At 66.5% G+C, this 52,865-nt stretch carries 63 protein-coding genes and 1 pseudogene (1 of these 64 running past the window's edge); 26 read left to right on the forward strand and 38 right to left on the reverse strand.

The annotated features are described in order from the left end of the window. Positions 1-77 precede the first annotated feature (77 nt). Together AC07PT_RS26345 and AC07PT_RS26350 are read left to right on the forward strand one after the other, a co-directional pair. Positions 78-770, forward strand: a pseudogene (locus AC07PT_RS26345) (IS5 family transposase); the annotation flags it as partial. A gap of 114 nt (positions 771-884) precedes the next feature. After that, positions 885-1,316 (forward strand): phosphotransferase, encoded by a 432-nt coding sequence (locus AC07PT_RS26350; protein WP_494658671.1) that lies wholly within the window; start codon positions 885-887, stop codon positions 1,314-1,316. Between the two features lie 140 nt (positions 1,317-1,456). Here AC07PT_RS26350 and AC07PT_RS26355 read toward each other — a convergent pair whose 3' ends face one another. The 8 genes from AC07PT_RS26355 to nifE form a co-directional block, all read right to left on the reverse strand. Continuing rightward, positions 1,457-1,630, reverse strand: a complete 174-nt coding sequence (locus AC07PT_RS26355; protein WP_492345850.1) for a hypothetical protein — start codon at positions 1,628-1,630, stop codon at positions 1,457-1,459. Positions 1,631-1,668: 38 nt separating this feature from the next. Next, positions 1,669-2,244, reverse strand: coding sequence for a nitrogen fixation protein NifQ (locus tag AC07PT_RS26360; protein ID WP_494658672.1), 576 nt, complete (start codon positions 2,242-2,244; stop codon positions 1,669-1,671). A 17-nt stretch (positions 2,245-2,261) separates the two neighbouring features. Then, positions 2,262-2,573: a ferredoxin III, nif-specific gene (gene fdxB, locus AC07PT_RS26365; RefSeq protein ID WP_492345852.1), complete on the reverse strand. Its 312-nt coding sequence runs from the start codon at positions 2,571-2,573 to the stop codon at positions 2,262-2,264. An 18-nt stretch (positions 2,574-2,591) separates the two neighbouring features. Beyond that, the gene (locus AC07PT_RS26370; protein WP_492345853.1) at positions 2,592-2,801 is read right to left on the reverse strand and encodes a CCE_0567 family metalloprotein; all 210 of its coding nucleotides are present in this window, start codon (positions 2,799-2,801) and stop codon (positions 2,592-2,594) included. A 32-nt stretch (positions 2,802-2,833) separates the two neighbouring features. Then, positions 2,834-3,358 carry a NifX-associated nitrogen fixation protein gene (locus AC07PT_RS26375; protein ID WP_494658673.1) on the reverse strand — a complete coding sequence of 175 codons (525 nt, stop codon included), beginning with the start codon at positions 3,356-3,358 and terminating at the stop codon, positions 2,834-2,836. After that, positions 3,351-3,770, reverse strand: a complete 420-nt coding sequence (gene nifX, locus AC07PT_RS26380; RefSeq protein WP_492345855.1) for a nitrogen fixation protein NifX — start codon at positions 3,768-3,770, stop codon at positions 3,351-3,353. The genes AC07PT_RS26375 and nifX overlap by 8 nt, the downstream gene beginning before the upstream one ends. Positions 3,771-3,810: 40 nt before the next feature. After that, the gene (gene nifN, locus AC07PT_RS26385; protein WP_494658674.1) at positions 3,811-5,238 is read right to left on the reverse strand and encodes a nitrogenase iron-molybdenum cofactor biosynthesis protein NifN; all 1,428 of its coding nucleotides are present in this window, start codon (positions 5,236-5,238) and stop codon (positions 3,811-3,813) included. Between the two features lie 68 nt (positions 5,239-5,306). Next, positions 5,307-6,866: a nitrogenase iron-molybdenum cofactor biosynthesis protein NifE gene (nifE, locus tag AC07PT_RS26390; protein WP_494658675.1), complete on the reverse strand. Its 1,560-nt coding sequence runs from the start codon at positions 6,864-6,866 to the stop codon at positions 5,307-5,309. 289 nt (positions 6,867-7,155) lie between these two features. Between nifE and AC07PT_RS26395 the strand changes: the two genes are divergently transcribed. Both AC07PT_RS26395 and AC07PT_RS26400 read left to right on the forward strand, forming a co-directional pair. After that, positions 7,156-7,401, forward strand: coding sequence for a hypothetical protein (locus tag AC07PT_RS26395; RefSeq protein ID WP_492345858.1), 246 nt, complete (start codon positions 7,156-7,158; stop codon positions 7,399-7,401). 163 nt (positions 7,402-7,564) lie between these two features. Next, positions 7,565-8,695, forward strand: a complete 1,131-nt coding sequence (locus tag AC07PT_RS26400) for a hypothetical protein (RefSeq protein WP_492345859.1) — start codon at positions 7,565-7,567, stop codon at positions 8,693-8,695. Between the two features lie 116 nt (positions 8,696-8,811). On the opposite strand, the gene AC07PT_RS26405 is transcribed toward AC07PT_RS26400, so the two are convergent. The 8 genes from AC07PT_RS26405 to nifH all read right to left on the reverse strand — a co-directional run bounded on the left by AC07PT_RS26405 (position 8,812) and on the right by nifH (position 15,729). Beyond that, positions 8,812-9,294, reverse strand: a complete 483-nt coding sequence (locus tag AC07PT_RS26405; protein WP_494658676.1) for a ferritin-like domain-containing protein — start codon at positions 9,292-9,294, stop codon at positions 8,812-8,814. 60 nt (positions 9,295-9,354) lie between these two features. Continuing rightward, positions 9,355-10,260 (reverse strand): hypothetical protein, encoded by a 906-nt coding sequence (locus AC07PT_RS26410; RefSeq protein WP_494658677.1) that lies wholly within the window; start codon positions 10,258-10,260, stop codon positions 9,355-9,357. Positions 10,261-10,267: 7 nt separating this feature from the next. Further along, positions 10,268-10,624, reverse strand: coding sequence for a hypothetical protein (locus tag AC07PT_RS26415; RefSeq protein WP_492345862.1), 357 nt, complete (start codon positions 10,622-10,624; stop codon positions 10,268-10,270). Positions 10,625-10,633: 9 nt separating this feature from the next. Then, complete coding sequence (locus AC07PT_RS26420; RefSeq protein WP_492345863.1) at positions 10,634-11,203, reverse strand: hypothetical protein; 570 nt, start codon at positions 11,201-11,203, stop codon at positions 10,634-10,636. An 8-nt stretch (positions 11,204-11,211) separates the two neighbouring features. Then, entirely contained in the window at positions 11,212-11,535 is a 324-nt protein-coding gene (locus tag AC07PT_RS26425) for a hypothetical protein (RefSeq protein ID WP_492345864.1), read from the reverse strand. A 113-nt stretch (positions 11,536-11,648) separates the two neighbouring features. After that, on the reverse strand, positions 11,649-13,208 hold the full coding sequence (gene nifK, locus AC07PT_RS26430; RefSeq protein WP_492345865.1) for a nitrogenase molybdenum-iron protein subunit beta: 1,560 nt from the start codon (positions 13,206-13,208) through the stop codon (positions 11,649-11,651). A gap of 89 nt (positions 13,209-13,297) precedes the next feature. Beyond that, positions 13,298-14,761 (reverse strand): nitrogenase molybdenum-iron protein alpha chain, encoded by a 1,464-nt coding sequence (nifD, locus tag AC07PT_RS26435; RefSeq protein ID WP_019572772.1) that lies wholly within the window; start codon positions 14,759-14,761, stop codon positions 13,298-13,300. Positions 14,762-14,853: 92 nt separating this feature from the next. Further along, entirely contained in the window at positions 14,854-15,729 is an 876-nt protein-coding gene (gene nifH, locus AC07PT_RS26440; RefSeq protein WP_492345866.1) for a nitrogenase iron protein, read from the reverse strand. A 394-nt stretch (positions 15,730-16,123) separates the two neighbouring features. On the opposite strand from nifH, the gene AC07PT_RS26445 reads away from it, so the two are divergent. The 7 genes from AC07PT_RS26445 (at position 16,124) to AC07PT_RS26475 (ending at position 19,773) form a co-directional block, all read left to right on the forward strand. Then, positions 16,124-16,624 carry a group II truncated hemoglobin gene (locus tag AC07PT_RS26445; RefSeq protein WP_494658678.1) on the forward strand — a complete coding sequence of 167 codons (501 nt, stop codon included), beginning with the start codon at positions 16,124-16,126 and terminating at the stop codon, positions 16,622-16,624. Continuing rightward, the gene (locus AC07PT_RS26450; RefSeq protein ID WP_019572769.1) at positions 16,617-17,225 is read left to right on the forward strand and encodes a hypothetical protein; all 609 of its coding nucleotides are present in this window, start codon (positions 16,617-16,619) and stop codon (positions 17,223-17,225) included. The genes AC07PT_RS26445 and AC07PT_RS26450 overlap by 8 nt, the downstream gene beginning before the upstream one ends. Positions 17,226-17,236: 11 nt before the next feature. Next, positions 17,237-17,575: a thiosulfate sulfurtransferase GlpE gene (locus AC07PT_RS26455; RefSeq protein ID WP_494658679.1), complete on the forward strand. Its 339-nt coding sequence runs from the start codon at positions 17,237-17,239 to the stop codon at positions 17,573-17,575. After that, positions 17,572-18,060, forward strand: a complete 489-nt coding sequence (locus tag AC07PT_RS26460) for an ArsC/Spx/MgsR family protein (protein WP_494658680.1) — start codon at positions 17,572-17,574, stop codon at positions 18,058-18,060. Before AC07PT_RS26455 ends, AC07PT_RS26460 begins: the two co-directional genes overlap by 4 nt. A 27-nt stretch (positions 18,061-18,087) precedes the next feature. Beyond that, positions 18,088-18,321, forward strand: a complete 234-nt coding sequence (locus AC07PT_RS26465) for an FmdB family zinc ribbon protein (protein ID WP_494658681.1) — start codon at positions 18,088-18,090, stop codon at positions 18,319-18,321. Between the two features lie 422 nt (positions 18,322-18,743). Next, a complete protein-coding gene (locus AC07PT_RS26470) occupies positions 18,744-19,073 on the forward strand; it encodes a hypothetical protein (RefSeq protein ID WP_494658682.1) in 330 nt (109 codons plus the stop codon). A 1-nt stretch (position 19,074) separates the two neighbouring features. Continuing rightward, on the forward strand, positions 19,075-19,773 hold the full coding sequence (locus AC07PT_RS26475; RefSeq protein WP_494658683.1) for a hypothetical protein: 699 nt from the start codon (positions 19,075-19,077) through the stop codon (positions 19,771-19,773). Positions 19,774-19,904: 131 nt separating this feature from the next. Here AC07PT_RS26475 and AC07PT_RS26480 read toward each other — a convergent pair whose 3' ends face one another. The 16 genes from AC07PT_RS26480 to nifA form a co-directional block, all read right to left on the reverse strand. Then, the gene (locus AC07PT_RS26480; RefSeq protein WP_494658684.1) at positions 19,905-20,348 is read right to left on the reverse strand and encodes a hypothetical protein; all 444 of its coding nucleotides are present in this window, start codon (positions 20,346-20,348) and stop codon (positions 19,905-19,907) included. An 8-nt stretch (positions 20,349-20,356) separates the two neighbouring features. Then, positions 20,357-20,653, reverse strand: coding sequence for a 2Fe-2S iron-sulfur cluster-binding protein (locus AC07PT_RS26485; RefSeq protein ID WP_019572762.1), 297 nt, complete (start codon positions 20,651-20,653; stop codon positions 20,357-20,359). A 68-nt stretch (positions 20,654-20,721) separates the two neighbouring features. After that, positions 20,722-21,570 carry an SIR2 family NAD-dependent protein deacylase gene (locus AC07PT_RS26490; protein ID WP_494658685.1) on the reverse strand — a complete coding sequence of 283 codons (849 nt, stop codon included), beginning with the start codon at positions 21,568-21,570 and terminating at the stop codon, positions 20,722-20,724. Between the two features lie 9 nt (positions 21,571-21,579). Continuing rightward, the gene (locus AC07PT_RS26495; RefSeq protein ID WP_494658686.1) at positions 21,580-22,743 is read right to left on the reverse strand and encodes a DegT/DnrJ/EryC1/StrS family aminotransferase; all 1,164 of its coding nucleotides are present in this window, start codon (positions 22,741-22,743) and stop codon (positions 21,580-21,582) included. A 2-nt stretch (positions 22,744-22,745) separates the two neighbouring features. Beyond that, complete coding sequence (locus AC07PT_RS26500; protein ID WP_492345874.1) at positions 22,746-23,006, reverse strand: hypothetical protein; 261 nt, start codon at positions 23,004-23,006, stop codon at positions 22,746-22,748. A gap of 57 nt (positions 23,007-23,063) precedes the next feature. Then, on the reverse strand, positions 23,064-23,279 hold the full coding sequence (gene nifT / locus AC07PT_RS26505) for a putative nitrogen fixation protein NifT (protein ID WP_492345875.1): 216 nt from the start codon (positions 23,277-23,279) through the stop codon (positions 23,064-23,066). A 54-nt stretch (positions 23,280-23,333) separates the two neighbouring features. Then, the gene (locus AC07PT_RS26510) at positions 23,334-24,488 is read right to left on the reverse strand and encodes a cysteine desulfurase family protein (RefSeq protein WP_494658687.1); all 1,155 of its coding nucleotides are present in this window, start codon (positions 24,486-24,488) and stop codon (positions 23,334-23,336) included. A gap of 30 nt (positions 24,489-24,518) precedes the next feature. Beyond that, the gene (locus tag AC07PT_RS26515) at positions 24,519-24,983 is read right to left on the reverse strand and encodes a DUF3024 domain-containing protein (RefSeq protein WP_494658688.1); all 465 of its coding nucleotides are present in this window, start codon (positions 24,981-24,983) and stop codon (positions 24,519-24,521) included. Then, complete coding sequence (locus tag AC07PT_RS26520; RefSeq protein ID WP_494658689.1) at positions 24,980-25,273, reverse strand: nitrogen fixation protein NifZ; 294 nt, start codon at positions 25,271-25,273, stop codon at positions 24,980-24,982. The genes AC07PT_RS26515 and AC07PT_RS26520 overlap by 4 nt, the downstream gene beginning before the upstream one ends. After that, a complete protein-coding gene (locus AC07PT_RS26525) occupies positions 25,270-25,635 on the reverse strand; it encodes a nitrogen fixation protein NifZ (protein WP_494658690.1) in 366 nt (121 codons plus the stop codon). The genes AC07PT_RS26520 and AC07PT_RS26525 overlap by 4 nt, the downstream gene beginning before the upstream one ends. Continuing rightward, entirely contained in the window at positions 25,628-26,476 is an 849-nt protein-coding gene (locus AC07PT_RS26530; protein ID WP_494658691.1) for a 4Fe4S-binding leucine-rich repeat protein, read from the reverse strand. The genes AC07PT_RS26525 and AC07PT_RS26530 overlap by 8 nt, the downstream gene beginning before the upstream one ends. Beyond that, positions 26,473-27,045, reverse strand: a complete 573-nt coding sequence (locus tag AC07PT_RS26535) for a hypothetical protein (RefSeq protein ID WP_494658692.1) — start codon at positions 27,043-27,045, stop codon at positions 26,473-26,475. Before AC07PT_RS26535 ends, AC07PT_RS26530 begins: the two co-directional genes overlap by 4 nt. A gap of 15 nt (positions 27,046-27,060) precedes the next feature. Next, positions 27,061-27,462 carry a HesB/IscA family protein gene (locus AC07PT_RS26540; RefSeq protein ID WP_492345881.1) on the reverse strand — a complete coding sequence of 134 codons (402 nt, stop codon included), beginning with the start codon at positions 27,460-27,462 and terminating at the stop codon, positions 27,061-27,063. A gap of 1 nt (position 27,463) precedes the next feature. Then, complete coding sequence (locus AC07PT_RS26545; RefSeq protein ID WP_019572750.1) at positions 27,464-27,658, reverse strand: 4Fe-4S binding protein; 195 nt, start codon at positions 27,656-27,658, stop codon at positions 27,464-27,466. A gap of 79 nt (positions 27,659-27,737) precedes the next feature. Beyond that, complete coding sequence (gene nifB, locus AC07PT_RS26550; RefSeq protein ID WP_494658693.1) at positions 27,738-29,333, reverse strand: nitrogenase cofactor biosynthesis protein NifB; 1,596 nt, start codon at positions 29,331-29,333, stop codon at positions 27,738-27,740. Positions 29,334-29,556: 223 nt separating this feature from the next. Continuing rightward, positions 29,557-31,335 carry a nif-specific transcriptional activator NifA gene (gene nifA / locus AC07PT_RS26555; protein WP_494658694.1) on the reverse strand — a complete coding sequence of 593 codons (1,779 nt, stop codon included), beginning with the start codon at positions 31,333-31,335 and terminating at the stop codon, positions 29,557-29,559. 444 nt (positions 31,336-31,779) lie between these two features. Here nifA and AC07PT_RS26560 point away from each other — a divergent pair, with 444 nt between their 5' ends. The 13 genes from AC07PT_RS26560 (at position 31,780) to AC07PT_RS26620 (ending at position 42,828) form a co-directional block, all read left to right on the forward strand. Beyond that, positions 31,780-33,024: an IscS subfamily cysteine desulfurase gene (locus tag AC07PT_RS26560; protein WP_494658695.1), complete on the forward strand. Its 1,245-nt coding sequence runs from the start codon at positions 31,780-31,782 to the stop codon at positions 33,022-33,024. 58 nt (positions 33,025-33,082) lie between these two features. Further along, on the forward strand, positions 33,083-33,520 hold the full coding sequence (iscU, locus tag AC07PT_RS26565) for a Fe-S cluster assembly scaffold IscU (protein WP_492345885.1): 438 nt from the start codon (positions 33,083-33,085) through the stop codon (positions 33,518-33,520). A 62-nt stretch (positions 33,521-33,582) separates the two neighbouring features. Then, positions 33,583-33,963: an iron-sulfur cluster insertion protein ErpA gene (gene erpA, locus AC07PT_RS26570; RefSeq protein WP_492345886.1), complete on the forward strand. Its 381-nt coding sequence runs from the start codon at positions 33,583-33,585 to the stop codon at positions 33,961-33,963. A 13-nt stretch (positions 33,964-33,976) separates the two neighbouring features. Continuing rightward, entirely contained in the window at positions 33,977-34,297 is a 321-nt protein-coding gene (gene iscA, locus AC07PT_RS26575; protein WP_019572744.1) for an iron-sulfur cluster assembly protein IscA, read from the forward strand. A gap of 18 nt (positions 34,298-34,315) precedes the next feature. Continuing rightward, a complete protein-coding gene (gene hscA / locus AC07PT_RS26580) occupies positions 34,316-36,190 on the forward strand; it encodes a Fe-S protein assembly chaperone HscA (protein WP_494658696.1) in 1,875 nt (624 codons plus the stop codon). Between the two features lie 12 nt (positions 36,191-36,202). After that, positions 36,203-36,538 carry an ISC system 2Fe-2S type ferredoxin gene (gene fdx, locus AC07PT_RS26585; RefSeq protein WP_492345888.1) on the forward strand — a complete coding sequence of 112 codons (336 nt, stop codon included), beginning with the start codon at positions 36,203-36,205 and terminating at the stop codon, positions 36,536-36,538. Between the two features lie 338 nt (positions 36,539-36,876). After that, complete coding sequence (nifV, locus tag AC07PT_RS26590) at positions 36,877-38,028, forward strand: homocitrate synthase (RefSeq protein ID WP_492345889.1); 1,152 nt, start codon at positions 36,877-36,879, stop codon at positions 38,026-38,028. Beyond that, positions 38,025-38,837 (forward strand): serine O-acetyltransferase, encoded by an 813-nt coding sequence (gene cysE / locus AC07PT_RS26595; RefSeq protein WP_494658697.1) that lies wholly within the window; start codon positions 38,025-38,027, stop codon positions 38,835-38,837. Before nifV ends, cysE begins: the two co-directional genes overlap by 4 nt. A 4-nt stretch (positions 38,838-38,841) precedes the next feature. Further along, entirely contained in the window at positions 38,842-39,180 is a 339-nt protein-coding gene (gene nifW / locus AC07PT_RS26600) for a nitrogenase stabilizing/protective protein NifW (RefSeq protein ID WP_492345891.1), read from the forward strand. Positions 39,181-39,199: 19 nt separating this feature from the next. Next, the gene (locus AC07PT_RS26605; protein ID WP_492345892.1) at positions 39,200-40,048 is read left to right on the forward strand and encodes an electron transfer flavoprotein subunit beta/FixA family protein; all 849 of its coding nucleotides are present in this window, start codon (positions 39,200-39,202) and stop codon (positions 40,046-40,048) included. Further along, positions 40,045-41,169, forward strand: coding sequence for an electron transfer flavoprotein subunit alpha/FixB family protein (locus tag AC07PT_RS26610; protein ID WP_494658698.1), 1,125 nt, complete (start codon positions 40,045-40,047; stop codon positions 41,167-41,169). Before AC07PT_RS26605 ends, AC07PT_RS26610 begins: the two co-directional genes overlap by 4 nt. A gap of 28 nt (positions 41,170-41,197) precedes the next feature. Continuing rightward, entirely contained in the window at positions 41,198-42,508 is a 1,311-nt protein-coding gene (locus AC07PT_RS26615) for an FAD-dependent monooxygenase (RefSeq protein ID WP_027475035.1), read from the forward strand. Then, positions 42,505-42,828, forward strand: a complete 324-nt coding sequence (locus AC07PT_RS26620) for a ferredoxin family protein (protein WP_492345894.1) — start codon at positions 42,505-42,507, stop codon at positions 42,826-42,828. The genes AC07PT_RS26615 and AC07PT_RS26620 overlap by 4 nt, the downstream gene beginning before the upstream one ends. Here the strand turns inward: AC07PT_RS26620 and AC07PT_RS26625 are convergent. The 4 genes from AC07PT_RS26625 to AC07PT_RS26640 are packed head-to-tail and all read right to left on the reverse strand — an operon-like array spanning position 42,815 to position 49,370. Then, positions 42,815-43,444 carry a TetR family transcriptional regulator gene (locus AC07PT_RS26625; protein WP_494658699.1) on the reverse strand — a complete coding sequence of 210 codons (630 nt, stop codon included), beginning with the start codon at positions 43,442-43,444 and terminating at the stop codon, positions 42,815-42,817. The two genes, AC07PT_RS26620 and AC07PT_RS26625, sit on opposite strands and share 14 nt — an antisense overlap. Then, positions 43,441-44,940 (reverse strand): AdeC/AdeK/OprM family multidrug efflux complex outer membrane factor, encoded by a 1,500-nt coding sequence (gene adeC / locus AC07PT_RS26630; RefSeq protein WP_492345896.1) that lies wholly within the window; start codon positions 44,938-44,940, stop codon positions 43,441-43,443. The genes AC07PT_RS26625 and adeC overlap by 4 nt, the downstream gene beginning before the upstream one ends. Positions 44,941-44,961: 21 nt before the next feature. Beyond that, positions 44,962-48,123, reverse strand: a complete 3,162-nt coding sequence (locus AC07PT_RS26635; RefSeq protein ID WP_492345897.1) for an efflux RND transporter permease subunit — start codon at positions 48,121-48,123, stop codon at positions 44,962-44,964. A 17-nt stretch (positions 48,124-48,140) separates the two neighbouring features. Next, a complete protein-coding gene (locus AC07PT_RS26640; protein WP_492345898.1) occupies positions 48,141-49,370 on the reverse strand; it encodes an efflux RND transporter periplasmic adaptor subunit in 1,230 nt (409 codons plus the stop codon). 126 nt (positions 49,371-49,496) lie between these two features. Here AC07PT_RS26640 and AC07PT_RS26645 point away from each other — a divergent pair, with 126 nt between their 5' ends. After that, positions 49,497-50,120, forward strand: coding sequence for a TetR/AcrR family transcriptional regulator (locus AC07PT_RS26645; protein ID WP_492345899.1), 624 nt, complete (start codon positions 49,497-49,499; stop codon positions 50,118-50,120). A gap of 76 nt (positions 50,121-50,196) precedes the next feature. Here the strand turns inward: AC07PT_RS26645 and AC07PT_RS26650 are convergent, their stop codons facing one another. Continuing rightward, positions 50,197-50,445 carry a DUF3079 domain-containing protein gene (locus AC07PT_RS26650; protein ID WP_492345900.1) on the reverse strand — a complete coding sequence of 83 codons (249 nt, stop codon included), beginning with the start codon at positions 50,443-50,445 and terminating at the stop codon, positions 50,197-50,199. Positions 50,446-51,164: 719 nt separating this feature from the next. Here AC07PT_RS26650 and AC07PT_RS26655 point away from each other — a divergent pair. Next, a complete protein-coding gene (locus AC07PT_RS26655; protein ID WP_492345901.1) occupies positions 51,165-52,058 on the forward strand; it encodes a helix-turn-helix domain-containing protein in 894 nt (297 codons plus the stop codon). A 182-nt stretch (positions 52,059-52,240) separates the two neighbouring features. Here the strand turns inward: AC07PT_RS26655 and AC07PT_RS26660 are convergent, their stop codons facing one another. Continuing rightward, positions 52,241-52,865, reverse strand: the 3' portion of a protein-coding gene (locus AC07PT_RS26660; protein WP_494658700.1) for an aldo/keto reductase. 377 nt of this gene lie beyond the right edge of the window; the window shows 625 of its 1,002 coding nt (coding positions 378-1,002); its start codon lies beyond the right edge, outside the window; it ends in the stop codon at positions 52,241-52,243.

Raw genomic sequence — 52,865 nt, forward strand, 5'->3', positions numbered from 1 at the left:
CACGTCGTTCTCTCATCGTCCACACCCCCTAGTTTCTTCTGTTTTAAGGATGCGACAACTATTCTGACGCGGGGGGCTGGCTCTCGGGCGAACACTTCAGCGTCGATGGAACCCTGATCCAGGCCTGGGCGAGCCACAGGAGCTTTGTGCGCAAGGACAAGGACGATGACGACACGCCGCCGCATCAGCCTGGCAACTTCAAGGGTGAGAGTCGCAGCAACGACACCCATGAATCCAAGACCGACCCGGATGCACGGCTGTACCGCAAAGGCAAGACCGCCAGCGAGCTGCGTTACATGGGCCACACCTTGAGCGACAACCGACATGGCTTGATCGCCAATGCGGTGGTGACGGTGGCCGATGGCTTCGCTGAACGAGAGGCGGCCAAAGCCATGATCAACGATGCGCGCCAGGCGTTGGGGGACCCGGACAACTCCATCACGCTGGGGGCGGACAAGGGTTACGACGCGGCCGAATTCATCCGGGCCTGCGATGAGATGAAGGTCATACCCCATGTGGCGCAAAACAAATCAGGCCGACGCTCGGCGGTGCCTGAGTCTGTGGCCCAAACCCCAGGCTATGCCCAATCACAGAAGAAACGAAAGCTCATCGAGCAAGGCTTTGGTTGGGCCAAGACGGTGGGCTCGATGCGCCAGGTGATGGTGCGTGGACTGCAACGCGTGGACCAGATGTTTGTGCTGACGATGGCCGCCTACAACTTGGTGCGCATGCGTACCTTGGGGCAAATCCGTCTGCAGGGGGTGAATTGAGCGAGAAGACGTGAAAAGTCGGGCTCGAATCGAAGAAAAGCTGAATATCAAACCCTGACATGTCGGAATGTGAAATGAAGACGCTGGCCTGCAGAGTTCGGGTCATAGCCTTCATTGCGGCGGGCGGTATTTCAGCAGCCTGTTAGGGGTAGAACGCTCATTCATGGGGATGCCCACGTCTGGAACTGGATGCTGCCGCGAGAAGGCCGAGATGGCGAACCAAAGCTCATCGACTGGGATGGCTGGCATCTTGGTGTTGGCGCCTGGGACCTTGCGTACATGATGGCCGTGCAGTGGGATCGCTCAGTACGCCTGCGCTTCGAGATTCAGCTACTGGACCGCTACCACGAGACTCTCGCCGCGTCGGGCGTGACTGGCTATTCGCGTGAGTCGCTTCAAAACGACTATCGTCTGGCAGTTCTCCTGCATATGCGTACGCCCATTGCGCGATTCGTCAGAAAAATGTCCGCGTATGTATGGTGGCCGCAAATCATCCGCATTCAAGACGCAGTGGAAGATCTTCAATGCCTAGATTTGTTGGCCTGATGACGACACAACGACCGATTTCAGCAAGATCGAGCGGCGGCAGATCAGCCCAGAGCGGGATCTCTGTGTCACTGAATTCAACGCCGGCCAGATGCCGTCAAATCTGAAACGGCGCCAACGCTCGCTTCCCGTTGCCCCCCTCATGCCGTTGACGCGGCAGTAAACACATTGAAACCTTGACGAGAAGCGAGGTCCAATGGCGTATCCACAAAGAGGCCTTTTGCAGCGGTGTCAGCACCGGCATTCAAAGGCGCCTCCAGCGACACCAAGCGATCTTCCGGCTCAGAAGCCAGGTGGAGGGCGGTCTTGATCACAGAAACACCCCAGTCAAATCGACCCAAGCACCCCTGCCCTACTCCGGCCCAAAACAAAGCCCTTGATCCGCACACACCGCACAGCTGGGTGCCCGGCAGATGAACAGCTCGTGGCGCAGGCAGAGCTGCTTGTAGAAGAACTTCTTCCACTTCATGTTCTGGTGGTTGAGCGCGGCCAGGGTGGGGAACCAGGTGGTAATCAAGGCCGAGAGTTCGGCCCGTGAGGGCAATGCCAGGTCTTGCCACAGGTGGTTGTTGCCCAGGCAGGCGCAGGCGATGCCGTGGGCCACGGCCTCGCGTTCGGCCGGGGTGCCGGCGGGCAGGGCCATGTGCTCGCGCAGCAGGTCCAGCAGGTCGTCGACCTCGTCCTGCCGGGGCTCCGGTCGGTGGGCCTGTGCCAAGGCGGGCCAATCCAGACCCAGATGCCGGTCGGCGCCCGGGAACCAGCGCTGCAGTGCCAGCCGGGTGGGCTCTGCGCCCAGGCCGCTGAGGGGCAGCCAGGCCAGGCCATGGGCCTGCCAGGCCTGTTCCAGCACGCCGGCCAGGGCCAGGGCGGCGGGCTCCAGCGGGTCGGTATCGGCGAACGACAGCAATAAGGTGCGGTAGGTGTCCATGGACAGACCCGCCGGGTTCACGCCGGGGCGGCGGCGTGGGTGTAGCACTTCTTGGGGCAGATCTTGGCGCAGGCGGTGCAGCCGATGCACAGCTCCTGATGGGCGATGGTCATGACCTTTTTCTCGTACTCATCGTCTTCGTCGTCGTCATCGCCGGCCAGGTGGATGCGTTCGCCGTCTTCGTCCAGGCCCACCAGCTCCAGCACGCCGCGCGGGCAAACGCGAAAGCAGCGCCCGCAGCCGATGCACTTGGCTTCGTCGAGGCTGGCCACGAAGGTCGGGGTCCATTGCGCGCCGCTGGGCAGCGTGACCTGAAAGTGTTCGCTCATGGTGGGCTCCGGGCAGGGTCAGGAGGTGGCCTGGGCTGCCTCACGGCGGGCGTCCATCAGGTCGGCGTGGGCGCGGTGGCAGCGCTGGGCCACGTCCAGGATGCGTTCCCAGCCGGTGGGCAGGTCTTCGGACAGATCGTGCAGATCCATCTTGGCCTGGGTGGCCTGGGCGTTGAGCTTCTTGATGCGCGCTTTGAGCTCGTCGGCGCGGGGGTCGGGCGTGGTCATGGTCAAAACGTCTGAAGGGGGGGGTTGCGGCGTCAGGCCCCGTACTGGGCCACGGCCGGGTAGGTGCGGATCATGGTGATGGCCTCATCGAGAAACTTGCCGCCGGCCTCGGCCAGCTTGGCCAGCGACGGAAAGCCGAAGCGATGCACATCGCGCAGTTGTTTGTTGACCACCACCAGGCGGCCGGCCAACAGCACCATGCGGCCAAAGCCCTCGTGGCTCATCTTCATCATGGGCGACACCATCTGGCCGGTCTCGCGTTCGATGGCCACGGCGATCGCGTTGTAGAAGATGTCGAGCCGCCACAGGATTTCGGGGTCGGGGTCGCCCAGGATGGGCAGGGCCCGGCGCTCTTCGGGGGTGAGGATGTAGGGGCGCAGCAGTTGCAGGTCGGTCTTGCCGTCCCAGGCGCCATGGGTGTCCTGGGCGCGCAGCTGCTTGATCAGCTGCTGCACAAAGGGCTGGGCCAGAAAGGCCGTGTCGTCGGCCCCGGCGGGCAGTTCAGCGGGCGCAGCAGCGTCAAGGGCGGGGGGGGTGGTAAGGGTGGCTTCAGCCATGTTGGACCTCGTCGAGTTCGTCATCAAAATCGTGGGCGCGAGGCTGGTCTTTGGTCATGGCCTTGCGCAGCCAGGGGGGCGGTGTGCCCTTGAGCACGCCTTGCAGCTTGAGCAGTATCTCGTCGATCACCTCGGGCTGGGGCACCTTGATCGGGTGGATCTTCAGGGCCACCACCCGCGCCGCGCCCGAACCACCGATGGCGGCCACGTACAGGATGGCGCAGTCTTTGATGGCTTCAAGCTTGGGGGCCAGCTTGTCTTCGTCACCGTCTTCCTCAAGCTTGCCGTCGAAGTCGAAGGCCTCGACAAAGCGCGAGCCCTCGGGCGTCACGTCGTAGCAGAGAATGCTTTTGGCCCAGCCGAAGTGGGCGTCCACGCGGACCTTGTCCTGGGTGGCGAAGGCGACTTTCATGGGGAACTCCTGTTCTTCAGAGAGGGGCATTGAATGGGGCTCAGAAGCTGCAAGCCTGGGCCGGTGGTGCCGCCAGATGCGCTTCAGGCGCCATCGAGGCAGGGGAAACGGGGCTGGCCGAGGGGCGGCTGGCCGCGCGCTGGGCCTCGGGGCTCAGGGGCCAGTCGCCCGCGTGGTGGTGCGGCAGGTGCTCGATCATGAGGTTGGCGATCTCGAAGATCAGGTTCATGGTGCCGCGGTAGCCCACCATGCGCCGGTGCGAGTTGCCCACCCGATCGAACATCGGAAAGCCCACGCGCCACAGCGGCTTGCCCAGGTGCTCGGCCGCCTGGCGCCCGTGCGAATGGGTGATCAGCACATCGCAATCGACGGCCATGCGCTCCAGGTCTTCCAGGTCGCCCAGCAGCACTTCGGCGGCCGGCAACAGGGCGTGGGCAGGCGATGCGGTGGTGCTGATGCACACGCTCAGCTCGGCGCCCATCTCGTGCAGCAAGGCGCCCACGGCCAGCAGCAGGTCAGGCTCGGCCGCCAGGGCCACCTTGATGCCACCGGTGTAGAAGTGCCCGTCGAGCATGGCGTCAAGCAACTGGCTGCGCTGGCGGCGCAGCCGGGCCGGCACGGGCTGGCCCGACACCTGCGACAGGCGCAGCAGCAGGCGGTCGTTGGGCTCCAGCCCGGTCAGGCGCTCGAACACCTCAAAAGGCGTGCCGGCGATGGCCTGCAGGGCCTGGGCCGCCTGCCGGGTTTGCTCGCCCACCCCCAGGGTGAAGGCCGAGGCCCCTGTGGCGCGAATGTCCTCCAGGCTGGTGCCGCCCAGGGTGGTGCCGCGCCAGTCGGGGGCGATGTGGCCGTCCAGCGAGCCCGACAGATCGGGCAGCACCACCGGCTGCAGACCAAAGGCCTCGATGATCTCGCGCAGCTCGTCGATGTCGCCGGGTGAGAGGTGGCTGCCAGGCAACAGCGTCACCTGCCGGGGCCGCACCGGCAAGGGCTTGACCAGTTGCTGCACCAGGCCGGTCAAGGCGAGGCGGTAGCCGTCTTCAAAGGCGCCCACGTAGTCGGGGGTGGAGACGTAGACGATCTCGGTGTCGGCCAGTTCGGGATGGCGCTGGCGTGCGGTGACCAGAAAGCCCTCCACATCGTCGCCCTTGGTCTCGGTCAGGCCGGTGGAGCAGATGGCGATCAGCCGCGGTGCGGCGCGCTTGCGGATGTTGAGCAAGGCCGTGACCAGGTTGTCGTAGCCCCCCATGATGGTGGTCACCTCGTTCATGGCCGTGGTCTGCAGTGGAATGGCCTCTTTGAAGTGGCGCACCAGCAGCACCAGGCCGAACGAGGTGCAGCCCTGCGAGCCATGCATCACCGGCATGCAGTCGGCCAGGCCCAGAAAGGCCAGGCTGGCCCCCAGGGGCTGGCTCATCTTGAGCGGGTTGACGGTGCAGGCTTTCTTCGACTCGACGACCTTGGCCATGGTGGGGCTCTCCGGCTGGGTGGATGGGGTGGGCTGGCGGGCAGAAAAGCAGGCAGGCGTGGCAGGGCTCAGACCGGAATCTCTTCGGCGCTGAGGCCCAGAGACTGGGCCGCCACGTCGCTCAGGTACTGGTGCGCTGCCATGGGCATGGGTTCGGGTGTGGGGCTGGGCAAGGTTGCCGCGCTTGCGGGGGTCGCATCCGGGCCGGCAGCGCTGGCCGGCACCGCGCCCAGGGTTTCGCCGTCGACACCCCAGGGTGCCGGGATGCGCACCTGCTGCCACACCGGGTTGAACAGGGCCCGGTCGATCTCGTGCACCAGTTCCACCATGCCCTCGTAGCCGCCATAGGGGTGGTGGCGCTCCTGGTTGATGTCGAGCCAGGGCATGCGCGCCTTCAGGGCGACAAACTGCGAGCGCCCGCCCGACAGCATGATGTCGGCCCGCGCCTCGCGCAGCATCTTGTACATCTCGCGCGGGGTCATGTCGTCGATCATGTGGGCGTCGTCGCCCATGATCTCCTTGATCTTTTCCTTGTCTTCGCGGGTGCTCTTCTTGACGCTGGTGCCCACGATCTCAAGCCCTGCTTCTTGCAGGGCCGACACCACCGACCAGGACTTGACGCCGCCGGTGATCAGCAGCACCCGCTTGCCGCTCAGGCGGGCCTTGTAGCTGGCAATGCGCTTCCAGGCCCGGGCCTCTTCCACCTCGATCAGGCGCTCGGTGCGCTCCAGCAGTTCGGCATCGGCGCCCTGGCGCACCAGCAGCGTGGCGATCTGGCGCAGGGTGTCGCTCATGTCGCTGATGCCGTAGAACGAGCCCTCGAAGTACGGAATGCCGTAGCGCTGCTCCATGCGGGTGGCCACATTGATCATCGACTTGGAGCACACCATCATGTTGACCTTGGCGCGGTGTGCACTGGCGATCTCGTTGTAGCGGCCATCGCCCGAGATGCACGACAGTACCCGGATGCCCAAGGCCTCCAGCAGTGGCCGGGTCTGCCACAGCTCGCCCACCAGGTTGTATTCACCGATGATGTTGATGTCCAGCGGGGTGGTGTACTCGGGCTCCCGGGTGCCGATCACGTAGTCGAGCAAGGCCTCGGCACCCAGCTTGTTGCCCAGGTTCTTGGGGCCGGCAAAGCCCGGCGCGTTGACCGGGATCACCGGTTTGCCAAACTTGGCGCTGGCGCGCTGGCACACGGCCTCGATGTCGTCGCCGATCAGGGCCGTCACACAGGTCTGGTACACAAACACCGCCGGCGGGTCGAACTTCTCGATGATCTCGCGCACACTGCGGAACAGGCGTTTTTCGCCGCCATAGATCACATCGAGCTCATGGATGTCGGTGGTGAAACCGGTGCGGTAGATCTGCGAGCCCGACGAGGCCGAGTGCCGGTTGTCCCACGAGTTGCCCTCGCAGGCGATCGGGCCATGCACCAGGTGGGCCACGTCGGCAATCGGCTGCAACGCGATCTTGGCGCCATCAAACGCACAGCCACCGGCGGCGGCACCGGGCGACAGCTGCTTGGTGCAGCCTTTCTTGCGCTCTTTCTCAGTCTTGCCCTGGTTCTTGTCGCAACCGGGCTCTTCGAACACTTCGGCAATTTTCGCTTTGAGCGAGACGGACATGGGGCACTCCTGACAGCGGTGGGGTGGGTAAGCCCTCTTTGCAGTTTTGGTGCCAGCGACAAAGCGCACAAAACGGCATTGCCCACCCCCCCGGTACAACGCCCGGTCGCACCTGGCCCACTGCGGCGTGAAGCGTTTGACGCAATTGAAGGGTTTGCGACACAGCGCCCTACCGCCCACCACCACCGCCCTAGAATGGCCGCCTGCAGCAGGCCCGCCCTGCCCTGCCCGCCACCAGGGCCCTGCCCACCCAACCCTCCGACTCAACCAAACCAGACCTCAGCCGTTCATGCCTGCCACCGAACTCACCGTGACCCCCGCCGGCCAAGTGGCCGGCAAACACCTGCTGATCCCCAGCGGCCCCGAGGGCACCTTTTACCCCCACATCCAGGACTGGGTCACCGCCCAGCGCAAGGCCGGCAAAGTAGTGCGCGACGTGAGCTCCGAGGTGCTGGTCAAAGGCATCAAGCAGTGGGCCGCCTACGAGCACAAGGCCGGCGGCAAGATGGTGCGGACGGTGTTCAAGATCACTTGAGGGGGCTCTGGGGCGATTTGTTCGCCCCGCTTCACCTCAAGGCGCCGCAGCACGCCTGCCATCAAGGCAGCCGGCAAGGCATGGCCAGCTTTCGTTTAGGATGAAATCAAGACAAACGACCCTGTCAACTGGGGGCCTAAGACCCCAACGGAGGACCTTGATCATGGCAAAGACCCACCTGAAACGTTGCCTGGCCATCGCATGCATGGCGGCCTCACTGGGGCCCTCTGTGTCGCCGGCCTTTCAGGTTCTGCCTCGCATCAGCGACGTTGACCGAAAGCTCTCCAGCCTGGGCAGCAACCAGATCATCGACGGTCTGGGGCAATGGTTGGTTGGCAACGCGCTTCCTTTGATCAAAAGCCCGGTGCATGAAGCCATCACCCTCAACGCCCTTGACTGCACGGTTCAGCCAGGCGCTGAAAAAGACTGCCTGACCACCGAAGCGGTCCGGGCCCACCAGGTGCTTTTGTACGGCGTACGCTGGCCCGACGATCCACCGTTCGCGCTGAACCGCGCGTCGCCGCCGCGCATTGCAGACTGTGACCCCAGTGTCACGCTGCGCTCAACTGCCCAGCCCAAGTGCTGGAAGGGCCTGTTTTCCGATGCCGACAAGACCGCCAAGCAGCGCATGGCCAGCCGGCCCGGCGAACCTGCTTTCGGCCCAGGCGACTACTTGTTGTACCGATCCCATTTTGGTGACCTGCAGTTCTTCCATTCAATGGCCGCGCACGACGGAGAGACTGCCGCCGAGACCCAGCAACGCATGCGCATGTGGGCACAGTTCCTCTGGGGGGTGGCGACCCAGACAATTCCAACCGATCAATTCATCCGAACCCTCGGCATGGCCCCGCTGGCGCTCTATTTTCCTGGCGACATGACGGCCACCAATCTGATGGCAACCGGCATCGTCGAGGTCCGCAAAGACCTCGACCAAGTGGCTCTGGGTGTTCTGCTGCACATGCTCCAGGACAGCTTTTCACAGGCCCACGCCGGACGGGCCCCTGAGAGCGGGGCCGCATGCGAAGGGATGGCGCGGTTTGCACAGCCCGGCAAGATCCGCCAGTTCTACAGTTACGCGGGACAGGTGGGCAGCCTGCACGACCACGAGGACACCTTCAAGGCGCTGGGCCTGCAAACCCTGCAGGTCAGCCCCAGCGTCGTCGATGCCAGCCGAGCCTTGCTGACCTTGTGGAAAGAAAAGGCAGCTTGGCACGAGGCAGAGAAATACTTCGATTGCGCCTTTGCGCTGGAAGCACCCGATGCTCCCGCGGGACCCGGCCCCTTCACGAATTGAGGCCACGTTGCTGGCCTGTGTGAGGTCCTGAAGACCCATGACGGCCACGCGGTCAAGGCTCGACAGAAGTTCAGCGCTGCGAAACGTTGGGCCTGCTTCTGTCTTTCACTTGTCCATCACCCCTCCACCGGCAAAGGCAGACCTGCCTTCTGCAGATCCACCCAGCGCTGCAACTCCAGCACGTGGGCGCTTTCTTCGTCGACAAACTCGCGCGCCAGGGTGCGGATTTCGGGGTCGGTGGTGCCGTCAAGCACCTGCTGGTAGAAGTCACGGCCCGAGGTTTCGGCTTGCAGGGCCACCTGCAGCGCCTGCTCCGGGCCCAGTTGGGGGTCGGCGGCCCAGATGGCGGCGGCCTCGGGGCTTTCGAGGTCGGGCCAGCTGAAATCCTCGGCTTTCAGCGCGGGCAACTGGCGGTAGGCGGCGCGGGAACGGGCGTCTTGCAGGTGCAGCAGCGAGTAGTCGGCCAGGCGCCTGAACAGGCGGGCCACCGCGCGGTTGCCCGCGCTCTGCATGGCGTCGGCCAGTTCGCCAAAGCGGCGGGCGGCCTCGCTCTCCAGTTGGATGGAATGGGCCAGAAAGGTTTCGATGTCGTAGTGCATGGCGATGGTCTGCGTTGGCGGTAATGGTCAGCGATGGTCAGCGATGGGCATGTGGGCGCATCAGCGCCACGGCGGGGGCGGCGATGGCCCGGACGCCTGCCTGAAGGGCGCTTGCAACAAGATCTGCCTCAGGCGGGCCAGTTGTGCCTGCCGCCAGGTCAGGTCATGCCCCGGGTCGGCCTGCGCGCCGGGCACCGACACGGCAAGCAGCGCGGCCTGCATGCGCAGCCACCAGCGGGCCTGCACGAAGCCGGGGCGCCCAACAGTGGCCTCGTACTCCAGCTGGCAGAGGTGCAACAAGGTGCCCAGCGTCTGCGGCTGATCCGGGCAACCCAGCTCCAGCAGCAGTTGCAGCACCGCCTCGGGATCGCCATCGGCCAGATGCAGCAGACGATCGCGGTGTCGTATCAATTGGCGGCACAGCACCAGCCTCGCTTCGGGCAGTTGACAGCGTTCGCTCAGGGCGGCCAGCACGGCCAGGGCCGTCTCACCGGGACGGGTCGGCCGCAGCCGGTCCACCGCCCGATCGAGACACCGGTCGCCTTCCGCCGGCATCCCGCCGATGCGGTGCAACAGCCCGGCCAGGCGGTGCTCCAGTGGGGCACCGCTGGCGGCCAACCGGTCCAGCACCCGCAGTTGGACCTCGGCCGCATGCGGGGCGACCAAGGACGGCGTTGCATCGGACGCAGCCCCCACCGGCAGGGCTTGGGCATAGAGCTGGTCGAGTTCGGGCAAGAAGCGCTTCAGGCCGCCGCAGGCGCGCAGCGCCTCGAAGAAGCCCCTTGGGTACGGCGCCATCAAGGCCCGGCAAAGGCTCTGGCCGCGCTGCTCAGGGCGCAGGCGCTCGATGCGGTCCATCTGTACCAGGCAGCTCATCCAGGCCAGGTCCTGCGCGTCCAGGCCGGCGGCCTGGCTCTGCGCGGCCGCCAGCGAAAGGCGGATCAAGTCTTGGCCGGTGCCGCTCATGGTGTGCTCACAGCTTCATGTCGAACCACACCGGATGACGCTGCCGCAGCTGGTGCAGCATGTCCAGCGTGGCAGGCACCAGGGCCTTCAGGGCGTACCAGACGGCCTCGCGGCGCGCGCTGCCCGGCTGCTCCAGCAGGGTCTGCAACACGCCCCAGCCGTGCCAGTCCAGTTGCGGCAGGTTCAACTGCAGGGCCTCGGGCAGGTGCGACAGGGTCTGGGCCATGATCAGCAGCTGCTGCTCCACCTCGGCCAGGGTGTTGGGGCTGGCAAACAGTTCATCCTCATCCTGCAACTCGCGCAGCAGCAGGGCCAGGGTGCGGCCACCCGACTGCAGGATGGCCAGTTGCATCAGCGCCAGCACGGCCTGCCCCTATTGGTTGTCGGCCAGCACTTCGAGTGCCACCAACTGCTGATACAGGGCGCGCCGGGCGTGCCAGTGCGCAGGCCCCACCAGGGCTGGGTCGGCGCCCTCGAAGGCGTGCAGGGCCTGCTCGTCGCTCCAGTAGACCGTGGTGCGGCCCGGGCGGGCGGCCAGTGCGGCCTCCAACGCCTGGCGCAGGCTCACGGGTTCAGCTTGCAGCATGCCGCGCCCAAGCAGGTGGTCGGCTCGGTACAGCGGGGCGTCATAGCCATGGTGCTGCCCCAGCGCGCACAGGGCCGGAAAGCGCGCCTCGGCCTCAGGGCCGGGGGGCAGATCGGCCAGCAGCTCCAGCCATTCGCGGGCGCTCTGCCGGTCGTAGATCTCCCAGGGCTGCAGGGCATCGGTGGCGGCCACCTTGCGGGCCAGGTCGGCCTCATCGTAGGCAAACCAGGCACGGGGTTCAATGCGAGGTTCGGTGCGAGGTTCAGACCGGGCCTGCACGGGGGTACCCGCCGGGGCCGATGCGGCGGCCAGCGATCCGGTCGACGCGTCGGCGGGGCGTTCCAGGATGTAGATCATGACGGGCTTCACTCCACCCCATCGGCCTCAGCCTTGGCCCACAGGGCCCGCCGGATGCGCTGGTTGATGCCCGAAGGGCTGGCGTCAAACTGGCGCTGCGCCTGCGTCATGGCGCCCTGGGCCGTGGCGGCTTCGCTGAGCGTGAGTGGCAGGCGACCGGCCACATAGGCCGCATCGGGCATGACGCGGGCAATGGCCTGGCGGTTGGGGTGCTCACTCAAGGGCACCAGCACGGTGGTCTCGGGCACACCGTCCAGACACAGCTGCCCGTCGATGACCTCGACGCGGCGCCCGTCCAGGGTGGTCTTCACATGGGTGATGGGGGCATTCATGGCGATGACTCCTCTGCGCGAAGGGACAACGGTCCGGGCTCGGGCAGTGGGCACAGGCCCTGCCCAGCCGGTGCGAGACGGGCCACCTGGCACAAGGTGGCCCGCCGTGCACATCAGCGGATGATGTCGAACGAGTAGTCGGTCTTGGAGGCCACGTTGGTGTTGGCGTCCAGGGTTTCGAAGAACTCGTCGAGCAGGGTCACCAGCACGCGCAGGCCGCCGTCATAGCCCCAGGTGGGGTAGCGGTGGTAGTGGTGGCGGTCAAAGATCGGGAACACCATGCGGACCAGCGGGGTGCCGGTGTCGCGCTCCAGGTACTTGCCGTAGGTGTTGCCGATCAGAAAATCCACCGGCTCCGTGAACAGCAGCGAGCGCAGGTGCCACAGGTCGCGCTTGGGGTAGGCCTTGCAGCCGGCACCGTAGGGCGAGGCGTCGAACAAGGCCTGCACCCGCCTGGCCCATTCTTCGTTGCCGTTGGTGGCCACCACATGGGCCGGCTCGGCGCCCAGCTCCAACAGAAACTGGGTGTAGCCCAGCATCTGGTCAGGGTCGCCGTACAGGGCGTAGCGTTTGCCGTGCAAGTGGGCCTGGCTGTCGGCCATGGCATCGACCAACTGGCCGCGCTCCAGCTCCAGCTCGGCCGGCACCGGCTTGCCCGTGAGGCGCGAGATGGCCAGCAGGAAGGCATCGGTGCCGGCCACGCCCACCGGGGCGTTCAGCACCACCACTTCCTGGCCGTGTTCCTTGATGAACTTGCTGGTCTTCTCGCTGCAGAACTCCTGGAACACGATGGTGGCCTTGGCGTGCAGGGCACGCTCCACCTCTTCCTTGGTGGTGCCGCCTTCGTACATCCGGAACTCACCATCGGTGGGGGTGTTCCAGTTGCCCGAGGGGTCGCACAGCACGTTCACCTGCACGCCGAACAGGCTGAAGATGCGGCGGATCTCTTTCATGTTGCCGACCACAAAGCCGTCAAAGCCACCGATGAAGTTGATGCTCTCATCGGGCACGCGGGTCAGTGGCGCGGTGGTGCCGGCCTTGCCGTCCCAGAAGTGCTTGAGGATGCCCAGCAAGGCATTGTCGTAGCCGGTGATGTGGCTGCCCACAAAGGCCGGTGTGTGGGCAAAAGGCACGTCGTAGGCCTCGGGGACGCTGCCCTTTTGTTTGCTGTTCTTGATGAAGGCGTCCAGGTCATCGCCGATCACTTCGGCCATGCAGGTGGTGGACACCGCAATCATCTCGGGCTTGTACAGGTTGTAGGCGTTGGCCAGGCCGTCGATCATGTTGTTCAGGCCCCCGAAGACGGCGGCGTCTTCGGTCATCGACGAGCTCACGCACGAGGTGGGCTCCTTGAAGTGGCGCGAGAAGTGCGATCGGTAGTAGGCCACGCAGCCCTGGCTGCCGTGCACAAAGCTCAAGGTCTTGTGAAAGCCGTTGGCCACGTACACGGCGCCCAGCGGCTGGCAGGCCTTGGCCGGGTTCACGGTCAGTGAGTCGCGGGCAAAGTTTTTTTGCTTGTAGTCTTCGGTCTTGGTCCACTCGATGACCTGTTTGACGGTGTCGTCGGAGTGGTTGAACTCGAAGTTCTCTTTCTTGGTTCGGAAGATTTCCTGGTACTCGGGCTCACGGAACAGCAATTCGTGGTCGAGGATCTTGTCGGCGGATTGGGGCATGACGGGCTCCGGTAAACGAGAGAGGGTTCAGGGGGCCCCGGGCGCGGGGCACCCGGGGCGCTGGCGAAAGCTGGCGGTGGCTGATGGGATCAGGCGGCCTTTTTCCAGGGCGCCTGGGTCAGGCCCCAGATCGGGCTGGAGATGGCCATGTCCATGTCGCGCGCAAAAATCGCGAAGCCGTCATAGCCGTGGTATGGGCCCGAGTAGTCCCAGCTGTGCATCTGCCGGAAGGGCACGCCCATTTTCTGGAACACGTACTTTTCCTTGATGCCCGAGCCAACCAGGTCGGGCTTGACCTGCTCGACGAACTTCTCGAACTCGTAGCCTGTCACGTCGTCATAGATCAGCGTGCCGTCTTTGACGTAGTGAGTGGTGCGCTGGTAGTCGTCGTTGTGGCCGAACTCGTAGCCCGTGCCCACCACTTCCATGCCCAGGTCCTCGTAGGCGCCGATCACGTGGCGCGGGCGCAGGCCGCCCACGAACAGCATGACCTTCTTGCCTTCCAGGCGGGGCTTGTACTTGGCGATCACCGCGTCCATCAACGGGCGGTAGCGGGCGATCAGTTTTTCGGCATTGGCCTTGATGGTGTCGTCGAAGTGGCTGGCGATCTCGCGCAGGCTCTTCTCGATCATCGAAGGGCCGAAGAAGTTGTACTCCACCCATGGGATACCGTACTTTTCTTCCATGTGCCGGCTGATGTAGTTCATCGAACGGTAGCAGTGCAGCACGTTGAGCTTGGCCTTGGGGGTGTTCTCCAGCTCGGCGATGGTGCCGTCGCCCGACCATTGCGCGATCACGCGAAGGCCCATCTCTTCGAGCAGGATGCGGCTGGCCCAGGCGTCGCCACCGATGTTGTAGTCGCCGATGATGGCCACGTCGTAAGGGGTGGAGACGAAATCGGGGCGCTTGTTGGGGTCGACCTTGTCGAACACCCAGTCCCGGATCGCGTCGTTGGCCAGGTGGTGGCCCAGCGACTGGCTCACGCCGCGAAAGCCTTCGCAACGCACGGGCACGATGGTGTGACCTTCGTACTGCTTGGCCTTCTTCTTGGAGACGGCTTCGATGTCGTCGCCGATCAGGCCGATCGGGCACTCGGACTGGATCGAGATGCCTTTGTTGAGCGGGAACAGTTCCTGGATCTCGTCAATGATCTTGTCGAGCTTCTTGTCACCGCCGAAGACGATGTCTTTTTCCTGGAAGTCCGAGGTGAACTGCATCGTCACAAAGGTGTCGATGCCGGTGGTGCCGATATAGTAGTTGCGACGAGCAGCCCACGAGTACTGGCCGCAGCCCACCGGGCCGTGGCTGATGTGGACCATGTCCTTGATGGGGCCCCACACCACGCCCTTGGAGCCCGCGTAGGCACAACCCCGGATCGTCATGACGCCGGGCAAGGATTTGATGTTGGACTTGACCCCGCAATCGGGCTTGCCGTCCTCGAAGGTGCCCAGGTGCTTGGCGCGCCGCTTGGCCATCTTTTCAGGGTAGGCCTTCAGCACTTCATCGATCAGGGCCTTGTTCGCGGCCTTGCGTTCTTCAACGGTGGCGGTCATGGAGAGCTCCGGTTAGATAGTTGTCAGTGAGAGTCGGGCGCGGGGGCAGGCCCTCGTGTGGTGGGGCCCTGCGCCCCGCGCCCGGGGGCCCTTCAGGCGGCCACGGCCGACTTGCCGACTTGCGACTCGTCGATCTGCTTCATGATCCCGTGCTCCATCAGCAGGTCTTCCAGCTGGTCCATGGTGATGGGGGTGGGGATGGTGCCGTTGCCGGCGTTGTTGTGCACCTTGGTGGCCAGCTGGCGGTACTCTTCGGCCTGCTTGGAGTCCGGGGCGTACTCGATCACGGTCATGCGGCGCAGCTCGGCGTGCTGCACGATGTTGTCGCGCGGCACGAAGTGGATCAGGCGCGAGCCCAGCATCTTGGCCAGCGATTCGGCCAGCTCCAGTTCCTTGTCCGTCTGGCGCTCGTTGCACACCAGGCCACCCAGGCGCACGCCGCCCGAATTGGCGTACTTCAAGATGCCCTTGGAGATGTTGTTGGCCGCGTACATGGCCATCATCTCGCCCGACATGACGATGTAGATCTCTTGCGCCTTGTTTTCGCGGATGGGCATGGCGAAGCCGCCGCACACCACGTCGCCCAGCACGTCGTAAGAGACGTAGTCGACACCGTCGTAGGCGCCGTTTTCTTCAAGGAAGTTGATCGAGGTGATCACGCCGCGGCCGGCGCAGCCCACTCCGGGCTCCGGGCCGCCGGATTCGACGCAACGGATGTCCTTGTAGCCGATCTTCATCACGTCCTCAAGCTCCAGGTCCTCCACCGAGCCGGCTTCGGCGGCCAGCGACAGGATGGTGTCCTGGGCCTTGGCGTGCAGGATCAGGCGGGTCGAGTCGGCCTTGGGGTCGCAGCCGACGATGAGGATCTTCTGACCGAGTTCGGTCAGCGCGGCCAGCGTGTTCTGGGAGGTGGTGGATTTGCCGATGCCGCCTTTGCCGTAGAAGGCGATTTGCCGAAGTTTAGCCATTGCAGTACTCCATTCAGGAAGGGTTGAGAACCAAGGTAGCGAACTCGCGACCATGTCAGCCTGGCGTGCCTGTTGGTCTTCTTCTATCGGGTCACGTTGGGCCGGACTTGTGTCCGCGCACTGGTTCTTTGCACCTTCTGTGCCATGCCGAAATCACCGTGTTTCGGCCCGATCAGCGCGCTGTTTGCGACAAAACGACGCCAACATGTCGGCTTGCGACAGACTTGGCGGGCGCTTTGTCCGGCCGGCTGCAGCGCTTTGTTCCGTTTGCGACAAACCGGTCCCGGCCAGCCCCGCCCCGCGGATGCGGGCGCCCCGCAGGGGCTGTTTTGTCGCGTTTGGTGGCCGCCTGCGTGCGCGCCTGGCCTGGTACGGTCATTGCAGAAAGAGGGGCATGAGCACGCAGCCCCAACCCACGGCCCCCACCGACCTGATGACGGCATCGGTGCCCGTGTCCGCGCCCGTGTCACCCCAGGTGTCGCACTATGAGCAACTGGGTGGCCTGACCCGGGTACAGGCCCTGGTCGAGGCCTTCTATGCGCAGATGGACCAGCGCCCCGAGGCACAGGTGATTCGCGCCATGCACCCTGCTGACCTGGGCCCGGTGAAGGCCGTGCTGGTGAGCTATCTGTGTGAATGGCTGGGTGGCCCGCATGACTACAGCGCGCAGCGCGGCCACCCCCGCCTGCGCATGCGTCACCAGCCCTTTGCCATTGGCGACGCCGAGCGCGATGCCTGGCTGCATTGCATGCAGGCCGCCCTGTTCGCCATCGAGGTGCCCCCAGGCCTGCGCCACGCGCTGATGCAGGCCTTTTCAAAGACCGCCGACCACCTGCGCAACCGCGCGGCCGGCCCCCCTGTTTCCTCCACCCTTCCAAGGACTGACCATGACTGAAACCCTGGTGCGCAAACCCATTGAAGACACGGCCCTGGGCCCGCTCGATGCCGATGGCCGACTGCTGAACCCCGTGCTCAAGGCGCCCACGGCCAAGCCCGGTCGGGTCGGCTTCCGGGGCGAGCTGGCGCTGCGCTTTGCCGCCAAGCTGGCCGACGAGGCCCGCCCCCCCGAACTGACCTGCGACCAGGTGATGGCCGTCGCCCAGGTGGGGGAGGCCCACCTGCCTTTCTTCGCCGGCTACCTGCTGAGCTTCGAGCACCTGAAAGACGTGGCCGAGGTGCTGGGCGACAGCCTGAGCGCCGGCGGCAAGTACTTTTTGTTCTGCAACAACATCGACCTGTCGAAAAAGTACCAGGTGCCCTACCGCGGCGCGCTGTTCTATGTGCTGCCCATCGACGAGTCGACCGTCTACAACGAACTGCTCGACCTGCTGTACCTGGAGAAGAGCGAGCTCAAGAAGAAAGACACGGCCGGCAAGCTCGATGCCGTGGCCGATGCGGCGCTCAAGTACGACGTGACCTTTGACACCATCACCTACGCCGAAGGCCTGAGCCTGATGGGGCCGGTGCGCAACCCCAACGAAAACCGCCCGGTCTGAGCGACGGCGCCATGCGCGGCCCCCGCCTCTTCCGCCGGCTCACGCTGGCCGAGCTGGAGCGCTGGTGCGCCAGCCGGCCCCACGCCCTGGTGCTGGATGCACGCGACCCGGGCAGCCATCAGCGCGATGGCTGGGCCGGCTCGGTGCGCCTGGGCCCGCACAACCAGGACGCGCTGCTGCTGCAGACCGATCGCAAGCGCCCCATCCTGATCTACTGCCATCACGGCCACGCCAGCCAGACCTGGGCCCAGATGTTTGCCGACTTCGGCTATGTGGACGTGTGTGACCTGGTGGGCGGCCACGCGGCCTGGGCGCAAGCCCACCCCCGGCCCCCGGAGGAGCCCGCATGAGCCACATCGTCTTCTACGAAAAGCCCGGCTGCGGTGGCAACGCCCGGCAGAAGGCCGCACTGCGCGCTGCGGGCCATACCCTGGAGGTGCGCGACCTGCTGCGCACCGCCTGGACCCCCGATACCTTGCTGCCCTTTCTGCACGGCCAGCCCGTGCCCGACTGGTTCAACCGCGCGGCGCCCCGCATCCGCCAGGGCCTGCTCGACCCCGACACCCTGAACGGCGACGAGGCCCTGGCCTGCCTGCTGGCAGAACCCCTGCTGATACGCCGCCCATTGATGCAGTGCGGCACCCAGCACCACCTGGGCTTTGTGACCGAGGCCGTGCACGCCTGGGTGGGCCTGGGCCCCAGTCTCGCCACGCTGTCTGGCCCCACCGGGCTGGAGGGCTGTGCCCATGCCCATGCGCCTACTCACACCGATTCGCCCCCACCACCGGGCCTCGAGCCTGGCCGCTGCGCCAGCCCGCCGCCGCTCGCCGCCTGATGCCCCCACCACGCAAGGACCCCTGCCATGCCTCTTTACGACTACCACTGCCCGGCCTGCGGCCACCGCTTTGAAGCCCTGGTGCGTGCCGGCAGCACCCCCACCTGCCCCCAATGTGGCAGCAGCAGCCTGGAGCGCCAGATCAGCGCCCCGGTGCCACCAGGCCAGAGCAAGGCCATCATCGCCTCGGCACGCCGCCAGGCCGCTCGCGAAGGTCATCTGAGCAACTTCTCGAACGCCGAGCGCGGCAAGCTGGGCTGAGGTAAGTGTTTGAGACATTGAACGCTCCCTGATTCCGAGGCAGGCCATGCCTGCCGTCGCCCGACGTTGGGTTCCGCCTTCCTTCAAGCCCCGTTAAACAGCGATGGTTCAAGCATCACTCAGCAAAACTTGGTAACGGATAGAGGCCCGGTCAGCTGCAAGAATGGCGCTTGCCAAATCAGGCCTGATACGGCTTCCTCTACTCCACAGAAACGGGCTGCCCAGCCAGACCAGCTCTTCAGAGCCAGGTAGGGATGAGGTCATGACCCAGTTGACCACCTGGCTGGGCCTGCCCCCGGTTCCTCTCACCGAAAGTGCGCCGCCGGTGCTGGTGAAGAGGGATGGTGTGCCGTACTCAGAGAGATTGAGCCGTCAAGGGGTACATCAGGCCATGAAACCAAAGGTACGCAGAAGGAGGCAGCATGCGAACAACAACGGATCCCCACACGAGCGACCCCGAATTTGCTGACGACTACGTGGTGCACCAACCCAGCCAATATTCGGTCACGAGAGGCGTTACCTCAACGGGCGAGGTCCTGTACCTCCTGACCTTCATCGACTCGATGCTTGTGCCTGTGATCTCAGGAGAGCGCCACAGTGCGAGAGAACAGAAGCTGATCCGAACGACTGTTCAGATGTCGAAGAGTTTTTTTGAACACATGGTGAAGACTGTGGAATCCCTGGAACCCAGGGCAGCCACAGCCGTGCCAGCGGGTACCGCGAAGGGCCAGCCCCATGCCGGCAACGGTTGAGGTGACCTTCGACCCCAGCTTTCAGCGGTTTTTGCAGATGGCTAAGTCCCATTCGCAGATCAAGCCCACTGAAAAAATTCAGTTTGACTCTGCGTTTGGTGTGGGCCCCGAAGGATCCGTTCATCTGGTCTATTCGTCGGCGACCAGCTTGCCCCCCCATGTCCCGCAACTTGAGCAGGGCTTTGACGAAACAGCGATAGATCTCACTGAAATCCGCATGCCACTGGGTGAAGTACAAAAGCAAGCTGGCCCCTATACTGGTGAGACCATGACATCCCATTCTCGCGAAGAGATTGCCCTTCAGTTCCAAAACGCTCGGCTGCAGGTCGATAAAGACTTGCTGGCTGCCAAGCAGGCGGAAGCCGAATTCCGTGCCGAGATCAAAGTCATGATCGCCCACCAGGGTGAAACCTTTCAGACACTGCGTTCAGACATCAACAAGGCAGTGGGTGAAGCAGGCCTGAATGTGGAGCGCCTGCGCACTGAGATGCACAAAGAGTCATCCGTCAATCTACGCTGGATTGTGTCGACAATGATCGCCATTGGCTTGGCAACAGCTGGCGCCGTCTCATGGGTTGTGAAATCCAGCATCGACGGTCGGTCTGCCACCACCACCGCAGCCTTGGTTTCAGAATCCGTTGGGCAGGGATCGGCCCAAACGGAAAAGGCCGCTCAAGCCCCCTCGCGTCCGACCCAGTAATTGCCCAGCCAACTGTGCCTGTGGTTCTCTTGCAGAGGCTGAGGAAGATTTGGGGCCCCAGGCATGGCCCGTCAAAACAAGCACAGGTTCGCGGGTCCCCCTCTGAGTCACCCTCCCACCGAGCGTTGCCCTCACAGCCCGATGCGATACCACCGCGGCTGTTGTTGGCGGTAAAAGCGCAGCCACAGCAAGGTGGCGGGCACCAGCGACTCGACAGCGAACCACAGCGCCTCGTCCAATTCGGGGCCGGCGGGAGCGCGCAGGCGCGGGGCCAGGGCGGCCCAGCCGGCCCAATCCAACTCGGGCATGACGGCCTGCACCGCGGCATCCAGCTGAGTGGCTGACACGGCCAGTGTGAGCAGGTGCCTGAGCACTTCGGCCCGCGTCAGACGCGAACCCAGCAGTTCATCGCGGGCCAGGCCTTCACACAGCACCAGCACGCCATGGGCAGCCTGCTCGACCAGGCCCAGCAAGGCCCCGGTGGCCCAGGGCGAAGGGCCCGAGAGATCGATCTCGCGCCGGGTGGACGAAGGCTGCGAGGTGGGGCCCGGCTGGGCCGGGCCGGGGGTGCTCACCAGCCGCCTCAGACGAAGCTGAGCAGCTCGACGGTGGCAGGCTCCGTGCCCAGCACCACCTGGCAGGCCAGGCGCGACTTGGAGCTGACGCCCACCAGGGCGTCGAGCTTCTCGTTTTCGAGCTTCTGGATCTTGGACAGGCCCTTGCGCCCCTCCTGGATGAACACATGGCAGGCGCCACATTTGGCCTGCCCATCGCATTTGCTGGCGATCACCTCGCCAACGGCAAGCAGGGCCTGCAGCAGGGTGCTGCCGGCAGTGGCTTCGTAGGTTTTGCCCGAGGGCAGGACGGTCAGTGCGGTCATGGTGGTAGTCAGCTCAAGGCTGGTTCTGGTTGAGGAAATGGGTGACGGGGCAACCGGGGTCGAGGCGCTCAGGCGGTGGCGGTGTCCTGCAGGGCCACCACCAGGCCGGCGGCAAAGCTGGCCAGCGGCTGGGCGATGCGGGTGATGCCCTGCTCCTGCAGAAAGCGCGCCTCCATGCGCGTGGGTTCGTCGGGCAGCACGGCCCAGTGCTGGGCGCTGGAGCGCTTCATGATCTGGCGCGCGAAGCTGCGCGTGAGCTGGTCGTCGAAGCGGCAGCCCAGAAACAGAAAATGCCGCCCGCTGCGCCAGGCCTGCACAGCCGCCGGGATGGGGGTCTGGATGTCGATCTCGGTCAGCACCTCGACATAGTCGCTGTCAGACACCAGGTAGTTGCCAGCCGGCGCATGGGCCCCGATGGGCTTGTAGAGAATGGGCTGCGCGCCGCCCGGGGCCTGGGGCAGGAATTCGCCGTTGGCGGCATAGGCACCGGTCCAGTGGCCGAAATGCTCCGATTGCGACAGGCCCTGCAGCTGCAGCCAGCCGCCCTCAGGCCGCACCTGGGCCAGTGCGGTGGCCAGGGTGTCGTCGTACCAGGCGTCCACCAGCAGGCCCACATGGCTGCGGGCCAGGGCCAGGTGCAGGGCCGAGGGCTTGGTGGGCGCGGCAAAGGCCTGATTCATCAGGTGCACCACCGATTTGCGGTGCTTGAAGTTTTCGATGAACTGCGCCGCCTGGGTCAGCCGCTTGCGGATCTTGTGCGGCACGCTGACCTGCGAGGTCATCAGCTCGGCCAGGGCCAGCGGCGTGGCCGGCACCGGGGCCTCGGGGCACAGGGCCAGCATGCCCGGGCCGAGATAGGGCACGATCAGGCCCTTGTCAAACTGCTCGGCCAGGGTGGCCATCAAAGGTGTGTTCATGGGCGGCTTTCACAGGTAGATGGCGGCCCCGGCACCGACATTGGTGGCGGTGTCCTTGAGGGTCTTGACGATGTACTGGATGTGCTGCGGCCCCAGGCCGCCATGCAGCGGCAGGGCCAGGGCGCGGTCGCCGATGCGCTCGGTGTCGGGCAGCAAACCGCGCTTGCGGCCGATGGTGTCGCCGGCGTTCATATAGAAGAACTGCTGGTGCAAAGGGTGGCTGTAGGCGGCACTTTCGATGCCGCAGGCCCGCAGGTCGTCGATCATCTGGGTGCGGGCGCTGGCGGTGAAGCGCTTGCCCAGGTGCACCACATAGAGCATCCAGTGCACCTCGTCCACGTCCTCTCCCAGATAAGGGGGCTTGATGCCTTCAAAGCTTTGCATCTGCTCGTGGTACCAGGCCTCGACCTGCTTGCGTTGCTGCAGGCGCTCGTCCAGCGAGGCCAGTTGGGCCAGGCCCAGGGCGGCGCTCAGTTCGCTGAGGCCGGCCTGCAGGGGCACACGCGAGCCCACCGACACCGAATGCCGGTCGCTCAGGCGGCGCTGGCGCAGGTAGCGCAGCTCGTGGGCCAGTGACTCGTCGTCGGTCACCACCATGCCGCCCTCGCCCGTGCACAGGGCCAACGGGGACGAGAAGTCGAACACCGCCAGATCGCCAAAGCTGCCCACGGTCTGGCCGCTGTAACGCGAGCCCAGTGCCTCGGTGCTGTCTTCGATCAGTGCCAGGCCGTGGGCCTGGGCCAGGGCCCGCAGCGGCCCCCAGGCGGCCGGGTGGCCGTTCGTGTTGCCGGCCAGCAGGGCCCGGGTGCGCGGGCCGATGCGCAGGGCGGCCTTGTCGGCGCTCAGGCAGCCACTCCAGTAGTCGATGTCGGCGAACACCGGGGTGGCACCGCACAGCGTGATGGACTGGGCCACCTGGTGCCAGGTGTGGGCCGCGCACACCACCTCATCGCCGGGCCCGATGCCCAGGGCGCGCAGGGCCATCCAGGTGCCCAGGGTGCCGCTGGCCACGCCCACGGCATGGGCGCGGCCTACCCAGCCGGCAAAGGCCTGCTCAAAGGCCTCCAGCATGGGGCCGTCGCTCCAGCGGCCCGAATCGAGCACGGCCTGGATCAGCGCGCTCTCCTGCGGGCCAGCCTCGGGCTCGAACAGGGCGATGGTGTCGGTCTGCATGCTCAGCCCTCGGTCAGGATCAGCGCCGATGCCTGGGCCGGCTCCTGCGTGACCTGCCAGCAATGGCCGTCGCTGGCGGCCAGGTAGACGCGGCGTGCGCCCAGGATCAGGGTGGGGGCTTCGTCGCGCATGTCGAAGGCGTCCACCACCAGGGCTCGGATCTCGGGGTGGTGGGCGCGCCACAGCGCGGCGGCATCACGCAGGCTGGAGGCGGCACCCACCAGCTGGCTGGCTTCGTGCAGGTGTTCGGGCATCAGACTCATGGGGGGCTCCTGGGGTGGCAGGGATCAGGACGGATTCGGCGGGTGATCGGCTGAAGATCACTCGGCGACCGCGATGCGACGGGCCTCGACCGTGATGGGCAACGGCGTGTCGGGCGCCATGGCCGGCAAGTCAAGCTGCCAGCCATTGCCCAGGGTGACCAGCCCCCCCCACATGCCGGGCTCGACCATCGAGACGATGGGCTCCTCCAGGTCCTTCTTGGGCACGTAGGCACTGAGCTGGCCTTTGCTGTCTTTTCGGATCATGACTTTCATGGGGAGCCTCTCGTTGGGTTCGGGGTTGGAAAAAAGGGGGCTCAGTCGTGAGCTTCAGTGACAGGCCTGGGCTTCGTGCAGCAGCGGCGCCAGCAGGGGCGGCAGGCCTTGCAGCACGGCGCTCACATCGTCGGCCGTGCTGTCACGGCCCAGCGACAGGCGCACCGCCGCCAGCGCGTGCTCTCGGGGCACGCCCATGGCCGACAACACATGCGAAGGCTGGCTGCCGCCTGAGGAGCAGGCCGCGCCCGATGAGGCCGCCACACCGAGACGCGCCAGGCGCTGCAGCACCGTGTCGGCCGCCAGTTGGCCCACACGCCAATAGCTGGTGCCCGGCAGCCGGGCCTGGCCCTGGCCCCACACCTGCAGCGCGGGCAAGGCCTGGGCCAGGCCCTGCTCCAGTGCATCGCGCAGGGCGGCCTGGCGCCGGGCTTCTGCGTTCACGGCGCCCGCGTCGCCCAATGAGCTCAGGGCCGTGGCCAGGCCGACGATGGCGGGCAGGTTCTCAGTCCCCCCGCGGCGACCGCGCTCCTGGCTGCCCGGCACGGGCGAATGAAAGGCCAGGCCCTGGCGCAGCAGCAGGCCACCCACGCCCTTGGGGCCATGGAACTTGTGGGCCGAGAAGCTGACCGCGTCGGCCGCGCAGTCGTCAAACCGGAAGGGCAGCTTGCCCAGCCACTGCGTGGCGTCGGTGTGCAGCAGCGCACCGGCCTGGCGCGTCAGCGCGACCACCTCGGCCAGCGGCATCAGCACGCCGGTCTCGTTGTTGGCGGCCATGAGCGACACCAGGGCGACCTCGGGGTTGATCAGCTCGGCAGCGGCCCGCAGGTCGAGCGCCCCGTCGGGCCGCACCGGCAGCCAGCCCACCGACACCCCCTGGGTCACCAGGCTGCGGGCCAGGGCCAAGTGGGCGCTGTGCTCCACCTGGCTGAACAGCACGCGCCGGCGCCCCAGCGGCGCCCCGGCCAGCAGGCCGCGCACGGCCAGTTGGTTGGACTCGGTCGCACCACTGGTGAACACCAACTCGGCCGGCTTGCAGCCCAGGGCCTGGGCCGACTGCTGGCGCGCCTGGGCCAGGCAGCGGCGGGCCTCCTGCCCTGCCGCGTGTTGCGACGAGGCATTGGCCCAGTGCTGCGCCATGGCCTGCGCCATGGCCTGCAGCACGGCGTGGCTGGGCGCGGTGGTGGCGTTGTGGTCGAGGTAGATCATGGGGGATTCCGACGGGGGTGGCAGCACCATTCAAGGCCAGAAGACCCGCTGCGGGTCCTGGCACAGCAGCGCCAGCAGGGGTTGCAGCGCCTCGTCTTCGGCCTGTGCAGCCCAGCAGCCGGCTGCGTGGTTGCGGGCAAACAGGGTCCAGCCCCGGCTCCCGCGCGAGGTGCCGGGCTGCAGCAAGGCGATGTCGATCACGCCGCCGCTGCGGTCGATGTTGCGCGAGCAGCAGGGGCTTTCGATGCGCACCCCCTCGCCTTCGCGCAGCACCCGCGGCTTCACGTAGCGGTAGCGGCTGCGCTCGCCCAGCACGCGCTGCACCTGCCGGATCAGCAGGTCCATCACGCGGCTGTCTGCCGAGGTGCCGGGCTGGGCAGCCACGCCCGAGGGCAGCTCACGCCGGCGCGCCTGAAGGGCGCGCAGCATCTGGCGCGTCTGCCGCAGCGGCCGCAGGGGGCGCACCTGGGCGCCGCCCACGCAACGCCCGTTCATGCCTGCACCTCGTCGGTCTCGGGCAGCAGGCCAGCCGGGGCCGGGGCCAGCTCGACCTCCAGGCAGCCAACCACGGCTTGGGCAAACTGCACCAGGTAGACAGGCTCGTTGAGCTCGACGGCATGGCCAATGTTGACCACCTCGCCCACGCTGCCGCGTGGCGCCAGCAGGGCATCGGGGGCGCACTCGGGGTGGCTGCCATCGTTGACCAGGTCGTCCAGCGCGATCACGCGCTGGCCCCAGGCATACACGGCGCTGCGGGCTTCGATCGGCAGTTGGGGGGCGGTCATGGCAGGTCCTCCTTGGGGGCGGGTGGCAAGCCCAGGTGGTTCAGCGCCTGAGCCTGGTCGCCCAGTTGCTGCAACACCTCGTCGGGCAGGTGGTCCAGGGTGCACAGTTCCTTGGCCCGCATGCCGACCCGATGGCCCGAGTCGACAAAATCGACGGCATAGATGTAGAACTGCTGCAAAAAGGTGTTGATCTGGGTGACGTAGCCGATCTCGCCGCGCTGCACCAGCACGGCGCCGATGTCCAGGCCGTTGTAAGTGCCGTCGTTGCGCACCACCGAACGCGCCACCACCCGCTCGCCAAAGCCGAAGCGCGGGGGCGAGGCGATCTCGATCAGGTCATCGTCACGATTGATGTCAGCCATGGGCATTGCTCCGATGCTTGGAGGGGACAGGCTGGGGGACCGAGGCCAGGGGCAGGCGCTGGCGGGCAGCCGCACGCACCTCGGGGTCGTCGTCTTGCAGCAAGGGGCCCAAGGCGGCGGGGACGGCACGCTGGGCCACCTCCCAGCGCACGCGCCAGTCGGGGTCACCCAGCAACGTGGGCAGCAAGGCGGCGGGCAGGCGCTGGGCCACGGCACGCCGCACCTCGCCTTCGGGGTCGTCGACCAGGGCCAGCAGCGCAGGCATCTCGAGCCGCTGCGCCACGCGCAGGCGCACCGCCCTGTCAGGGTCGCTTGCCAGGGTGCTCAGCAGGGGCAGGGGCAGGCGGGCCGCTACGCATTCGCGCACGCCATAGTCGGGATCGCACACCAGCGGGCCCAGCCGCGCCGGGTCGAGTCGCTGGGCCACACGCAGGCGCACCTCGCGGTGCGGGTCCTGTGCCAGCAGGGGCAGGTGGGCCAGCAACTGAGCGATCGGCAGCCTTTGCACCACCTGCATGCGCACGGTTTCGTCGGGGTCGCGCAGCAAGGCCGGCAGGCGGAACACGCTGGCATGGCGCACGGCGATCGCGCGCACCTCGAAATACGGGTGCTGCAACTGGGCATCGGCCAGCCCGGGGTGCCAGCTCAGAAAGCGGCTGATGCGCCGGGCGTAGGCATCGTGCAGGCAGGCGTGGCCGGGCTGGCAGCCCTGGCCCGGAGGCCGCTGCAGCAGAGCGTGCTGCGCGCAGGTGCTGCAGTCCAGTGCAGCACCCGACCAGTGCCGTGCCGGAATGTCGGCTTCGGCAGCATCGCGGGCGTGGACATCCGGGCGCGTGCTCATGACCGGGGCCTCCAGCCGCGTACGGGATCACCTTCCTGCCACAGCGGGGTGTCGGGGTCTTCGCCGGCCTCGCGGCGCTCCAGCACCTGCAACAGCAGCGAGCCGCCGACACGGTCTTGCGGGTCCAGCCGGCGCAGCTCGCCCAGCATCAGCCAGGCCTGGGGCCAGTCACCCAGGCGCAGGTTGAGGTAGGCCAGGCCCTTGAGCGTGAACAGGTAGAAACGCACCGCAGCGTCGTGGCGGGTGGCCTCGTCGCTGGGTGGCTCGTCACCGAAATCAGGGCCCAGCGCGTAGCGGGCCAGGGCCAGCGCGTCTTCGCCGGCGGCACGGGCCAGCGCCAGCTCATGCGCATAGAAATGGAAGCGGTACACGGCAATCACCGGTACCGGGTGACGCGGCGCCAGGCACCGGGCCTGTTGCAGACAGCGCAGGGCCGCCTCGGGTTGCTCGCGCAACTGGCCCGCCTGTTCGATCAGGGCCAAGGCCTCGGGCCCCAGGCCGGCGCCCACCACGCTGTCGGCAAAGGCCGCCAGCGCCTGTTCGTCGAAAGCCAGGGGGGCGAAGCTCATGGCGCGGGCCCTGCGTCAGGACAGCAGGCTGGCCGGGCGGCCGCGGCTGATCGAGCCGATCTCGATGCGCGCCACGCCGGGGGGCGCAGCCTCGGCGCTGCTGCTGCAGGCACAGGCCGACTGCTTGGGGTTGACGAAGGTGAGGCCGGACTTGGTCGGGGTGTCGGCAAAGTCCATGGTCACGCCATCGAGCAGCAGGCGGCTTTCGGCCGGCAGGAAGATCTTGAGACCCTGGTGTTCCAGGGTCTGCTCGCCTTCACGCGGGGCGGGCTCGGCGCTGAACTCGGCGTTGTAGCCCGAGCAGCCGCCTTCGCTGACCAACAGCCGAAAGCCAGCGCCCTCGGGCAGGCCCGAGAAGCGGACGATGCGCCGCATGAATTTGTCGGCGGCGGCAGTGATTTGAAGGTTGGGCAGCATGTCAGGCCTTCACGATGCAGCCGTCGACGGGGCACACCGCCACGCACTGGGGCGAGTCAAACTGCCCTTCGCATTCGGTGCACTTCTTGGGGTCGATGACATAGGTGCCGCCTTTTTCGCGGATCGCGACGTTGGGGCATTCAGGCTCGCAGGCCGAGCAGCCGGTGCAGGTGGAACCGATGATCTTCAAAGCCATGATGGCGCTCCTTTGCTGGGGTGAAAGTGGGGTTGAAAAAGAGGGTGCCAGGGTGATGCCAGGGCAAGGCTCGCTGGCTTCAGGCCGCCTGCTGCGCGCCGGTGAAGGCCCCTTGGCGGATCTGCGCATCGCCGCGGTGCTGGTGCACCAGGGCGCCGCTGGCCACGCGGCTGCGGTAGTCGTTGAACCACTCGAGCACGGCCTTCTCGATGAACTCGCCCGCGTAGGCGTCCACCGGCTCGATGCCGGCCACCGACAGCTCATCGCGCGGGCAGGCGCCGATCTTGGACACCAGCACGGCATGGCAGTCGTTGATGGCACGCACCACCGAGGGCAACTGCTCGTCGTCGCCATAGCCGCCCTGGCAGTACAGGTCCACCCGGCGGTGGCCCACAAACAGGGTCTGCTGGGCCGAGACCTCGTAGATCTGGAACTCGGTGACGTGGCCAAAATGCTCGTTCACGCGGCCCCCACCCTGGGTGGCCACCGCCACCAGCAGCTTCAGGTCGTCCACCGGCAACGCGCTGGCGCCGGCCAGGGCCATCTGCTTGGCCTGGTGCTGGGCCTGGCGCTCGATCTCGACCTGCTCCTGGTAGCTGCGACGGCGATCCAGGTCGTACACCACCTCCATCTGGTCGATCTTGTCCTGGGTGAACTCTTCGCTGCGGTCTTCGCCCAACAGGCCCACCGCATCGGCGCGGCATTGGCGGCAGTGGCGCATCAGGTTGGCACCGCCGGCACAGGCGTCCTGCACGGCCTTGAGCTCTTGCGCGGTGGGGCCGCGCTGACCGGTCAGGCCAAACACCGTGCCGTGCTCGGCCTCGGAGATCAGGGGCATGATGTTGTGCAGAAAGGCGCCGCGCTTCTTGACCTCGCGGTTCACCTCGATCAGGTGCTCGTCGTTCACCCCGGGGATCAGCACCGAGTTGATCTTGGTGAGCACACCACGTGCAGTCAGCATCTCCAACCCCAGCATCTGGCGTTCGTGCAGGATGCGGGCAGCCTCGATGCCGGTGATGCGGCGGTGGTCCCAGAAGATCCAGGGGTAGATCTTGGCCCCCACCTCGGGGTCGACCATGTTGATGGTGATGGTGACGTGGTCGATGTTGTAGCGGCAGATCTCATCGACCAGGTCCGGCAGCGCCAGGCCGTTGGTGGACAGGCACAGCTTGATGTCGGGGGCCTGCTCCTGCAGCATGCGGAAGGTGTCGAAGGTCTTCTTGGGGTTGGCCAGCGAGTCGCCCGGGCCGGCAATGCCCAGCACGGTCATCTGCGGGATTTCGCTGGCCACGGTGACCACCTTCTTCACGGCCTGCTCGGGCGTGAGCTTCTGGCTGACCACGCCGGGGCGCGACTCGTTGCTGCAGTCGTACTTGCGATTGCAGTAATTGCACTGGATGTTGCAGGCTGGGGCCACCGCCACGTGCATGCGGGCGTAGTGGTGATGCGCCTCTTCGGAGTAGCAGGGGTGGTTCTTGACCTTCTCCCAGATCTCGGGCGGCATGTCGTCGGGGCCGCCGGAGGAGCCGCAGCTGGCCTTGCCCTCGCCGCCTTCGGTGCTGCAGCCCCCCGAGGGGGCCGGGATGTCCAGGGGGTCGCCCAGGCGCTTGATCTGTCCAATGCCCACAAAGGCGACGGCGGGTGGGGTGCTGCTGGCGGGGGAAGCGGATTGCATGGAGATCCTTCCTGGCCACCCGGAGTGGCGGCCTCAGGCTTCTTTAGCCAAATCCATGCCACCCAAAAACTTCTTTTAAATCAACAGCTTGTCATCTTTGTAGGGTGTCAGTGTCACGACAGCCCGGACAGGAGAGCGGTGCGCTTGTCAGGCTTGCGACAAAGCGCACACAGGGACGACAAGGGGGCTACAAAGCCAGAACAAGGGGCCAGGGCCGCCCCGTTCAGAACTTGCGCACTTCAATGCCATGCTTGCGCAAGGCATAGCCCATCTGCCGCGGCGAGATCTTGAGCAGCCGCGCCGCCTTGGCCTGCACCCAGCCGCAGCGCTCCATGGCCCAGATCAGGCGTTCGCGCTCGCCCTCGGGCTTGCCGTCGGCGTTGGCCGGGGCGGGCAGGCCGGCCACCAGGCTGGGCAGCGCATCGTCTTCGGCGTCCAGCGCATCGTCTTCGGCGGGATCGTGATCGGCGTGGCCGGCGGCATCGGGCAAGGCATCCACCGCTGCGGGCGGCAACGACGGAGGGGCTGGCAGCGCCGCGCCCGCCTCAGCAGCTTGGCCAGCACGCCCCTGCGGCACCTCATGGATCGGGATCACCCCGTGGCGGCCGGGGCGCACGGCGTCTTCGCGATCGATGTGGTGAAGCACCTGGGTCAGGCAGCGGTTTTCGCGGCACGGAAAGGCCAGGTCAGTGATCACGCCATTGCCGGCCATGGTGGCGGTGCGCTCCACGCAGTTCTCCAGCTCGCGCACATTGCCGGGCCAGTAGCAGCTCGACAGCACGCGCACGGCCGACACATCAAAGCGGGACTGGCGCCCGTTCTCGCGGTTGAAGCGGTCCAGAAAGTGCTGGGCCATGGCCGGGATGTCGCCACGCCGCTCACGCAAAGGCGGCAGCTGGATGCTGATGACGTTGATGCGGTAGTACAGGTCGGCGCGGAACTCGCCGGCCTGCACCATGCGCTCCAGGTTGCGGTTGGTGGCCAGGATCAGGCGCACATCCACCTTCACCTGCGAGGCCCCCCCCACACGCTCGAACACGCGCTCTTGCAGCACACGCAGCAGCTTGGCCTGGAACGAGGCCGAGATGTCCCCGATCTCGTCCAGAAACAAGGTGCCGCCGTGGGCCATCTCGAAGCGCCCCTTGCGCTGGCCCTGGGCGCCCGTGAAGGCGCCCTTCTCATGGCCGAACAGCTCGCTCTCCAGCAGCGACTCGGTCAGGGCGGCGCAGTTGACGCAGACAAAAGCCTCGTTGCGCCGTGGCGACAGGTTGTGGATGGCGCGCGCAATCACCTCCTTGCCGGTGCCGCTCTCGCCACGCAGCAACACGGTGGTACGGGCGGCGGCCACCTGTTCGACCTGGGCGAACACGGCCAGCATGGGCGGCGAGGAGCCCACCACCTGGTCGCTGAGTTGCACGGGCTTCAAGGCCTTGTGCATGCGCCGCGCCTCGTTTTGCAGCGAATCGTGGGCGGCGCTCACACTGCGATGCAGCAGAAAAGCCTGACCCATCATGGTGGCCACCATCTTGAGCAGGTGCAGGTCTTCGGAAAACACGCGACGCGCCCCGGGGTTGAGGCAGTCGACCGACACCACGCCGATGGTGCGCCGGTCGGCTCGGATGGGCATGACCAGCATGGCCACGCAGCTCTCCAGCGACTGATCGGCGCCGCCGGTGCGGTTCAGGAACAGGGGCTCGTTGCGGATGTCGGGCACCACCGCCGGCACGCCACTGGCATACACCCGCCCCACGATGCCTTCGCCCGACTGAAAATGCAGGCGCTGTTGCTCTTCGCGGGTGAGCCCCACCGAGCACAGGCCCCGCAGGCGCCCCTCGGGTTCGCCCAGCAGCACAAAGGCGCGGCGCCACGAGCAGGCGTGCAGCAGGTAGTTGAGGGCTTCCCGAAAAGTCTTGGCGATGTCGAGCGAGGTCGACAGCGTCTTGCTGACCTCGTAGATCGCGTGCAGCTCTCGCCGGGCTTCAGATTCGTGTGTGCTCACCATAGGGCCTCGTTCTCGTGCGCCATCGCGGGGTTTGCGCTGCCTGCGTCCTTGTGGGACAGCGGCAGCCACCATTTCAGACACCACCTGCACCAGCTTTGGGTGGCGCCCGGGCTTGCAGCGCCACCCGCAAGCAGAGATGCAAAAAATATACCTATCGCGAGACTGACACCTGTGTAAAGACCCGGTTGCGCCAGCACTGTCCATGGGGCATGGCGTGCCACGACATTCGTGCGCCCGCAACCACCGCAGCCGCCCGCCCCGTTCAATTGCGACAAACCCGACAAGCCCTGTGGCTGACCAGGGAAGGCGCGCCCACAAATACAACAAAGAGGCAACAAAGAAACGACAAACCACGTCGCAAAAGCACGCTTGCCGACACGAAATCGCGTGGCACCGAAGTTGCAAAACAGGCCTGCCAACCCACTCACACAGCAGGAGCTCCACATGACCGATCCGCGTGCAGACAAAGCCCCGCCCGGCCAAGGCCAGCCGGTCTACCTCGACTACGCCGCCACCACACCCGTGGACCGCAGGGTGCTGAACAGGATGCTGCCTTACCTGACGAATCTGTTCGGCAACCCGGCCAGCCGCTCGCATGCCTACGGCTGGGCCGCCGAAGAGGCGGTGGAGCTGGCCCGTGAGCAGGTCTGCTCGCTGATCAATGCCGATCCGCGCGAGATCGTCTGGACCTCGGGCGCCACCGAATCCAACAACCTGGCCCTCAAGGGCGCCGCACATTTCCACAAGGGGCGCGGGCGCCACCTGGTGACACTGGCCACCGAGCACAAGGCCGTGCTCGACAGCCTGCGCGACCTGGAGCGCGAGGGTTATGAAGTGACGGTGCTACCGGTGCTGGACAGCGGGCTGGTCGACCCCGCCGTGTTCGAGGCCGCGCTGCGCCCCGACACGGTGTTGGCCTCGGTGATGTTCGTGAACAACGAGACCGGCGTGATCCAGGACGTGGCCACGCTGGGCGCCATGTGCCGCGCCCGCGGCGTGATCTTCCATGTGGACGCGGCGCAGGCCGCCGGCAAGGTGCCCATCGACCTGGAACAGTTGCCCATCGACCTGATGTCGCTGTCGGCCCACAAGATCTACGGCCCCAAGGGCATTGGCGCCTTGTATGTGCGCCGCAAGCCCCGCATCCGCATCGATGCGCAGATGCATGGCGGCGGCCACGAACGCGGCATGCGTTCAGGCACGCTGCCCACGCACCAGATCGTGGGCATGGGCGAGGCCTTCTGGCTGGCCCGCGAGACCATGGCGGCCGACAACACCCGCATCGAGGCCCTGCGCGAGCGCCTGTGGGCCGGCCTGTCAAAGATGGACTCGGTGGTGCTCAACGGCCACCCGCAACAGCGCGCCCCCCAGTACCTGAACGTGAGCTTCAACTACGTGGAGGGCGAATCGCTGCTGATGGGGGTGAAGAACCTGGCCGTGTCCTCGGGCTCGGCCTGCACCTCGGCCAGCCTGGAGCCCAGTTACGTGCTGCGTGCCATGGGCCGCAGCGACGAGCTGGCCCACAGCTCGGTGCGCTTCTCGCTGGGGCGTTTCACCACCGAGGCCGAGATCGACTTTGCCATCGCCCAGGTCAGCGAAGTGGTCGAGCGCCTGCGCGCCATGAGCCCGCTGTGGGACATGGTGCAGGCCGGCGTCGACCTGTCCAGCATCCAGTGGGCGGCGCACTGAGCCGGTGCCCGGCTGCTGGCGCCCTTCTTCATCCCCCCAATCCGACACGGAGTACCCCATGGCTTACAGCGACAAAGTGATCGACCACTATGAAAACCCCCGCAACGTGGGGGCCTTCAGCGCCGAGGACGAGGGCGTTGGCACCGGCATGGTCGGGGCCCCGGCCTGCGGCGACGTGATGCGGCTGCAGATCCGCGTGAACGCAGCCGGCGTGATCGAAGACGCGCGCTTCAAGACCTATGGCTGCGGCTCGGCGATTGCGTCGAGCTCGCTGGTCACTGAATGGGTGCGCGGGCGCACCCTGGACGAAGCCCTCAACATCAAGAACGCCGAGATCGCCGAAGAGCTGGCCCTGCCGCCCGTGAAGATCCACTGCTCCATCCTGGCCGAAGACGCCATCAAGGCCGCAGTGGCCGACTACCGAGCGCGCCACGCCGGCCAGGCCGCCGTGGTGAGCGAGCAGCCGGTGTGCCGCTCCAGCGCCAGCCAGGGCTGAACGATCCCCCTCCCCCCAACCCAGACCCGCCCCCCCCCAACCACCGACCAAGGAATACCGCCATGGCCCACGCCAGCCCCACCCCTGTAGAGGCCGCCCCGCCCGGCCTGATGCCCTCGCTGCTCGAATTCACCCACCAGGCCGCCGCCAAGGTGGCCGAACTGATCGAGGAAGAAGGCAACCCCGACCTGAAGCTGCGCCTGTATGTGACGGGTGGCGGCTGCTCGGGCTTCCAATATGGCTTTGCCTTTGACGACCAGTTGGCCGAAGACGACACCACCATCGTCACCGAAGGCGTGGCCCTGGTGGTCGACGCCATGAGCCAGCAGTACCTGATGGGCGCACGCGTCGATTACGAAGAGGGCCTGGAAGGCTCGCGCTTCGTGATCCACAACCCCAATGCGCAGACCACCTGCGGCTGCGGCAGTTCGTTCTCGGTCTGAAGGAGAAGCCCCCATGATCAGCCTGACCCCGGCGGCCGCCCGCCACATCCAGAAATCGCTTTACAAGCGCGGCTCGGGACTGGGCCTGCGCCTGGCCGTGAAAACCAGCGGCTGCTCAGGCTATGCCTATGCCCTGGAGTTCGTCGACCAGGCCAACCCCGAGGACACCTGCTTCGAGGCCCATGGCGTGAGCGTGATCGTTGACCCCCGCAGCCTGGGCATGCTGGACGGCACCGAGCTGGACTTTGTGCGCGAAGGCCTGAACGAGGGCTTCAAGTTCAACAACCCGAACGCGCGCGCCAACTGCGGCTGCGGCGAAAGCTTCGCCGTCTGAACCGGGAGCCCCAGCGCCATGGCCCTGTTGCAAATCACCGAACCCGGCCAGAGCGCCGCGCCCCATCAGCACGTGCTGGCCGCCGGCATCGACCTGGGCACCACCAACTCGCTGATTGCGACCGTGCAAAGCGCCCTGCCCCGCGCCCTGGCCGATGCCCAGGGCCGCTACCTGTTGCCCTCGGTGGTGCGCTACCAGGCCGAGGCCGCGCCCTGCGTGGGGTACGAGGCCCAGGCCCAGCAGGCCAGCGACCCGCGCAACACGGTGGTGTCGGTCAAGCGCTTCATGGGCCGGGGCCTGGCCGACGTGCGCGAAGCGGCCGACCTGCCCTATGAATTTCTGGACCGCCCCGGCATGGTGAGCCTGGCCACCGCCGCGGGCGAGCGCTCGCCGGTGCAGGTGTCGGCCGACATCCTGGGCGCGCTGCGCGAGCGGGCCGAAGCCACGCTGGGCGGGCCGCTGTCGGGCGTGGTGATCACGGTGCCGGCATATTTTGACGACGCCCAGCGCCAGGCCACCAAGGATGCCGCGCGCCTGGCCGGCCTGAACGTGCTGCGCCTGCTCAACGAACCCACGGCGGCCGCCATTGCCTACGGCCTGGACCAGCGCGCCGAGGGCACTTTCGCCATCTACGACCTGGGCGGCGGCACCTTCGACATCTCGGTGCTGCGCCTGAGCCAGGGCGTGTTCGAGGTGCTGGCCACGGGAGGCGATTCGGCCCTGGGCGGTGACGACTTCGACGCCGTGATCGCTCGGTGGTTCTGCGCCCAGCACGCGCTGGAGGCCCCCGCCCGCCTGCCCCCTGGGGTTCAGCGTGGCCTGCTGGCTGCGGCCCGGACCGCCAAGGAGGCCCTGAGCGACGCGCCTGAGGTGCTCATGCGCCTGGCCCTGGAGGGCGCCCCGCCCTTGCAGGCCGAGCTGACGCGGGCCGCCTTTGCCACGCTGGGCCAGGCGCTGATCGAGCGCACCCTGCAGGCCTCGCGCCGCGCCCTGCGCGACGCCGGCCTGAAGGCCGACGAACTGGACGGCGTGGTGCTGGTGGGCGGCTCCACGCGCATGCCGCTGGCCCGCGAGGCAGTGCAGGCCTTTTTTGGCCGGGCACCGCTGGCCGACATCGACCCCGACCAGGTGGTGGCCCTGGGGGCGGCCATGCAGGCCGATGTGCTGGCCGGCAATGGCCGCCAGGACCCCTGGCTGCTGCTGGACGTGTGCCCGCTGTCGCTGGGGCTGGAGACCATGGGTGGCCTGGTGGAGAAGATCATTCCGCGCAACTCGACCTTGCCGGTGGCGCGGGCCCAGGAGTTCACCACTTTCAAGGACGGCCAGACCGCCATGGCCCTGCACGTGGTGCAGGGTGAACGCGACAGCGTGGCCGAATGCCGCAGCCTGGCGCGCTTTGAGCTGCGCGGCATCCCGCCGGCCGTGGCCGGGGCGGCGCGCATCCAGGTGACGTTCCAGATCGATGCCGATGGCCTGCTGTCGGTGAGCGCACGCGAGCAGACCAGCGGGGTGCAGGCCCATGTCGAGGTCAAGCCCTCGTACGGACTGCAAGACAGCCAGATCGCGGCCATGCTGCAAGACGCGGTGGGCGCGGCCCGCGCCGACATGCAGCTGCGCGCCCTGCGCGAGGCCCAGGTGGACGCCCGGCGCCTGCTGGACGCCACCGAGGGCGCGCTGGCCCAAGACCACGCCCTGCTGAACGGGGCCGAGCTGGCCCGTGTGCGCCAGGCCCTGTACCAGTTGGCCGAGCAGTTGGAGACCGAGGCCCCGCTGGAGCGCCTGCGCGAGGCCAGCGAGGCCTTGTCGCAAGAGACCGCCGAGTTTGCGGCCCGGCGCATGAACGCGTCGATCCAGCGCGCCCTGTCGGGCCAGCTGATCGACAGCCTGAGCTGAGGGTGGCCCGCCATGCCCCAGATCACGCTGCTGCCCCACCCCGAGCTGTGCCCCGAAGGCCGCACGCTGGACATGCGCCGCGGCGCCATGCTGTGTCGCGGCCTGCTGGAGGCCGGCATTGCCATCGAGCACGCCTGCGAGATGGTGGCGGCCTGCGCCACCTGCCACGTGCATGTGCGCAGCGGTGCCGGCTCGCTGAGCCCGCCCGACGATGAGGAAAACGACCAGCTCGACAACGCCTGGGGGCTGGACGCGCAGTCGCGCCTGGCCTGTTGCGTGAAAGTGCGCGACGCCGACCTGGTGATCGAGCTGCCACGCCACACCCGCAACCACGCCCGCGAGGCCTGAGAGCCTGAGCCAGAGCCTGAGAGCGCGAGAGAGCCTGAACAGGCTCTGAACCCGCAGGGCTTGGGCCGCCCCCGCACCGCTCCCATCCCCCACCCATCACCCCCTGTTCACAAGGGCCGGCCATGCCGGCCCTTGCTGCTTTGGCAGGGCCGCTTTTCCGGGCTGTCGCGGCCCTGCCGCGCCACGTGTTGCAAACAGCACATTCCCGACATCGCAGGCCGCAGGGGGTGGGGTTTGCAGGCCGACAACAGGGGCTGCAGCGGCCCATCCGTGTCGGGTTTGCAGGCTGTGGCCCATGGCACGCGCTTTGCGAAGAAGGGGCAGGAAGGACCCCATCCATGACCTCCTCGCTAGTGATCAACGACACCACCCTGCGCGACGGCGAACAGACTGCCGGCGTGGCGTTCACCGATGCCGAGAAATGCGCGATTGCCAGCGCCCTGGCCGAAGCCGGCGTGCCCGAGATGGAGATCGGCATCCCGGCCATGGGCCAGGAAGAACTGGCCAGCATCGAATCCATCGTGGCCCTGGGCCTGCCGGTTCGCCTGATGGTGTGGGGCCGCATGACGCGGGGCGATCTGCACCAGGCGTTGCGCACGGGGGCCGACATCATCCACCTGTCGATCCCGGTGTCGGATATCCACTTGGAACACAAGCTGCGCCAATCGCGTGAGGCGGTGCTGCGCCAGATGACCGAGGTGCTGGAGTTGGCCGTGGCCAGCGGCCGGCACATCTCGGTGGGGGCTGAGGACGCCTCGCGCGCCGACCCCGATTTTCTGGACCTGGTGGCCCGCCGCGCCCAGGCCTGCGGGGCGCGCCGCATCCGCTTTGCCGACACGCTGGGCGTGCTGGACCCGTTTGCCACCCACGAGGCCATTGCCCGCCTGCGCGCCGCGGTGGACCTGGAGATCGAAGTCCACGCCCATGACGACCTGGGCCTGGCCACCGCCAACACCCTGGCCGGCCTGCGGGCCGGGGCCAGCCACGCCAACACCACCGTCAACGGCCTGGGCGAGCGCGCCGGCAACGCCGCCCTCGAAGAGGTGGTGATGGGCCTGCGCCACCTGCACCAGGGGCAGACCGGCATCGACACGCGCGCGCTGCTGGGCATTTCACGCCTGGTGGAGCGGGCCTCGGGGCGCAGCGTGGCCTTCAACAAAAGCATTGTGGGCGAAGCGGTGTTCACCCATGAGTCGGGCATCCACATCGATGGCCTGCTGAAGAACGCCAGCACCTACGAGAGCTTTGACCCCGCCGAGCTGGGCCGCCAGCGCCGCACGGTGCTGGGCAAGCACTCGGGTGCCCATGCAGTGCGCCAGGCCTACAGCGCCCTGGGGGTGGAGGTGGAGGATGGCCCGCTGGCCAGCCACCTGCTGGCCCGCGTGCGCGAGCACGCGGTGCGCGTGAAGCGCGAGCCCAATGCCGCCGACCTGGTGCGCTTTCTCAGCGAGGGCCCGGCGCTGACCGACCTGAAGGCGATGGCAGCATGAACACCCGCCTCATCCCGCCGCTGCCCGAGCCGGCCCCGACCACGGCAACGCCCGGGCAACCCGGCTGGTGGGCCAGCCTGCGCGCCGACGTGGACTGCGTGCTGGCACGCGACCCCGCCGCACGCAACCGGCTGGAGGTGTGGACGATCTACCCCGGCGTGCATGCCGTGGCCTGGCACCGGGTGGCGCACGCCCTGTGGCAGCGGGGCTGGCGCTACCTGCCGCGCTGGATGGCCTTTGTGGCCCGGGCCCTGACGCAGGTGGACATCCACCCCGGGGCGCACATTGGTCAGCGCTTTTTCATCGACCACGGCGCCGGGGTGGTGATCGGCGAGACCGCCGACATCGGCGACGACGTGACCCTGTACCACGGTGTGACCCTGGGCGGCACCACCTGGCGTGCCGGCAAGCGCCACCCCACGCTGGGCCACCGGGTGGTGGTCGGGGCCGGTGCCAAGATCCTGGGCGCCATCGAGGTGGGCGACGACGCCCGCATCGCCGCCAACTCGGTGGTGATCGAGCCGGTGCCTGCGGGTGCCACCGTGGTCGGCATCCCCGGCCGGGTGGTGGCGCGCCGGCGTGATGCGCCGCACGGCTTCGACCTCAACCACCACCTGATCCCCGACCCGCTGGGCAAGGCCGTGTCCTGCCTGCTGGACCGCGTGGCGCGGCTGGAGGCAGCCGGTGCCCCAACGGGCCCTGCCCAGGCCCTGCGCCCCGACAGTGAATGCGCCCAGTGCGACGGCGCGCAACTGCCCCACACCCGGCCCTCCGGGGCCGATCCCCGATCCTGTCCTACCGAGGAGTGAACCCATGGAAGACCTGCTCATGCAACTCAAGTCGCTGTCCTCGGCAGAGGACTTTCTTGAATTTTTCGGCGTGCCCTTTGACCAGAAGGTGGTCAACGTGAGCCGCCTGCACATCCTGAAGCGCTTTTTTCAGTACATCCGCCAGCAATCCGCCGCGCCCACCAGCGACGAAGTGAAGCTGTTCACGGTGTACCGGGACCTGCTCACGCAGGCCTATGCCGACTTCGTGAACTCGACGCCGGCGCAGGAGAAGGTGTTCAAGGTGTTTCAGGACACCCAGGGCACGCAGCATGTCCCGCTGGACCGGCTGCGCGCATCCATGACCCCGCGCACCGCCGCATAAGCCCAAGGAGAGGCAAGCCATGCACATCGTCGTCTGTATCAAGCAGGTTCCGGACTCGGCGCAGATCCGGGTCCACCCGGTGACCAACACCATCATGCGCCAGGGGGTGCCGGCCATCGTCAACCCTTACGACCTGTTCTCGCTCGAGGAGGCGCTGCGCCTCAAGGACAAGCTGGGCGGCAAGGTGACCATGCTCTGCATGGGCCCGCCGCAGGCCGAAGATGCGCTGCGCAAGTGCATCGGCTTCGGGGCCGATGACGCGGTGCTGGTGACCGACCGGGCCTTTGCCGGTGCCGACACCCTGGCCACCTCGTACGCCCTGGCGGCCGGCGTGCGCCAACTGGCCCGCGAGCAGGCGGTGGACATCGTATTCACCGGCAAGCAGACCATCGACGGCGACACCGCCCAGGTGGGGCCGGGCATTGCCAAGCGCCTGGGCCTGCAGCTGCTGACCTATGTGTCGCGCATCATCGAAACCGATCTGGTGAACCGCACCATCACAGTGGAGCGGCGCGCCGAAGGCGGGGTGCAGGTGCTGAAAACCGCCCTGCCCTGCCTGATCACGATGCTCGAAAACACCAACGAGATGCGCTTTGCCAACCTGCCCGCCATGATCCACGCCGCGGCCTACCCGGTGCGCAAATGGAACAAGGAGCAGGCCGGCATCGAAGACCCGGCCAAGATCGGCCTGAAGGGCTCGCCCACGGTGGTGAGCAAGGTGTTCGGCCCCACGCCGCGCAGCGAGAAGGCCGACATGCTGGCGCTGGAGACTTCCAGCCTGCGCGACGTGTCGCTGAACCTGATCCAGAAGATTTTCACCCGCCACCCCACGCTCGAATCCGATCTGCTGATGAAGGAGCTGACATGAGCACGCCCACACCTTCCGCCACGCCCGCCCCGGCCACCGCTGGGGCACGCCCCGCCGGCCGGGGCCGCAACCTGGAATTGCCCGAGCACCTGAAGGCCTACAAGGGCGTGTGGGTGTTCATCGAACACGACCGAGGCCATGTGCACAGCGTGTCCTGGGAACTGCTGGGCGAGGCGCGCAAGCTGGCCGACACCCTGGGCAGCAGCGTGGGCGCGGTGATCCTGGGCGGCGACGACGAAGTCCTGGAAAAGTTCGCTGCCGAGGCCTTCACCATGGGCGCCGACAAAGCCTATGTGATGCATGACCCGGTGCTCAAGGGCTACCGCAACGAGCCCTTCACCAAGGGCCTGACCGACCTGGTCAACAAGCACCAGCCCGAGATCCTGCTGCTGGGCGCCACCTCGATGGGGCGCGATCTGGCAGGCTCGGTGGCCACCACCTTGCTGACCGGGCTGACCGCCGACTGCACCGAGCTGAAGATCGACCCCGTCTCGCGTGCCCTGGCCGCCACCCGGCCGACTTTCGGTGGCTCGCTGCTGTGCACCATCATGACCCTGGCCTACCGGCCGCAGATGGCCACGGTGCGGCCCCGCGTGATGGCCATGCCGGCGATCGACGCCACGCGCAGCGGCGAGATCACACAGGAGAGCCTGGGCATGGTGGAGACCCAGATCGTGACCAAGCTTCTGGACTTCATTGCCGACGCCAACAGCCAGCAGATCAACCTGCCCTATGCCGACGTGATCGTGAGCGGGGGCAAGGGGCTGAAGAACCCCGACAACTTCAAGCTGGTGTTCGAGCTGGCCCGGGTGCTGGGCGGCGAGGTGGGCGCCACCCGCCCCTGCGTGCAGGCGGGCTGGGTGGAGGCCGAGCGCCAGGTGGGCCAGACCGGCAAGACGGTGCGGCCCAAGCTGTACATCGCGGCGGGCATCTCGGGCGCCATCCAGCACCGGGTGGGCATGGAAGCCTCGGACGTGATCGTGGCCATCAACACCGACCCGAATGCGCCGATCTTCGAATTTGCGCACTACGGCATCGTGGGCAACGCCATGCAGGTGCTGCCGGCACTGACGCAGGCCTTTGCCGGCCATTTCGCCAACCACCGGCGCCAGGCTGCCTGAGCGGCGCCACTCACACCAAGGGCAGATCATGAAAAAACCCTCTCAATTCGATGCCATCGTGGTGGGTGCGGGCCCCTCGGGCAACGCCTGCGCCTACACCCTGGCCAAGGCCGGCCTGAAGGTGCTGCAGATCGAGCGCGGTGAATACCCGGGCAGCAAGAACGTGCAGGGTGCGATCCTGTACGCCAAGGCGCTGGAGGAGATCATTCCGGATTTCCGCGATGACGCGCCGCTGGAGCGCCACATCATCGAGCAGCGCATGTGGATGCTGGACGAAAGCTCTTTTGTCGGCACCCACATCCGCAGCGAGGACTACAACAAGCCGCCGTACAACCGCTACACCATCATCCGGGCGCAGTTCGACAAGTGGTTCAGCTCCAAGGTGCGCGAGGCCGGCGCCCTGCTGATCTGCGAGACCACGGTGAACCACCTGATCATGGACGGCGACCAGGTGGTGGGCGTGCAGTGCGACCGCGAACAGGGCGATGTGTATGCCGACGTGGTGATCCTGGCCGACGGCGTGAATTCGACGCTGGCACGCAAGGCGGGCTTCCACGGCGAGATCAAGTCGAGCAACGTGGCCCTGGCCGTGAAAGAGATCCTGTTCATGCCCGAAGAGACGATACGCCAGCGCTTCAACGTAGGCGAGGAGTCGGGGGTGGTGATCGAGATGGTGGGGCGCATCACCGACGGCATGATGGGCACCGGCTTTCTGTACACCAACAAGGAGTCCATCACCATTGGCGTGGGCTGCATGCTGAGCGACTTCACCGGCAACCCGAACCGCACCAGCCCCTATGTGCTGCTGGAGCAGATGAAGCGCCACCCCTCGATTGCGCCGCTGATCGAAGGCGGCGAGATGAAGGAGTACTGCGCCCACCTGATCCCGGAAGGCGGCTTTCACGCCATCCCCAAGGTGTACGGCCACGGCTGGATGATCGTGGGCGACTCGGGCGGCTTTGTGAACGCGGCCCACCGGGAGGGCTCGAACCTGGCCATGACCACGGGGCGCCTCGCCGCCGAGACGGTGATCCAGGCCAAGGCCGCCGGCCAGGGCTTCCGCGAAAGCGCCTTGAAGGGCTACAAGGCGGCGCTCGACGAGAGCTTTGTCATGAAAGACCTGCACAAGTACCGTGACATGCCCGCCGTGTTGCACCAGAACCCGCAGTTCTTCACCACCTACCCCGATCTGCTGGCCCGTGCCGCCCGCACCATGATCACGGTGGATGGCGTGGACAAGAAAACCAAGGAGCGCGAGATCCTCTCCAGCTTCCGCAAGACCCGTTCGCTGACCGGCCTGGTGGGCGACGCATTCAAGATCTGGAGGGCCTTTCGATGAACCCCAACACCCACCCCACCCCGGGCCACATCACGGTGAACGTGGAAGAAAAGCTCTTCCAGAACCGCTACAAGGTGGACGCCGGGCGACCCCACATCCGCATCAAGGATGCCGACATCTGCACCCATGCCTGCGCCAGCAAAAGCTGCACCTTTGTGTGCCCGGCCTCCTGCTACAAGACCGAGGGCAATGGCACCGTGACCCTGATCACCGACGGCTGCCTGGAGTGCGGCAGCTGCCGCATCCTGTGCAGCGAGTTCTCCAACGTCGACTGGGAGTACCCGCGCGGCGGGCACGGCATTCTGTTCAAGTTTGGCTGAGGGCCGCGCCCTGTAGCAGCCAGGCGATGGCCTGGCGGTGCTGAGGGACACCACCAGCCGCCGCAGCAAGGCCCTGGCCGCGCAGACAATCCAGCGCCAGCGCATGCAGGCATTCGCCCAGCACCTGCGGCTGGCAGCCCGCCCGCAGCAGGCCGCGGGCCTCGGCCAGCGCACAGACCTCCACCAGCCGCGCCGAGGCGTCGGCCACCTGGCGCTGCAGCGGCTCCACCAGATCAAGGGGCAGCCCGGCCGCGCTGGCACCGCCGTGCTGCAGGGACAACACCAGGGCCAGCAGGCTGCGCTGGCGGAGGTCGGCCAGGCAACAGTCGATGCGCTGCACCAGGGTTTCGCGCAGCAGGGCCAGGGGGTTGTGGCACTGCAGGTAGGGATGCAGGTCAGGGCCGAGGTCGAGCGGCCACCGAAACCCCTGGAACACCTCGCGCACCAGGCTGGCCCGGTCGGTGAAGTGCCAGTAGACGGCCCCCCGCGTCACGTGGGCCTGTTGGGCCACGTGCTGAAAGCTTGCGCCGCCGACACCATGCTGGACAAAGGCCTGCAGGGCCCCGGCCAGGATGGCTTCGCGGGTGCGCAACGCACCGGCGCGGCTGCGTTTCATGGCGCCCGGCTGCTGTCGGTGGCCGGCAGGGTGGCCACGGGTTGGCCCGTGTTCTCGACCCAGCCGCCCCCGAGCGCCTTGTAGAAAGTGATCAGGTTCGACTGCTGCGACAGGCGCAGCCCGATCAGGTTCTGCTGCGCTGCATAGAGGGTGCGCTGCGAATCGAGCTCATTGAGGTAGCTGTCCACCCCGCGCTTGAAGCGGGCCTGCGAAAGGCGGTAGGCGTCGTCGGCCGCCTCCACCAGCGAGGTCTGGGCCGACAGTTGCCGCTCGATGCCCGTGCGCAGCGCCAGCGCATCAGAGACCTCCTTGAAGGCGCTCTGGATGGCTTTTTCGTACTGGGCCAGGTAGACATCGCGGTCGGTCTTGGCAATGCTCAGGTTGGCCTCGTTGGCGCCGGCATTGAAGATCGGCAACGAGACCTGGGGCGCGAAGGTCCAGGCCCCCGAGCCCCCCTTGAACAGGCCCGACAGGCTCGCGCTGGAGCTGCCCGCACTGGCCGTGAGGCTGATGCGCGGGTAGAAGGCGGCCCGCGCGGCACCGATGTTGGCATTGGCGGCGCGCAGATTGCGCTCGGCCTGCAGGATGTCGGGGCGCCGCTGCAGCAGATCGGACGACAGCCCGGGCGGCACCTGGGCCAGGGGGTTGGCGGCCACGGCCACGCTGTCGGGCAGGCCTGTGGGCAGCAGGCGATCAGGCAGCTCGGCCCCCACCAGCAGGGTCAGGGCATGGCGGTCCTGGGCCACCTGGGTGAGGTACTTTTCGACATCCACCCGCGCCGATTCGACGCTGGTCTGTGACTGGCGCAGGGTCAGTGCCGAGCTGACGCCCAGCTCGAAGCTGCGCTGGTTGAGCCGGTAGGTGGCGGTCTGGCTGAACAAGGTGTCTTGCGCCAGCTTCAGGCGCTCCTGGTCGCTGGCCAGGGTGAGGTAGGCGGTGGCCACCTCGGCCACCAGGCTGATCTGGGTGCTGCGCCTGGCCTCGGCCGTGGCCATGAAGGATTCGAGCGCCTGGGTGCTGAGGCTGCGCACCCGGCCGAACAGGTCCAGCTCATAGGCGCTGAAGCCCAGCGAAGCACTGTAGCTCTGGCCTGTGACCGTGCGACCGGTGGCCGACAGATCAGCCGGGGTGCGGCTGGCGGACTCGCCCAGGCTGGCGTTGACCGAGGGCAGCAGCGCGGCGCGCTGCACGCCGTACTGTGCGCGTGCCTTTTCGATGTTCAGCACGGCCACCCGCAGGTCGCGGTTGTTGGCCAGGGCCAGATCGATGAGCTCGCGCAGCGAGGGGTCGGTGCAGACATCGCGCCAACCGATGTCGGCCACTGGCTGCACGGCCGTGCCGGGGTCGCCCGCAAAATGATCGGGTACCGGGGCCTGGGGTCGTTCATAGGCCGGCATGAGGCTGCACCCCGACAGAATGAGCGCCAGGGCTAAGGGTGCCAGAACAGACCGGGGCGACAGACCGGCAAGTGACAGGGGGGAACGGGACGGGTTCATGGTGTTGTCCTCAAAGGGGTGTCAGGGGTGGCTACCCGCCGGGCTGGCGGGGGGCAGAGCGTGCGGTGCGGCCGCCGCCCGCCGGCGCCCGAAAAAGCCCACGACCACGACATAGAACAGGGGCACGAAGAAGATCGCCAGCGCGGTGCCCGACAACATGCCGCCAATCACCGCCCCGCCCAAGGCATGCTGGGCACCGGCCCCCGCACCACTGCCCAGCACCATGGGCAGCACGCCCAGCACAAAGGCCAGCGAGGTCATCAGGATGGGGCGCAGCCGCAGGCGGGCGGCCTCCAGGGCGGCCTCGACCAGGCTCCTGCCGGCGGCATGCTGCTCCTTGGCAAATTCGACGATCAGGATGGCGTTCTTGGAGGCCAGGCCGATGGTGGTCAGCAGGCCCACCTGGAAGTACACATCGTTCATGTGCCAGTTCAGGATGGCGTTGAGCAAGGCGCCAAAGACACCCAACGGCACGACCAGGATCACCGAGAAGGGGATGGCCCAGCTCTCGTACAGCGCGGCCAGGGCCAGGAACACGATCAGGATCGACAAGGTGTACAGGATGGTGGTCTGGCCGCTGGAGGCCTTTTCCTGCCGCGACAGCCCGGTCCATTCGAAACCGATGCCCGCCGGCAGCTTGGCCACGGCGGCCTCGACGATGTCCATCGCCTGCCCGCTGGAGGCCGAGCCAGGCATGGCCATGCCCAGAACCTCCATCGAGGGTACGCCGTTGTAGCGCTCCAGCCGCGGCGAGCCCGAGGCCCAGCTGGCCTTCGAAAAGGCGCTGAAGGGCACCATGTTGCCGTCGGTGTTGCGCACGTACCAGCGGTCGATGTCGCCGGGCAGCATGCGGTAGGGGGCGTCGCCCTGCAGCATCACCTTCTTGACCCGACCCTTGTCGATGAAGTCATTGACGTAGCTGCTGCCCAGGGCGGTGGAGATGGTGTTGTTGATGTCGGTCATGGCCACCCCCAGGGTGCCGGCCTTGTGGGCATCGACCTGCAGGCGGTATTGCGGCGTGTCTTCCAGGCCGTTGGGGCGCACGGCCACCAGGCGCTTGTCGGCCGACAGCTCGCCCAGCAACTGGTTGCGTGCCTGGGTCAGGGCCTCATGGCCCAGGTTGGCCTCGTCCTTGAGCATCAGGTCGAAGCCCGTGGCATTGCCGAGTTCGGACACGGCCGGGGGCGCAAAGGCGAAGATGCGGGCATCGCGCAGGGTGGCAAAGTAGGCACCGGCCTTGGCCGCCACGTCGGTCACGCTCAAGCCGGGGCCGGTGCGCTCGTCCCAGGGCTTGAGCTTGACAAAGGCAAAGCCCATGTTCTGGCCGCTGCCGGCAAAGCTGAAGCCTGAAACCGAGAAGATGCCGGCCACGGCCTGCTTCTGGTCTTCCATGAAGTGGTGCTCGACCTGGCGCAGCACGTCGTCGGTGCGCGACTGGGCTGCACCGGGTGGCAGCTGCACGATGGCGAACAGCGTGCCCTGGTCTTCGTCGGGCAGGAAGCCCACCGGCAGCTTGCTGAAACCGAGCACCACCAGGGCCAGCACGACGGCATAGCCCAGCATGTAGCGCTTGCGCTGGCCCAGCATGCGCCGCACCACGCCCTGGTAGCCGCGGTTGCCACGGTCAAACGTGCGGTTGAACCAGCCAAAGAAGCCGGTGTCGGCCAGCACATGCCCCGCCGCCATGGGCTTGAGCAAGGTGGCGCACAGCGCAGGGGTGAGCACCATGGCCACCAGCACCGACAAGGTCATGGCCGAGACGATGGTGATGGAGAACTGGCGGTAGATCACCCCCGTGGAGCCGCTGAAAAAGGCCATCGGCACGAACACCGCCGCCAGCACCAGGGCCACGCCCACCAGGGCGCCCGAGATCTGCCCCATGGACTTGCGCGTGGCTTCAAGTGGCGACAGGCCCTCTTCGCTCATCACGCGCTCGACGTTCTCGACCACCACGATCGCATCGTCCACCAGCAGGCCGATGGCCAGCACCATGGCGAACATGGTCAGGGTATTGATGGTGAAGCCGCAGGCGGCCAGCACGCCGAAGGTGCCCAGCAGCACCACCGGCACGGCAATGGTGGGGATCAGGGTGGCACGGAAGTTCTGCAGGAACAGGTACATCACCAGGAACACCAGCACCACGGCCTCGATCAGGGTGCGCACAACCTCTTCGATCGAGATGCGCACGAAGGGCGTGGTGTCGTAGGGCTTTTGCACCTTCATGCCCGGCGGAAAGAACTTCTCAAGCTGGGCCACGCGGGCATCGATGGCGCGCACGGTGTCCAGGGCATTGGCGCCGGTGGCCAGCTTGATGGCCAGGCCGGCCGCCGGCTTGCCGTTGTAACGCCCGACGGTGGTGTAAGACTCGCTGCCCAATTCGATGCGGGCCACGTCACGCAGGCGGATCTGCGAGCCGTCGGTGCGCGTGCGCAGCAGGATGTCCTTGAACTCTTCGGCCGTGCGCAAGCGGGTCTGGGCCGTGATGGTGGCATTGATCTGCTGCTCGCCCACCGCGGGCAGGCCGCCCAGCTGGCCTGCGGACACCTGGGCGTTCTGCGCCTGGATGGCGCTCTTGACATCCAGTGGCGTGAGGTTGAAGTTGATCAGCTTGTCGGGGTTGAGCCACACGCGCATGGCGTATTGCGAACCGAACAAGGTGGTGTCGCCCACGCCCTCGACCCGGCTCAGGGCCTCTTGCACGTTGGCGGCCACGTAGTCGGACAGGTCAGCGCCGTCCATGCTGCCGTCTTCAGACGTGAAAGCCAGCACGTTGAGGAAGTTGGTGGCCGACTTGGTGACAGTGATGCCCTGCTGCTGAACCTCTTGCGGCAGCAGTGGCGTGGCCAGGGTGAGCTTGTTCTGCACCTGGACCTGGGCCGTGTCGGGGTTGGTGCCGTTCTCGAAGGTGAGCGTGATGGTGACCTGGCCCGATGACTCGCTGGTCGAGGCCATGTAGCTCAGCCGGTCCAGCCCCTTCATCTTCTGCTCGATGATCTGGGTGACGGTGTCTTCCAGCGTCTTGGCCGAGGCACCGGGGTAGTTGGCCGAGATGGCGATGGCCGGTGGCGCAATGCTGGGGTATTGCGCAATCGGCAGGGTGTAGATGGAGATCGCGCCAGCGAGCATGACCACAATGGCCAGCACCCAGGCGAAGATCGGTCGATCGATGAAGAAACGTGCCATGACAGGATTCCGATCGATCAGTGGGCCGACGCCGTGGTGTCAGCGGCCGGGGTGGCGGGTGTTGCAGCCGCAGGGACAGCGGCAGGCTTGGGCTTCGGGCTCCAGGGCGCCGTCTTCACCTCAATGCCAGGGGCCGCACGCTGCAGGCCGTCGACCACCAGTTGCTCGCCCTCGCTCAGGCCACGGCGCACCAGCCACTGGTCGCCGATGGCGCGGTCGGTCTCGAGCGCACGGCGCTCCAGCTTGTTGTCCTTGCCCACCACATAGGCCAGCGGCTTGCCAGCGCCGTCGCGGGTGACCGCCTGCTGCGGGATCAGCAGGCCCGACTCCTTCACGCCCTCTTGCAGCACCGCCCGCACGTACATGCCCGGCAGCAGATCGGCCTTGGGGTTGGGGAACACGGCGCGCAAGGTGATCGAGCCCGTGCTCTGGTCCACCGTCACATCCGAGAACTCAAGCCGGCCCTCCAGGGGGTAGGCGCTGCCGTCTTCCAGCAGCAGGCGCACCTTGGCGGCGGTAGCACCCGCCTTCTTGAAGTCGCCCCGGGCCAAGGCCTGCTTGAGCTGCAGCAGCGAGGCGTTGGACTGCGTCAGGTCGACATAGATCGGGTCGAGTTGCTGGATGGTGGCCATGGCCGTGGCCTGGCTGGCTGTGACCAGCGCGCCGGGCGTGACCGTGGACTTGCCGATGCGGCCCGAAATGGGCGCATCCACCCGGGCATAGGCCAGGTTGATGCGGCTGCTTTCCACATTGGCCTTGGCGGCCGCCACATCCGACTGCGCCTGGCCCAGGGCCGCGGCGGCGTCGTCATTGTCTTGCTTGCTGACCGCATTGATGCCCACCAGCTCCTGGTAGCGCTCGGCCTTCAGCCGGCTGGATTGCAGGGTGGCCTCGGCTTTGGCCAGGGCCGCCACGCTGCTGTCGTAGGCCGCCTTGTAGGTGGCGGGGTTGATCTCATACAGCGTCTGCCCGGCCTTGACGTCGCTGCCTTCGCGGAAGGCGCGCGTCTTGATGATGCCGTTGACCTGCGGCCGCACATCGGCGATCAGGTAAGGCACGGTGCGGCCTGGCAGCTCGGTACTCAAAGCCACGGCTTGCGCCGTCACGGGGAGCACACCCATGACAGGCGTGCCTTCGGCCGGTGGTGGGCCGCCGGGCGGCTTGCCACATGCGCTCAGCAGGCAGGACAAGGCCAGCACGGTGCTGGTCGAACGCAGGGTCAGAAGAAGGCGCGACGATGAGGGCATGGGTGGGGCTCCATTCAATATAACCAGACTGTACGGTATGTTTAAAAAGGTGGCGCCATGTTAGATTGAGGCCCGAAAGCAGTCAAGCAAAACTGAACACCCTGGTTCAGTAAAAGGATTTAAAGAATGAGAGTCAAAACCGAAGCCAAGCGTGAGGCCATCCTCGATGCGGCTTCCAAGGTGTTTCTGGAGGCGGGTTTTGAAGGCGCATCGATGGCCGAGATCGCCAAGATGGCCGGCGGCTCGAAAGCCACGCTGTACAGCTACTTCAAGTCGAAGGAAGACTTGTTTGTGGACGTGATACACCGCGCCGCCCACCAGCAGCTCGATCCCCTGGTCGAGGCCTTGAACCAGGACAACGACAACCTGCCCAAGGCGATGCAGACCTTCGGCGAGCAACTGCTGGCCTTCATGTGCTCGGCCCCCACCATCCAGTCGCGTCGGGTGGTGATCGCTGAATCCGGCCGCACCGACATCGGTCGGCGCTTTCACGAGCAAGGCCCCAAGCAGGGCATGCAAAAGGTGGCCGACTTTCTGACTCGGCAGATGGACCTGGGCAAGCTGAAGAAATCAGACCCCCTGCTGGCCGCCCTTCAGCTGGCGGCCTTGCTCGAATGCGAAACCGTGTTCCCCCTGCTGCTGGGCATCGAAACCGAGATGCCCCCCGCCCGCATCAAGCAGGCGGTCAAGCGGGCCCTGCAAACCTTCTTTGCCGCGCACGGCACCCAGCCCTGCCCGACAGAGTCGTAAACAGGCCCGCTGCGGAAGTGCGCATGGCGATCCAAGCCGCCAGACAGGTCGGTTCGATCCAATAGCCCTTACGGGCTCAGCGCCCCACGGCCTTGGCTTGAACCGGCGAAGGCGTGACCTTGTCGCCCTGGTCAGCCTCGTCCACCTCTTTGGCCTCTTTGGCATCGAGGCCAAAGCTCATCCAGTCGTCGCCAAACAACTCGGCCGGGTGCTGCGTGCGCTCCGAGCCATTGCCACACATCAGCGAATCGGCTGCGCAATAGCGGTCGCAACCCCAGCAGAGGCGCTCGGGGTGCTGCGGCGAAATCGGAAACTTCTTGGCCACGGGCGGGTCCTGTCGATCGGCGCTAATAAGAAGCACAAACAATGCATCTTTTATGACGGAGTTTAGACAGAGGGGCCGGGTGCGCTCAAGCGAATCCATGCTTTTCCTTGATCTGCGACAGGTTCGAGGTACGACCTAGCGTGAGGCAGGGGCAGAGTCACATGGGCCGGTACGGCGCAAGCACCACCTTGCCCATCGCGACAGGTCACGCAATGGACCGCCACAGGCTGTTGTTTGGTTTAGCCTATACGGGCTGAAACGGGTAAAGCGACCGCAAGCGTGACCTCGACGACGACTGCCGACAGTATCCCAATGCCGACATGGCCCTGCAATAGCTCCGCGAGGCCCAACAGTGCCAATGCCATGCACGCCAAGGCCAAGGCATCAGCGACGGATGTTCGCAATGGCGAAGGTGGGGCACGTCTCATGGCGTAAGTGAGCAACGCAAATCCGAGGAAGAGAGCTGCTGACCTGTGTCCCACGACAATGACAGACTGGGTAGCCTCCACCTGCCACAGCCCAAGCAGTATCTCCGGGGCACACGACCAGAGGGCTGCAAGGGCGAGACAAATCGAGAACGCAAACCAGGAAACGGTTGAGAATCGAGGCAAGGGAATGCTCCTAGGTGATTGATGATGTCCAACAATCTATGCGGCTCCGCACACGACGTCTTGAATGAATCAGACACCCTCCGGACCCGACAGCCTTCGTTCGCGCCCATGACCAACCAGCCAAGGCGCCCGATGCACGAAATTCAAGATACCGACGGCTCGCACGCAGCGCTCTACCTGCCCGACCCGGAACTGTCGAACGTCGTTCGGGCCTTCATATCAAGAAGCGTTGCAACGCACCCAGATTCCACGTCCTTGGACAATTGGAACTATTTCCCGCCGGTTCCAGCCTGTGTGTTCGTCTGGATTCTCGAAGGCCATGACTCTCGGCTGGATGACATCGACTCACCCAGCGACAGTGGCGCCGAGCGTCTCCCGGTTGTGTTCTCAGGGCCGCATGTCCGCCCGTCATTCAGCACGAATTGCGGAGGCACAAGATTCTTCACGATGCTCATGTATCCAGATGCCGTGCGGTCTGTCAGCGGACTGCCGATCGAGCACCACATTGGCCGCTACACCCACCTACAGGACATCTTCGACTCGGACTGGTGCCGCATGGCCAGAGAGGTGCATCACGCGACCGATGACATCCGGCGGATTCAGCTGATCGAATCATTTTTGCGCCGGCGCTGCGAGACCTTGGCGCCGAAGCAGCTGCCGAAAGGCGCCCGCTGGGACCGCATTGACGCATGGTCAAGCTACATCGAACGGAAGGCCAATGATTCGATACTGAGTTCACGCCAGTCAGACCGTCGAATCAGGGCGTGGACCGGAATGACCTCCCGCGAATTGCGCGCCATCGGACGCATTGAGCGAGTGCTGATCGCAGCGCAATCACTGGGAAGCTCGAATCTGAACTGGTCCGCGATCGCTACCGATTGCGGCTTTTCTGACCAGGCGCACTTGTGTCGCGAGTTTCGCAGGCATCTAGATATGCGCCCCACCGAGCTTCCCAGCAACCGTCGCCAAGGTAGCGGCTGGGTTTTGCGCCTTTGGAACTAACCATCGCTCAATGTCGCACGCTCTATTGTTTTGGACAACGCCTCAAGTCCAAAGGGCGCGGTGACGTCTGCTGCGAACCCGATATCAGGAGCGCTCTCCGAATGTGTTGAATTCAGCGATCGTTGGTTGCAGAACTGCCGCTAACGGTCTGCCCACCCCAGCGCCCTCCCCCAGCCTTTGAATCACCCCGCCTGCTCCACCCCGGCAAAACCCGCCTCCGGGTAACGGGCGCCGGCCACGGCGGCGGGGTCGAACAGGCGGTCGAGCCAGGCCATGTCGTCGGCTGACAGGCGGACATCGGCGCTGGTGGCGTTGCTCTCCAGATAGGGGATGCGGCGCGTGCCGGGGATGGGGATCACATGTGGGGCCTTGTGCAGCAGCCAGGCCAGCGCAAGCTGGGCGTTGCTGAGGCCACGGGCCTTGGCAAATTCGGCCAGCGCGCTCACCAGTTGCCGGTTGTGGGCTTCGGCTTCGCCGGCAAAGCGGGGGTTGTGCTTGCGAAAATCGTTGTCGGCCAACTGTGCGGTGTCCACCGTGGCCGTCAAAAACGCCCGCCCCAGGGGGCTGTAGGCCACAAACGCGGTGCCCAGCTCGGCACAGGTCTCCAGCACGCCGGTTTCGGGTTCGCGGCTCCACAGAGAGTATTCGCTCTGCAGCGCGGCCACCGGGTGCACGGCGTGGGCCCGGCGCAGCGTCTGGGCCGATACCTCGGACAGGCCGATGGCGCCCACCTTGCCCGCGGCCACCAGATCGGCCATGGCGCCCACCACCTCTTCGATGGGCACGGCCGGGTCGCGGCGGTGGCAG

Source organism: Curvibacter sp. GW821-FHT09D12 (assembly GCF_059416245.1).

Coding starts and splice junctions, on each gene's coding strand:
- AC07PT_RS26560 (WP_494658695.1), top strand. CDS start 31,780: ATGACCGATCCGCGTGCAGACAAAGCCCCGCCCGGCCAAGGCCAGCCG.
- cysE (WP_494658697.1), top strand. CDS start 38,025: ATGAACACCCGCCTCATCCCGCCGCTGCCCGAGCCGGCCCCGACCACG.
- AC07PT_RS26535 (WP_494658692.1), bottom strand. CDS start 27,045: ATGAGCTTCGCCCCCCTGGCTTTCGACGAACAGGCGCTGGCGGCCTTT.
- AC07PT_RS26375 (WP_494658673.1), bottom strand. CDS start 3,358: ATGGCTGAAGCCACCCTTACCACCCCCCCCGCCCTTGACGCTGCTGCG.
- nifE (WP_494658675.1), bottom strand. CDS start 6,866: ATGTCCGTCTCGCTCAAAGCGAAAATTGCCGAAGTGTTCGAAGAGCCC.
- iscU (WP_492345885.1), top strand. CDS start 33,083: ATGGCTTACAGCGACAAAGTGATCGACCACTATGAAAACCCCCGCAAC.
- AC07PT_RS26530 (WP_494658691.1), bottom strand. CDS start 26,476: ATGAGCACGCGCCCGGATGTCCACGCCCGCGATGCTGCCGAAGCCGAC.
- AC07PT_RS26470 (WP_494658682.1), top strand. CDS start 18,744: ATGCGAACAACAACGGATCCCCACACGAGCGACCCCGAATTTGCTGAC.
- AC07PT_RS26455 (WP_494658679.1), top strand. CDS start 17,237: ATGCGCGGCCCCCGCCTCTTCCGCCGGCTCACGCTGGCCGAGCTGGAG.
- AC07PT_RS26460 (WP_494658680.1), top strand. CDS start 17,572: ATGAGCCACATCGTCTTCTACGAAAAGCCCGGCTGCGGTGGCAACGCC.
- AC07PT_RS26625 (WP_494658699.1), bottom strand. CDS start 43,444: ATGAAACGCAGCCGCGCCGGTGCGTTGCGCACCCGCGAAGCCATCCTG.
- AC07PT_RS26360 (WP_494658672.1), bottom strand. CDS start 2,244: ATGGACACCTACCGCACCTTATTGCTGTCGTTCGCCGATACCGACCCG.
- AC07PT_RS26465 (WP_494658681.1), top strand. CDS start 18,088: ATGCCTCTTTACGACTACCACTGCCCGGCCTGCGGCCACCGCTTTGAA.
- AC07PT_RS26500 (WP_492345874.1), bottom strand. CDS start 23,006: ATGAGTCTGATGCCCGAACACCTGCACGAAGCCAGCCAGCTGGTGGGT.
- AC07PT_RS26525 (WP_494658690.1), bottom strand. CDS start 25,635: ATGGCTGACATCAATCGTGACGATGACCTGATCGAGATCGCCTCGCCC.
- AC07PT_RS26520 (WP_494658689.1), bottom strand. CDS start 25,273: ATGACCGCCCCCCAACTGCCGATCGAAGCCCGCAGCGCCGTGTATGCC.
- iscA (WP_019572744.1), top strand. CDS start 33,977: ATGATCAGCCTGACCCCGGCGGCCGCCCGCCACATCCAGAAATCGCTT.
- nifN (WP_494658674.1), bottom strand. CDS start 5,238: ATGGCCAAGGTCGTCGAGTCGAAGAAAGCCTGCACCGTCAACCCGCTC.
- AC07PT_RS26450 (WP_019572769.1), top strand. CDS start 16,617: ATGACTGAAACCCTGGTGCGCAAACCCATTGAAGACACGGCCCTGGGC.
- AC07PT_RS26620 (WP_492345894.1), top strand. CDS start 42,505: ATGAACCCCAACACCCACCCCACCCCGGGCCACATCACGGTGAACGTG.
- nifD (WP_019572772.1), bottom strand. CDS start 14,761: ATGACCGCCACCGTTGAAGAACGCAAGGCCGCGAACAAGGCCCTGATC.
- AC07PT_RS26405 (WP_494658676.1), bottom strand. CDS start 9,294: ATGCACTACGACATCGAAACCTTTCTGGCCCATTCCATCCAACTGGAG.
- AC07PT_RS26515 (WP_494658688.1), bottom strand. CDS start 24,983: ATGAACGGGCGTTGCGTGGGCGGCGCCCAGGTGCGCCCCCTGCGGCCG.
- AC07PT_RS26610 (WP_494658698.1), top strand. CDS start 40,045: ATGAGCACGCCCACACCTTCCGCCACGCCCGCCCCGGCCACCGCTGGG.
- AC07PT_RS26425 (WP_492345864.1), bottom strand. CDS start 11,535: ATGAATGCCCCCATCACCCATGTGAAGACCACCCTGGACGGGCGCCGC.
- nifV (WP_492345889.1), top strand. CDS start 36,877: ATGACCTCCTCGCTAGTGATCAACGACACCACCCTGCGCGACGGCGAA.
- AC07PT_RS26370 (WP_492345853.1), bottom strand. CDS start 2,801: ATGACCACGCCCGACCCCCGCGCCGACGAGCTCAAAGCGCGCATCAAG.
- AC07PT_RS26545 (WP_019572750.1), bottom strand. CDS start 27,658: ATGGCTTTGAAGATCATCGGTTCCACCTGCACCGGCTGCTCGGCCTGC.
- hscA (WP_494658696.1), top strand. CDS start 34,316: ATGGCCCTGTTGCAAATCACCGAACCCGGCCAGAGCGCCGCGCCCCAT.
- AC07PT_RS26615 (WP_027475035.1), top strand. CDS start 41,198: ATGAAAAAACCCTCTCAATTCGATGCCATCGTGGTGGGTGCGGGCCCC.
- AC07PT_RS26410 (WP_494658677.1), bottom strand. CDS start 10,260: ATGAGCGGCACCGGCCAAGACTTGATCCGCCTTTCGCTGGCGGCCGCG.
- nifH (WP_492345866.1), bottom strand. CDS start 15,729: ATGGCTAAACTTCGGCAAATCGCCTTCTACGGCAAAGGCGGCATCGGC.
- AC07PT_RS26395 (WP_492345858.1), top strand. CDS start 7,156: ATGCCTGCCACCGAACTCACCGTGACCCCCGCCGGCCAAGTGGCCGGC.
- AC07PT_RS26645 (WP_492345899.1), top strand. CDS start 49,497: ATGAGAGTCAAAACCGAAGCCAAGCGTGAGGCCATCCTCGATGCGGCT.
- AC07PT_RS26400 (WP_492345859.1), top strand. CDS start 7,565: ATGGCAAAGACCCACCTGAAACGTTGCCTGGCCATCGCATGCATGGCG.
- nifW (WP_492345891.1), top strand. CDS start 38,842: ATGGAAGACCTGCTCATGCAACTCAAGTCGCTGTCCTCGGCAGAGGAC.
- AC07PT_RS26510 (WP_494658687.1), bottom strand. CDS start 24,488: ATGATCTACCTCGACCACAACGCCACCACCGCGCCCAGCCACGCCGTG.
- AC07PT_RS26540 (WP_492345881.1), bottom strand. CDS start 27,462: ATGCTGCCCAACCTTCAAATCACTGCCGCCGCCGACAAATTCATGCGG.
- nifB (WP_494658693.1), bottom strand. CDS start 29,333: ATGCAATCCGCTTCCCCCGCCAGCAGCACCCCACCCGCCGTCGCCTTT.
- fdx (WP_492345888.1), top strand. CDS start 36,203: ATGCCCCAGATCACGCTGCTGCCCCACCCCGAGCTGTGCCCCGAAGGC.
- erpA (WP_492345886.1), top strand. CDS start 33,583: ATGGCCCACGCCAGCCCCACCCCTGTAGAGGCCGCCCCGCCCGGCCTG.
- AC07PT_RS26605 (WP_492345892.1), top strand. CDS start 39,200: ATGCACATCGTCGTCTGTATCAAGCAGGTTCCGGACTCGGCGCAGATC.
- AC07PT_RS26495 (WP_494658686.1), bottom strand. CDS start 22,743: ATGCAGACCGACACCATCGCCCTGTTCGAGCCCGAGGCTGGCCCGCAG.
- fdxB (WP_492345852.1), bottom strand. CDS start 2,573: ATGAGCGAACACTTTCAGGTCACGCTGCCCAGCGGCGCGCAATGGACC.
- nifX (WP_492345855.1), bottom strand. CDS start 3,770: ATGAAAGTCGCCTTCGCCACCCAGGACAAGGTCCGCGTGGACGCCCAC.
- AC07PT_RS26490 (WP_494658685.1), bottom strand. CDS start 21,570: ATGAACACACCTTTGATGGCCACCCTGGCCGAGCAGTTTGACAAGGGC.
- AC07PT_RS26640 (WP_492345898.1), bottom strand. CDS start 49,370: ATGCCCTCATCGTCGCGCCTTCTTCTGACCCTGCGTTCGACCAGCACC.
- AC07PT_RS26635 (WP_492345897.1), bottom strand. CDS start 48,123: ATGGCACGTTTCTTCATCGATCGACCGATCTTCGCCTGGGTGCTGGCC.
- AC07PT_RS26655 (WP_492345901.1), top strand. CDS start 51,165: ATGACCAACCAGCCAAGGCGCCCGATGCACGAAATTCAAGATACCGAC.
- nifT (WP_492345875.1), bottom strand. CDS start 23,279: ATGAAAGTCATGATCCGAAAAGACAGCAAAGGCCAGCTCAGTGCCTAC.
- adeC (WP_492345896.1), bottom strand. CDS start 44,940: ATGAACCCGTCCCGTTCCCCCCTGTCACTTGCCGGTCTGTCGCCCCGG.
- nifK (WP_492345865.1), bottom strand. CDS start 13,208: ATGCCCCAATCCGCCGACAAGATCCTCGACCACGAATTGCTGTTCCGT.
- AC07PT_RS26445 (WP_494658678.1), top strand. CDS start 16,124: ATGAGCACGCAGCCCCAACCCACGGCCCCCACCGACCTGATGACGGCA.
- AC07PT_RS26420 (WP_492345863.1), bottom strand. CDS start 11,203: ATGATCTACATCCTGGAACGCCCCGCCGACGCGTCGACCGGATCGCTG.
- AC07PT_RS26485 (WP_019572762.1), bottom strand. CDS start 20,653: ATGACCGCACTGACCGTCCTGCCCTCGGGCAAAACCTACGAAGCCACT.
- nifA (WP_494658694.1), bottom strand. CDS start 31,335: ATGGTGAGCACACACGAATCTGAAGCCCGGCGAGAGCTGCACGCGATC.